A 57,671-nucleotide genomic window follows, 5' to 3' on the forward strand; every position below is an offset into this window, starting at 1 on the left:
GCGACCACCTGCATATTGAAACGCTGACGCTCAGCTACCCCTCCTACGATATCCAGCTGTCGCCGCTCGATCTAAATAGCCATATGGTGCTGGATGAGAGCGAGCTACGTATCAAAGGCGACCTAGAGTTGGGTGATGTGATGGTGCCTTCTGAAGCACCTGACATGCCCCTGCTCAATGGCCGTATAGAGATGGAGCTCTCCCGGCTGAATGCCGATGCGGTTCGTCATGTAATTCGCCGTTTGCGCCAGGAAGCCGCCTGGGGAGACGCTAGTCTCCCCATGGCCGAAGGGTTGCTGGCACGCCTTGAGCCGGATCTGCGCAAAGTACTTAGCGACTCGCCGCGCTTAGATGTCATGACCATTGCTATCGACAGCCCGCTATTGGGTATTCGCTTGGATGCGGATGGCGCGCTGTTTTTTGATGCCCGCCAGTTGGATGAGCTTAGCGTGGTTAACCTCGACAAACAGAAAGAGCAGGCGAAATGGCTAGAGCGCATTGACGGCGATTTTACCTGGCATGAAGCGCCCACCGTCGCTGCGCTATGGTTAGGGCTGCCGCTCGGCACCCGTGAGCTGCAATTTGATGTGGTGCGCGGCGTATGGCGAATCAATGGCCGCCCAATGCCCGAGCTTTGGCCTCAATAATTTAAAAGCAACGCTTAACTACGGTCGCAGGTAGCGCTGTTAAGCAAGCTGTTCTACTCCCCAAGGGTTGAAGTTTAGCTGCACTGCCCGCATTCCATGGACAACGCTAGGCGGTTATCACCGCCGGTACCGGTTCATTGGAGGATGCATGAGCGACCAGGATTACGAACGTGATAATGAACACCTTGACTGGCAAACTGATGATGAACAGTCATCCTCAACGACTGCTGATGAAAAGGGCAATCAAGATTTTCGCTCTGACGGCGAACGGGTAAACTCCCTAGTGCCCGCAAGCGAAATGCTGCCCGAACGTATTTATCTCCTGCCTATTCATAATCGACCTTTCTTCCCTGCCCAGGTGCAGCCATTGGTGGTCAATCGCGAGCGCTGGGAAGAGACCATGCGTCGCGTGGGCAACACGCCGCACCACACCTTAGGCGTTGCCTTTGTGGGCGAGCAGGGCGTTACCTCCCTGGATCATGAAGGCTTTCCAGAGATCGGTACCGCGGTCAAGGTGCATAAGCTCAAGGGCGAAGACGATCAGATTCAGTTTATCGCCCAGGGCTTACAGCGCTTCAAAATTACCCGCTGGCTCTCCAAAGAGCCGCCATACCTCGTCGAAGTCACCTATCCGAAAGAGCCGGTTGACGCGGAGAATGAAGAGACCCGCGCTTACGCCATGGCGATTATCAACGGCATTAAAGAGCTGCTGCCGATTAACCCGCTGTATGGCGAAGAGCTCAAGCACTACCTTAACCGCTTTAGCCCCCATCAGCCTGGGCCGTTGACCGATTTTGCCGCCGCGATCACTTCCGCCAAAGGCCCCGAACTCCAGGATGTGCTGGCCACTCTGTCGGTGGAAGAGCGGATGCAGAAAGTGCTGCCGCTACTGCGTAAAGAGATCGATGTAGCACTGCTACAGGGCGAGATCAGCGAGCAGGTGAACGCGCAAATGCAGGATCGCCAGCGTGAGTTCTTCCTGCGTGAGCAGCTCAAGGTCATCCAGCGAGAGTTGGGTATTTCCAAGGATGATCGCGAAAACGACGTGGATACCTTTAGAGCGCGTTTGGAGTCGCTGGTTGTGCCCGAACGCGTTCAGTCGCGTATTGATGATGAACTCAATAAGCTCAGCGTGTTGGAGACCGGCTCGCCGGAGTATGGCACCACGCGTAACTACCTGGATTGGCTAACGTCGCTGCCCTGGGGGGTGACTAGCCAGGATCAGTTAGATCTACCCCATGCCCGCCAGGTGCTAGATCGTGACCATGACGGCTTGAAAGATGTTAAAGAGCGTATTATCGAATTTCTGGCCGAGGGCACTTTTAAAGGTGACGTAGGCGGCTCGATTGTGCTGTTGGTCGGCCCGCCGGGGGTGGGTAAAACGTCTATCGGGCGTTCGATTGCCGAAGCACTAGGGCGCCAGTTCTACCGCTTCTCGGTGGGTGGTATGCGCGATGAAGCAGAAATCAAGGGCCATCGGCGTACCTATGTCGGCGCTATGCCCGGCAAACTGGTGCAAGCCTTTAAGGAAGTTGAGGTCGAAAACCCCGTTATCATGTTGGATGAGATCGATAAGCTAGGGCAGTCCTTCCAGGGCGACCCTGCCTCGGCGCTGCTGGAAGTGCTTGATCCCGAGCAGAACGTCGACTTCCTCGATCATTATCTTGATGTACGCATGGATCTCTCCAAAGTGCTGTTTATATGCACCGCCAATACTCTGGACTCGATCCCAGGGCCTCTGCTCGACCGCATGGAGCAGATCCGTCTTTCCGGCTATATCGCCGAAGAGAAGCTGGCAATTGCCAAGAATCACCTTTGGCCGAAGCTGCTCAAGCGCGACAACCTGACGAAAAAGCGTATCAGCCTGTCCGATGCGGCCTTAAAGCAGGTGATTGATGGCTACGCCCGCGAAGCCGGGGTGCGTCAATTGGAGAAACAGCTACACCGCATTGTGCGTAAATCGGCCGTTAAGCTACTCGAAGAGGAGAGCGAAACGGTCAAGATCTCGGTTAAAAACCTGGAGGAGTTCTTAGGCGCGCCGATCTTCCGTAAGGAAAAAGTGCTGACCGGCGAAGGGGTGGTCACCGGCTTGGCGTGGACGTCCATGGGTGGGGCAACGCTACCCATCGAAGCGGGCAAAGTACACTCGCTGGATCGCGGCTTTAAGCTTACCGGTAAACTGGGCGAAGTAATGCAGGAGTCCGCTAATATCGCCTACAGCTATACCTTGGGCCACCTGCAGGAGTATGGCGCCGATGCGGATTTCTTTGACTCGGCGTTTGTGCACCTGCACGTTCCCGAGGGCGCCACGCCGAAAGATGGTCCTTCGGCCGGTGTCACCATGACCACTGCGCTGCTGTCATTAGCTAAGCATCATGCGATTGATCGGCCTTTGGCAATGACCGGGGAACTCACCCTCACCGGTCAAGTGCTCCCCGTTGGCGGTATTCGCGAAAAAGTGATTGCCGCCCGGCGCAGCGATATCTTTGAATTAATTCTGCCCGATGCCAATAAGCGTGATTACGAAGAGTTGCCGGACTACCTGAAAGAGGGCATGACGGTGCACTTTGCCAAGCGCTACCGCGACGTAGCAGATGTGGTGTTTGGCCGCTAACAAACGGCTGATTTAGAAACTAATTTAACGGTTTTTAAGCGTCTTACGGAAGTAAGGCGCTTTTTTTGCATTTGTTCACTGGTTTGCTGACAAGAATCGCAGTGATAATAGCGTATGATTGAATAAAATTAAGAATATCTAATTCTTGGAGAGCTAATGCGCAATAACCAGCCAGTGACACAACGTGAGTATGTTTTGAGCGAAGAGGCGGTACTCATCTCTCGCTCGGATTTAAAAGGCAATGTCACTTATGCCAATCCCACCTTCGTTGAGGTCAGTGGCTATAGCCGTGAAGAGCTAATCGGCGCCCCGCACAATCTCCTACGCCACCCTGATATGCCCGAAGCCGCTTATGCGGATTTCTGGAAAACCATCCAAGCTGGGGTTACTTGGCAAGGCGTGGTCAAGAACCGACGTAAGAATGGCGATCACTACTGGGTGCATGCGACGGTAGCGCCACTGCGGGACGGTGAGCGGATCGTTGGCTACACCTCTGTGCGCCGCAAAGCCGCCGGTAAAACCGTTGCCCGGGCAGAAAAAATCTACGCGGATATTCGCGAAAAGGGCAAATCCCGTCACTACTCGCTAGCCCATGGCACGCTAAGGCGTAAAGGCTTGGTCGGTATGTTGTCGCGCTTTCAGTTTTCTAGCCTGAAAGCCAAACTCACCAGTATGGTGGTGGTATCGCTGCTGCTGCTCTGCTTTTCGGGTGGGTTGGGCGTATACGCGGTGATGGTCTCCGGCGAACGGTTGGAAACACTTAATCGGTCAGGCTTGAGTGATGTTGCCTCTCTGCAGCATATAGAGCGTTACATTGGCCAAACGGTTGATGTGCTGGAGCCTACAGTACGCAGCCCTCGCCGTGCTGACCTGGATGCCGTCAACGCAGAGGTAGGCCAATATACCGAGGCCATGCAGACACTTTGGGCAGGCTACTATGCGGGAGATACGCTGACAAATGAGGCCGCTCAGGCCTTCGATAATGCGCTGACCACCTGGGAGGCTGGGGTACAGGCCAGCTTGGTGGCGATTCAGGAAGCAAATGGATTCGCGGCCTTCGAAGCGTTTAATGATGTGGTGGTGCCGACTACTGAATCACTGCGCGAGATGAATAGCACCCTGGTCGAGCAGGTGCGTGCCGATGCCGAAGCCTTGGTCGCCGAAGCGCAAGGGGGGCGTCAACAGTTGCTAATAGCGCAGCTGGTGCTGCTGGCCGTTGGCTTTTTAGTTATGATTTGCCTGAGCGTTATGATTCTGAAATCGGTGTTTCGTAGCCTATCCGGCGCGCGGTATATCACTTTCCAAATTGCCGCAGGTAACTTGGCCGCCCGGGAGCGGCGTCAAACCAACGATGAGTTGGGCGAGCTACTTTATTCCCTGGACACCATGCGCTTTAGCCTTTCCAGCATCGTAGGCGATGTAGAGAGCCGTGTCTCGGTGGTCACTCCAGCGATTCAGCAGATAGCTGCTGAAAACGAAGAGCTCTCTTCGCGTACCGAGCAGCAGGCATCGTCGCTTCAGCAGACCGCCTCGAGTATGGAGGAGATGACCTCGACGGTTCAGCAAAACACTGAGAATGCCCGCCAGGCTACCGACTTAGCGGTGCAAAATGCTGCCAGCACCCGCGAGACCGGTCAGCAAATGCAACAGTTGGTAGAGCGCATGCAGCGTATCGCCCAAAGTGCCGAAAAGATGACTGAGATGATCAGCGTGATCGACGGCATAGCCTTTCAAACCAATATCCTGGCGTTGAACGCCTCGGTGGAGGCTGCTCGCGCGGGCGAACATGGACGGGGCTTTGCGGTGGTCGCCAGTGAAGTGCGCAACCTGGCTGGGCGCAGTGCGGATGCCGCCCAGGAAATTCGTAAGATGATTGATAGCACCACCCAGGAAGTCAGCGGTGGCCGCAGTGCGGTGGAGCAGGCCGAACGCGCGATTGAAGAGGTCTCTCAACAGGTGAGTCGCGTCAGTGAGCTGATGGAGTCGATCAGCACGGCCTCCAGCGAGCAGAGCAGTGGCATTGGGCAAATAAACTCGGCGATTGCCGAAATGGATCTTGTCACTCAGCAGAATGCCTCCAAAGTGCAGTCGATTGCGGCGTCAGCCGATAATCTCTCACTTGAAGCCTTTGAACTCGCTAACGTGGTTGATGCATTCCGGTTGGAAGGCGCCCAAGATGAGAGCATCAAAGAGGCGCGGGCGAAGTTACAGCGCGCTAACCAGGCGCTCAGCAAAGCCGCTCGCAGCTTGCCTAGCCCTTCTGAACATCGCAGTGCGAAGCCACCCGCAACGCAACCTCGCGCCGACCAGTGGGAAGAGTTCTAGCGCTGTGGGTAACGCTGTTAGGCGATTGATTTGCCTTTGTTCGTTTTAATTATATGCCACCCTCTGCGGTGGCATATTTCGTGCATTACCTCTAATTGAAAAGGCTTAGTGCCAGGGAACCGCTAAGCCAAAAGATGGCGCAAGCCTTCAATAAAAGTAGGGGTGATAAATGCACAATGCCGAACAAGCAACATCCGCTGTTTATGAGTTAGCCGATGACGAAGTGTTGATCTCACGCTCTGATCTTCAGGGCAGAATTACCTACGCTAATCAGACCTTTGTGGAGGTGAGCGGCTACTCGCTGGAAGAGATAATGGGCGAAGCGCATAGTTTGTTCCGGCACCCGACGATGCCAACAGGCGTTTTTCAAAACCTCTGGGCCACCATCGAAGCCGGTAAAACCTGGCAAGGACTGATCAAAAATCGCCGTAAAAGTGGCGAAGCGTATTGGATACATACCACCATTGCACCGTTACTCGATGGTGAGCGGGTAGTAGGCTATACCTCCATCCGGCGCAAAGCTTCTGCTAAGGCCGTTGCCCGGGCAGAGCGTGTATACGCTGCCATGCAACAGGGCAAAGTACGTGGCTTTAAGCTTCATTATGGTGCGTTACGCCGCTCGGGTGTGCGTGGTTGGGCGCAACGCTTTAGTTTCAGCAGTATTCAGGCCAAGCTAATAGGGATGGTGTTGGCATCTATTCTATTATTGGTGATGGCGGGAGCAGCAGGGGTTTATGGCTTAACCAGCTCCGCTGAACGGCTGCGAACCCTCAATCAAACCGGCCTTGAAGGCATCACTGATCTTCAGCAGATTGGTCAGCGCGCTAGCCAAGTGATCCAGGCATTAGAGCCTGCGGTGCGTAACCCGCGGCGTGCAGATCTCGACATGCTGAGTACACAATTAACCACCATGAGCACCGCAATTGAAGCGTCATGGCAAGACTATACCGCGCAACGCAAAACAGGCGGTGTGCAAGAAGGGCTAGCAGCGCACCTCACTACCTTTACTGAAAGTGCCGAAACCACCCTAACCGCTATCCGCGATGGCAACGGCTTTGCCGCCTTTGAAGCCTTTAATGACAGCGTGCAACCTACTTCTGAAAGCATTAGCGCCACGATCAATATATTGGTGGATCAGGAGCGCGCGGCCGCCCACACGTTGATGGAAAACGCCGAACAGCAACAGCAATGGCTGCTATACGGCCAGTTAGGCGTTCTGCTGCTAGGTATCATACTAATGATCGGGCTGAGCATGGCGGTGCTAAAATCGCTGATTAAGTCGCTCAACGAAGCGCGTCGGGTTACATTCCAAATTGCTGCGGGCAACTTGGCAAATCGGGTAACGTTAAAGCGTAATGATGAGCTGGGTGAGCTGCTCAATTCGCTGGAAACAATGCGCGCTAGCTTATCGGGGCTGATCACCGAGGTAGGCAATAAAGTGGATGTGGTGACCCCTGCCTCTGAACATATCAAACAGCAGAATGAAGACCTGGCGTCGCGCACCGAGCAGCAAGCTTCCTCGCTGCAGCAAACCGCTTCTAGCATGGATCAAATGACCGCGACGGTGCAGCAAAATACGGAAAACGCCCGTCAGGCCAATCAATTAGCCATGCAGAATGCGACCACCAGCCGAGAAACCGGCGAGCGCATGCAGGCGCTGGTAGAGCGTATGGAGCGCATTGCCGCTAGCGCCGATAAGATGACGGATATCATCAGTGTTATCGACGGCATCGCCTTTCAAACCAATATTTTGGCGTTGAATGCCTCGGTAGAAGCCGCAAGGGCAGGCGAGCAGGGGCGTGGCTTTGCGGTAGTGGCTAACGAGGTGCGCAATTTGGCCGGGCGCAGTGCCGATGCCGCTGGCGACATTCGCCGCTTAATCGCCGCCTCCGCTGAGGAGATCAACGGCGGCGCTCAGGCGGTAAGAGAGGCCGAGGCGGCGATTGAACAGGTCGTTACTCAGGTGATGAAAGTCAGCGATATTATGGAAGAGATCAGCACCGCTTCCGATGAGCAGAGCAACGGTATTGCACAAATTAATACCGCTGTCGCGGAGATGGATCACGTTACCCAGCAGAACGCCTCCAAGGTGCAATCAATTTCCAGTGCTGCCCAGAACCTCACCCAGGAAGCTTTGGAACTTGCTAATGTGATTGCCGCTTTCCGTTTAGAGGGGGCTGCCGAGGAGAGCAGTGACACGGCCCGCGAGCGTTTGCTCAAACAAGTAGGGCTTGGTTCTACGCCACCCTTAGCCGCCGCTCCTGCATTAGCCTCGCCCAAGAGCTCTGTGCCTCAGCGTACGGCCCAAGCCCAGCCAGCCGAAGAGGCATGGGAAACCTTCTGACTAAACGGCGCCATGGAGGGCGCGTTTCTCTATTCCATCTCTATCTCATCTCTATTCCCTCTCTACAGCTAGCCTCCACATTAAGCCTCTGCATCTAGTCTCTGCGCATTGCGCATGCCACAATCAAAAAACCACTGATATTTTTCAGACTTAGCCTAGCCTGCGGCGTTGCGTGCTGCGGGCTAATAAAAAAAACGCATAGCTATTTATTAGAGAGTAGAGGAAGCCATGCCAGAGTATCGCTCACGTACCACCACCGCTGGCCGCAACATGGCCGGTGCTCGCGCGCTATGGCGCGCAACGGGTATGCAGGACGGTGATTTCCAAAAGCCGATTATTGCAGTCGCCAACTCCTTTACCCAGTTTGTGCCGGGCCATGTGCACTTAAAGGATATGGGCCAACTGGTCGCACGTGAGATTGAGAAAGCCGGTGGCGTCGCCAAAGAGTTCAATACCATTGCGGTAGACGACGGTATCGCCATGGGCCACGACGGCATGCTCTACTCGCTGCCTAGCCGCGACCTGATCGCCGACAGCGTCGAGTATATGTGCAATGCCCACTGTGCTGATGCGCTGGTGTGTATTTCCAACTGCGACAAGATTACCCCCGGAATGCTGATGGCCGCTCTGCGCCTCAATATTCCGGTTATCTTCGTTTCTGGCGGCCCCATGGAAGCGGGCAAAACCAAGCTGCTTAACCACGGGCTGGATCTTGTCGATGCCATGGTCATGGCCGCTGACGACAGCGTAGACGATGAGACCCTCGCTGAAGTGGAACGCAGCGCTTGCCCCACCTGCGGCAGCTGTTCTGGGATGTTTACCGCCAACTCGATGAACTGTTTAACCGAGGCGTTGGGTCTAGCCTTGCCCGGCAACGGCACCGTGCTGGCGACCCACTCGGATCGCCGCCGTCTATTTGAAACCGCAGGTCATCGCATTGTTGAGCTGGCCAAACGCTATTACGAAGGCGACGAGGCGCACCTATTGCCCCGTGCGATTGCCTCCAAAGCGGCGTTCAAAAACGCCATGACCCTGGATATCGCCATGGGTGGCTCTACCAACACGATTCTGCACTTCCTGGCGGCGGCCCAGGAAGCCGAGGTGGACTTCACCATGGCGGATATCGACCGCCTCTCCCGTGAAGTGCCTCAGCTGTGCAAGGTTGCGCCCAATACCCAGAAGTACCATATCGAAGACGTTCACCGAGCCGGCGGCATTATGGCGATTCTAGGCGAGCTGGATCGTGCCGGGGTGCTGGATACTTCGGTGCCCACCGTGTATGGCGATAGCCTCAAAGCCGCGCTGGATGAGTGGGATATCATGCGCTCGCCCAGTGCCGAGGTCGTTGAGTTTTTCAAAGCCGGGCCGGGGGGCGTTCCCACCCAAACGGCGTTCTCGCAAAGCGCTCGCTGGCCGAGTCTGGATGGCGACCGCGCTACCGGCTGTATTCGCGACCTTGAGCACGCCTTCTCCCAGCAGGGCGGCTTGGCGGTGCTCTACGGCAATATCGCGCTGGATGGCTGCGTGGTCAAAACCGCCGGTGTCGATGACTCGATCTTGGTGTTTGAAGGCCCCGCCCATGTGGTGGAGTCCCAGGATCAGGCGGTTGCCGATGTGCTGGCGGACAAGGTCAAAGCGGGTGATGTAGTGGTAATTCGCTACGAAGGCCCGAAAGGCGGCCCCGGCATGCAGGAAATGCTCTACCCGACCTCCTATCTCAAATCCAAGGGGCTCGGTAAAGCCTGTGCGCTGCTGACCGATGGGCGCTTCTCGGGGGGCACCTCCGGGCTCTCCATTGGTCATGTCTCCCCGGAAGCTGCGGCAGGTGGTGCTATTGGATTGATCGAGCAGGGCGACCTGATACGTATCGATATCCCCAACCGGACGATCAACGTCCAGCTGACGGATGCTGAGCTGGCGTCTCGCCGCGAGGCGATGGATGCCAAAGGCGCCGCTGGCTGGAAGCCGGTCGAACAACGCCCCCGGAAGATAACGCCAGCACTTAAAGCCTATGCGCTGTTGGCGACCTCTGCTGACAAAGGGGCTGTTCGGGATTTAAGCAAGCTCGACTGATATACGCAGCTGAAACACACAATAAGCCCAAGTAAGGAATCAAATGAAGGCGATTATTAACGTTGGATTAGTTGGCTACGGTTTCGCTAGCCAAACCTTCCACGCACCGCTGATCCAGGCCACGGAAGGCCTGGATTTGGTGGCAGTGTCGTCAAGCGATGCTGCCAAGGTAGCGGCGTCTCTTCCCAATGTTGAGGTTGAGAGCCAAGCGTTGGCGCTATGCCAGCGTCCTGACATTGACTTGGTTGTTATCCCAACCCCTAATGACACGCACTTTTCGCTCGCCAAGGCAGCCCTAACGGCGGGCAAGCACGTTGTGGTCGATAAACCCTTTACGGTCTCGTTGTCAGAAGCAAAGCTGCTCAAAAAGTTGGCGGATGACAAAGAGTGCCTATTGTCGGTGTTTCACAACCGCCGTTGGGATAGCGATTTTCTGACCATTAAAGAGCTGCTCGCGGCGGGGACATTAGGTCGGCTGGTCAATTTTGAATCCCATTTTGACCGCTTCCGCCCGGAAGTTCGCGACCGCTGGCGCGAGAAGGCCACCCCCGGTGGCGGCATCTGGTATGACCTAGGCCCACACCTGCTGGATCAAGCCTGCGAGCTGTTTGGCATGCCCCAGGCCATTCTGCTGGAACTCAGCGCATTGCGGGATGGCGCCAAGGCTGACGATGACTTCCTGGCGCTGCTCGACTACGAAAGCTTTCGGGTAACTTTGGCAGCAGGCACGCTGGTGGCGGAACCGACGCCGCGTTTTCGGATCAATGGCACCCAAGGCAGCTTCATAAAATACGGCTTAGACCCTCAAGAAGATCGTTTAAAAGCAGGCGAATTGCCGACATCCCAGTGGGGCGAAGACACTCAACACGGCACCCTGACGCTGCGCGAAGGCGAGGGAGAAAACGCCCCGCTAACGCGTCGTGAGCTGCCAACCCTGCCGGGCGATTATCTGGCGTATTATCAAGGCATCACCGCCGCTATCCGCGATAAGGCGCCGCTACCGGTCAGCGTCGACGACGCTTTGCGCTCAATGGCCCTGCTGGAAGCAGGCCTCGACAGCCACCGCCAACGGCGCTGGATCGCATTGAAAAATCATTGATGTGAATGATCAAAGCAAATCCGGTTCGTTATTATGTTTCTCTTCCCGCAACCGGTCCCGGGCGATATAGAGTGCGGCGATGGCGCGGGCTTCGTGGAAATCCTCGCGCAGCAGTAGGGCCGGGAGCTCCTCGATGGCATGGGTTTCCACAATTAGCGGCTCGGGTTCATCTCCCGGCAGTCGCTTGGGGTAAAGGTCGGTGGCGAGGAGTACCTGCATGCGGTGGCGCATATAGTTGGGCGCCAACGAAAGCTCAACCAGCGGCTCAATACAGTGCGCGCCAACGCCGCACTCCTCCATTAACTCGCGGTTGGCTGCGGTGATAATATCTTCACCAGGGTCAACCAGCCCCTTTGGCAGGGTCAGCACATAATCTTCAAACCCCGCGGCATATTCGCGGATCAGCAGCACGTGGTCGGGGTCGGGCATCGCCACCATCATCACCGCTCCGCGGTCAGCGCCGGTTAAACGCTCAAATTGGCGCTCCTCACCATTAGAGAAGCGCAAATCCAATGATTCAATCTGGAATAAGCGACTTTCGGCAACGCGCTTGCGCGCCAAAATTTGCGGCTTTTGCTGATAACCTGAACGGCTAACGCTAGCTTCTTTTTGCTGGTTGAATGTGGGCATAAACGAGGGCCTCCATGGCTGGGAAAAGGCGGTTACGCTACAATAGCACGCTTACTCCTAACGTGACTGGAGCGGCAATGATTGATTGGCGCGAGATAGACACCGTCCTCTTGGATATGGACGGCACGCTGCTGGATTTACACTTCGACAGCCACTTTTGGCTGGAGCATCTGCCGCGGCGCTACCGCGAACTGCACCAGTTGGATGAAGCCTCCCAGGAAGCGCTGCGCGCGCGCATTATTGGCGAGCAGGGCACCCTGAACTGGTACAGCCTGGCGTACTGGAGCCGCGAATTAGGCGTGGACATAGTGGCGTTGAAGCGCGAAGTCCAGCACTTGATAGGCTTGCGCAGCGACGCATTGGATTTCCTCAAGTGGCTGAAGCAGGCTCACCCTAGAGTCGTACTCGCTACGAATGCCGACCGTGCAAGTCTTGCCTTGAAGTTGCCCCTCACCGGTTTGGAAAGCTATCTGGATGCTATCGTCTCTTCCGAGGACGTGGGAGCGGCCAAAGAGGAGCAGGCATTTTGGTTTGCGCTGCAAGAGATTGAAGCCTTTGATCCCGCTCGCACGCTGTTTATCGATGACAATGCCCGCGTGCTAGAGAGCGCTCGTGAGTTTGGGATTAAGCATCTACTGGGCATTAAACAGCCCGACAGCCAGCGGCCTGAAAAAGAGTTACAGGAATTTATTGCCCTAGACCGCTTTGCGCATTTGCTTCCCGAGCAAGTGCCTGGGTCGCTTTCAGAAACTCAAGGAGAGCGTTCATGAGCGACAGCGTACGCTTGGATAAATGGCTGTGGGCCGCGCGTTTTTTCAAGACCCGCGCACTGGCTAAAAAAGCCATTGAGGGCGGGAAAGTGAATTACGACGGTGGCCGCGCTAAAACCAGCAAGCAGGTGGAAATCGGCGCACTTATTCGCGTTCCCCAGGGCTGGGAGATTTTGGAGGTCGAAGTCTTATCGCTTTCGGATCAACGCCGCGGCGCGCCAGAAGCGCGCACACTTTATGCGGAAACCGATGAGAGCGTGCAGCGGCGTGCCAAAGAAGCCGAAGCAAGACGCCTCACTAACGAGGCAATGCAGCATCCTCTTAAACGCCCCGACAAAAAGCAGCGCCGCGATATCCAACGCTTCCAACGCCATCAGGGCGAGTAGCGGAACTATCGTAGTTGATAATGAATCCCTTTAATTCCGCCCTATAACCGGATCCGAGGGCAGGTTGAAGCGAGGGTCTTTTGCCAGGGCCGGAAAAAGCTCCCTGCTATTCCGGCATTTCCGCCATCCATGGCGGTCAGATGGCAAAAGTAGCGCCCACGGATGGGTTTACAGCGCCCTCGCGGAAACCTGCCCTCGGCACTGAGGCGTGTGGATTGTCTACTGTGATTATCCTGAGCTTAGTAGCCTTAGCCACCAATAAACCAGTTAAACCTTAGGTTGCCAAATTATGTCCGATCAAATTCAACGCTTTATGTTCGATCACACCAATGTCCGCGGTGAAATCGTCACCCTGGCGGCCGCCTATCACGAAGTGTTGGATCGCCACGCCTACCCACCGGCGGTAAATGAGTTGCTAGGTGAGCTGTTAGCCGCCGTGGCCCTGCTCACCGACACGGTTAAGTTAGATGGCACGCTGAGTATCGAAGTGCGCGGGCGCGGTGTTCTTTCATTGCTGATGGCCGAATCCAACCCCGGTGGCGAACTGCGTGCGATTGCCCGCATAGCAGAAGACGCTGCGCTGCCCAGCGAACACGCCAGCTTCCGCGAGCTGGTGGGTGAAGGTCAGATCGTGATTACCCTCGATCCCCGCGAAGGTAATCGCTATCAAGGTATTGTGGCGCTGGATCAAGAGTCCCTGGGCGGCTGCCTGGAAGCTTATTTCAGCCAATCCGAGCAGTTGCCAACCCGCCTCTGGTTGGCCGCAGATGAGAAGCGCGCGGGCGGGTTACTGCTGCAGCGGCTGCCGGAAGAGTCGCAAAACCAGGATGTTGATGCCTGGGATCGCAGCGTACAGCTAGCCGATACGATTAAAACAGAAGAGCTGTTGGGTCTTGAGCAGCGCGAAGTACTGCATCGTCTCTATCACGAAGAGACCGTGCGCGTTTTTGAACCCAAAGCCCTGCGCTTTGGCTGCACCTGCTCTCGGGAGCGTATGAGCTACGCGCTGCACTCTCTAGGCAAGGAAGAACTACGCGATATTCTCCACGAACAGGGCGCAATCGACACCCAATGCCACTTTTGCCACACGAAATATCACTACACAGCAGCGGATATTGAAACTTTGTTGGACGACCCCGAAGCGCCATCGCCGACGATTCACTAAGTATGTAGTCGAGAGCGCGGGGTAGAGCAGTTCCCGGCAATGCTTGGAGGGCCAGTGGATTCAATGAATTTGCGATTTGTTGCAAACGGCTGTTTGAATTATTACTGCGCCGCAACACAAAATGTAGTGTCTATGTAGTAGTTTAACTACAAGATATTTGATCTTCGCCCCCGTTTCCTGGGGGCTTTCTTTTTGCCATAATGCGCCGAACTTCAGCGCGCCCAGCCGGTTTTGCAGTGGCTGGGATGACTTTATGGCGTCGGTGACGCCCGGTAACTCGAGAGAAGCCCAGGAATCGACATGACTACGACTCAAGCCGCTCCCCAAGCCCATGTTAATCTCAGCAGCGCCGAACTAATCGAGCGTGCAGTGGCACGTGGCGAAGGCCGCCTCTCAGCCAACGGTGCCTTGGTCGTCAATACCGGCCTACGTACCGGCCGTTCACCGAAAGATCGCTATATCGTCGACGAGCCCACCACCAGCAGCCAAATCGATTGGGGCAATGTTAACCAGCCCTTCGACGCCAGCAAGTTCAACGCCCTGTGGGATCGCGTCAACGACTACCTGGCCAGCCAAGAGCATTTTGTGTCTGAACTGCATGTGGGCAGTGATTCCGCTCACTACCTGCCGGTACGCGTCACCACCGAAACCGCTTGGCAAAATCTGTTTGGCCGTACCATGTTTGTGCGCCCCCTGGCTTACAACTCAGCGGTTAAAGATGAGTGGACGATTGCTAACGCTGCCGGCTTTGAGTGCGATCCATCGCGGGATGGCACCAACTCTGATGGCTGCGTAATCATTAACTTTGCCGACAAAAAAGTGCTGATCGCGGGCATGCGCTACGCCGGTGAAATGAAAAAAGCCATGTTCTCGGTGCAGAACTTCCTGCTGCCAGCCGCCGACGTACTCCCGATGCACTGCTCGGCGAACGTGGGCGAAGATGGCGAAACCTGCCTGTTCTTCGGTCTCTCTGGCACCGGTAAAACAACGCTCTCGGCTGACCCGGCACGCTACTTGATCGGTGACGACGAGCACGCTTGGGGCGACGGCATTGTCTTCAATATGGAAGGCGGCTGCTACGCCAAATGTATCGATCTTTCCGAGAAGAATGAGCCGGTTATCTGGAACGCCATCAAGTTTGGCACCGTACTGGAAAACGTGGTGCTGGATGACCGCCGTGAGCCTGACTACGCCGACGACAGCCTGACCCAGAACTCCCGCGCCGCTTACCCGCTAGAGCACGTAGAAAAGCGCGTAGCGGAAAACCTGGCCGGCGAGCCAAATGCCATCGTGTTCCTGACCTGCGATATGTCCGGCGTACTGCCCCCGGTGTCGATTCTTTCCAAAGAAGCAGCGGCGTATCACTTCCTGTCTGGCTACACCGCCAAAGTGGGCTCCACTGAAATGGGCTCCTCGGAAGGTCTAGCCGCCACATTCTCTACCTGCTTTGGCGCACCGTTCTTCCCGCGTCCTGCCCGTGAGTACGCAGACCTGCTGATCAAACGTGTCGATAAGCAGGATGCGCAGGTTTACTTGGTCAATACCGGCTGGACCGGCGGCGCTTACGGTGAGGGCGGCGCACGCTTCTCCATCCCCACCACACGTGCCATCATCAGCGCGATTCAGTCTGGTGTGCTGCGCGACATCGATACCAAGCACATCGATGGTCTCAATCTGCAAGTACCGCTTGCCGTGCCAGGCGTCGACTCTAGCCTGCTCGACCCGCGTGAAACCTGGCAAGACCGTGACGCCTACGACCGCCACCTCAAAGATCTGGCGACCAAATTCGTCGATAACTTCAAAAAATTCGAAGGTGTCAACGAAGCGATCATCAAGGCGGGCCCTCAGCTAGACTAAACGTTAGCGGATCTAAAAAGATGCGCGTCGGTGTAAGTAATCGGATGCAGGGACGACAAAGACGTTAGCAACGATCGAAGTCAGAATGGGGCAGTGCTTAGGCACTGTCCCATTTTTTATTGGCTATTTTCCTTGCCAATTACGACGGGAGCGACACCATGAAAAGACGTCAATTTTTAGGCCTAGCAGGACTCACTAGTATAGTAGGGGCAATCCCCGGTTTTTCGTTTGGCTTTCCACGCTTAGACCTTGAGGCTTCCCCTGGGTTGGAAACACTGCAATTGAGTGAAGCTGAGTGGCGCGAACGGCTCTCCGATGAGGCCTTTCATGTGCTCCGTAAGCACGGGACTGAACCTGCTTTCTCTAGCCCCTTGGATAAAGAGTGGGGAGAGGGTGAGTATCGCTGTGCTGGCTGTGATCTATTACTCTTCACCAGTGAAATGAAATATGATTCTGGCACTGGTTGGCCTAGCTTTTTTGAGCATGTAGAAGGACATATGCTGGCAGAGCTGGATTTCAAATTGGTTTGGCCTCGCACCGAATACCACTGCGCCCGTTGCGGCGGTCATCAAGGCCATGTATTTGAAGATGGCCCTGATCCAACCGGCCTGCGCTGGTGTAATAACGGAGTGGCCCTGCGCTTCATGCCGGCTTGAATAGGCGAGCCTGTTCACTGGGGCGATATAAAACAATGATTAGGAGCGCTGTGTGAAAGGATGGTTTCAACGACTAAGTACTCAAAAAAAACTCGCCAGCATCCATAACCTGCACGATGTTGAACGGCTAGCCCGGCGCAAACTGCCCAGGCCGATTTTTGGCTATATCGACCATGTTGCCGAGGATGGGCGAACCCAGCGCGCTAATCTGAGCGCCTTTGATGAATACCGATTTTTGCCAAAAGCGTTTGTTAACGTTGCGCAAATTGATCTACACACAGAGCTTTATGGCAAACGCTACGCGGTACCTTTTGGCATCGCCCCCATGGGTATCAGTGCGCTCTCAGCTTACCAGGGCGACTTAGTGCTGGCGCGGGCAGCAGCGAAGTGCAACCTGCCGATGATTATGAGTGGCTCATCGCTGATACCCATGGAAGAGGTCGCCAAAGTAGAGGGCGCCGACTGGTTCCAGGCGTATTTGCCGGGAACCGCAGAGGGTATCGAAGCGCTGCTCGCGCGTATTCAACGGGCAGGCTTCAAGAAGCTGGTGGTGACGCTCGATTACCCGGTTCCCCCCAACCCCGAGCATCTTCGCCGCTCAGGCTTTTCCTCGCCGCTGGAACCAAGCCTGCGTTTAGCGTTCGATGGCTTGATGCGCCCAGACTGGCTGATTAATACCTTCCTGCGCACGCTGTGGAAGCATGGCATGCCGCACTTTGAGAACAATTATGCCGAACGGGGTGCCCCCGTCATATCTCGCCAAGCTGCGCGGGATTTTTCGGGGCGGCGCCATTTTGATTGGGGCTATCTGGATCTGGTGCGGCGACTATGGCCCGATGTCTTGATCGTTAAAGGAGTGCTTAACCCTGAGGATGCGGTGCGCGCACGTCAAGCGGGCGTTGATGGCATCATTCTTTCCAACCACGGTGCACGCCAGTTGGATTGCACCATTTCGCCACTCCAGGTGCTGCCAGAGATTAAGCGTCGCGTCAGCGATATTCCGATTATGATCGACAGCGGCTTCCGGCGTGGCAGCGATGTTATCAAAGCGCTGGCGCTGGGGGCTGATTTTGTCTTTGTTGGGCGTCCCTTCAACTACGCAGCCGCCTGCGCGGGACAAGCCGGGGTAGAGCATGTTGCCGATCTTTTGCAGCGTGAAATTGAGCGCAATATGGCGCTGCTGGGGCTGACCAGCCTTTCACAGCTTGATCGTACCTGCCTATACCAACCAACAGCCGATGAAGTACCGCAGCCCAAAAACATCAGCGGATGAAACCACCGTACAGACCCGTACAACCCAATTTTAGTGCCACCGGGCGTTGTCCCGCCGCCTCCCGCGGGCATGCACACAGTTGAATCGGTAGGGTTTCGTAGCGCGGCGTAAGCGTCAGCGCACCCGCGGAAGCAGCGCGCAGCGGTGCCGGGGTTGGCGTGGTGCCACAGAGCGTCGTTCCGCCGCCTCCCGCGGGTGCCTCAAACGCTCGTTGAACTCACGTTTTCGTTACTACGCGCTACAAATGCGTGCACACAGCTGAATGGGTGGATTTTCGTAGCGCGGCGTAAGCGTCAGCGCACCCGCGGAAGCAGCGCGCAGCGGTGCCGGGTTTGGCGTGGAGCTACCGGGCGTCGTTCCGCCGCCTCCCGCGGGTGCCTCAAACGCTCGCTGAACTCGCATTTTCGTTACCACGCGCTACAAATGCGTGCACACAGCTGAATGGGTGGATTTTCGTAGCGCGGCGTAAGCGCACCCGCGGAAGCAGCGCGAAGCGGTGCCGGGGTTGGCGTGGAGCTACCGGGCGTCGTCCCGACGCCTCCCGCGGGTGCCTCAAGCGCTCGCTGAACTCACGTTTTCGTTACCACGCGCTACGGGATGTGCACGAAGCTTAATCAGTGGATTTTCGTATCGCGGCGTAAGCGCTCCTGCTATGACGGATCATTTTTTAATTTCTAACGTTTGAGTTAGCGCTGGTTTCGAAAAAAGCTTGCGCGTTTATCTGCTTTGTGTTTTTAATGAAAGCATAAAAAAACACAAAGCCACATAAAAACAACTATGCAATACGCTCGCCATCATCACACTCGATTCCATGACATTCGGAGAGATTGCGATGCGACCCGTAAAAACGAAACTAGCCTTTGCCGTACTACTCAGTGCGCTGAGTTCGATTGCCCATGCCGACTCCATCACCGTCTATAGCGCACTGGAACAGGATGAAATTAACAGTTATCTCCAGCAGCTTAGCGTTGACCATCCAGACCTTGAGGTAAATGTCCTCCGCCTTTCAACAGGCGATTTGGCTGCACGGTTGATTGCCGAAGCTGGTCGTCCCCAAGTGGATGTTGTCTGGGGTCTGGCCCTCAGTAACATGATTGACCCTCAGATCCTCAGCCAGTTGGCTCCCTATAGCCCTGAAGGTATTGATGTCCTGGCGGCGCCTTACAAGGATGAAGAGGGGCGGTGGTTTGCGGCCACGGGTTACCTCGGTGCTCTATGTATCAATGAGCCGATGTTAGAGCGGCTAGGCCTACCGACCCCGACCTCCTGGGAAGATCTTGCCGACCCCGTCTACAAAGGCGAGATCGTAATGCCCAACCCGGCCTCTTCGGGAACCGGCTATATGCAAATGGTAGCGATTGAACAAGGGATGCCGGATGGTTGGGCGTTGATTGAGCAAATCAATGACAACGTGGCGCAGTACACCAGCTCGGGCTCCAGGCCTTGTCAAATGGCGCGAACAGGGGAGTACGCCATCGGTGCTTCGTTCGCCTTTGTCGCGATGCGCTCTATTGCGGAGGGCTACCCGATCAAAATGGTGATTCCTGAGGATTTCGCAGGCTATGAACTAGAAGCATCCGCGATGTTGAGCTCTTCTTCAAACCAAGAGGCCGCTCAGAAATTCCTTGATTGGACGTTGTCGGATTCCGTGGCCGATCTCTACGGAGAGTATAAGGAGATTGTCACTATTCCAGGGGCAACACGGCCGGAAGGCGCCGATGAAGCTGGATTGCCGGAAAATGTCGAAGCGATTCTCTTTCCCATGGATTTTGCCCAGTCCGCAAGTGAAAGGCCGAGCTTTCTGGCCGAATGGCAGCAGCGTGTAGGGCGTTAAGAAAAGAGCGGCTTATTGGGTATAAGCCGCGTTTAACCGCCTTCTTTGGATTAGCTCCCACTCGGCTGGATGAACCATGTATTTAGAAATTGATAATTTACATAAGATATTTGGCGACAATATCGTTCTCGATCGAATCAATCTCACGATTGATAGTGGCGAGTTCGTTTGCTTGCTAGGCCCCAGTGGTTGTGGAAAAACCACGCTGCTTAGAATCATTGCAGGCCTGCTACCGTCGGATGGTGGCAAGCTAACGCTGGAAGGTAAAAATCTGATCACACTGCCTGCCAGAGAGCGTAATTTCGGCATTGTCTTTCAGTCCTACTCTTTGTTTCCTCATATGACCGCCAAAGAGAACGTTGGCTATGGACTAAAGCTAAGAGGGTGGAGCAAAAAAGCTATCAGCCAGCGTGCAGACGAGATGCTGGAACTCATCAATCTAGCCGATATGGCGAACCGCTACCCCCACCAACTTTCAGGGGGGCAACAGCAGAGAATTGCGCTGGCGCGAGCCCTGGCGATAGACCCTTCCATCATCCTGCTCGATGAGCCGCTATCTGCATTGGATGCGAAAGTACGCGAGAAGATGAGGATGGAGATAAAAGACGTACAGCAGCGGTTGGGGATTCCTATTCTTATGGTGACCCACGACCAGGAAGAGGCGCTGGCCCTTGCTGATAAGGTTGTGTGTATGAATAACGGCATGATCGAACAGATAGGGCGTCCTGATGAACTCTACTTACAGCCCAAAACACGCTTTGTTGCCGATTTTATCGGGGCAAGCAATCTATTGCCGCTGGCGTGGGTAACGCAGCATTTACCCGAGGCGCTGGCGACACTGCCTGCCCAAGACCGAATCGAGCATTTCCTATGTATTAGGCCTGAGTTCATCACCATTGATCAGGGCAGGCAACGACAAGCCAAGGTCAAAAGCAGTACCTTTCATGGCAGCTTCAACCGCGTGTGCGTTGAGTATGCTGGCATGGAGCTTACTATCGAGGCTCACAACCATATTCAGTGCCGTCCAGGAGACAGTGTTGGCGTGTCATTCGATGCCAACGGGTTTGTTTGGGTGACATCATGAAGAGTACTTTCTCCCTGGGAGGTCAACGCCGGATATCTCCCCCTGGCGCGTATCTCAATCTCGATAAGATGCTGGTGATTGCCTCCACGCTTATCCCCCTGATCTGTCTTTTGCTATTCTTTGGCTATCCACTCTATATCGTGCTGATTAGAAGCCTCACAACGCCGGATGGCACAGTGGGGTTGTCGAACTACGCTCAGGTATTTAACAACCCCACCTTGATCGCGGCGACCGTCAATAGCCTTTTGCTCAGCTTTATGACGATGTTGATTGCGCTGCTGCTGGGGTTTGCCATCGCCTACCGGTTGGAAAGAACCAGTACCAGGGGGCGAGTTTTCATTACGGTGGCACTTACCCTGCCATTACTGGCCCCTTCGCTGGTGCAAGGCCTGGGGCTTATTTTTATCTTTGGCAGAAATGGGCTCATCAGCCAGTGGTTTGGTATCAGTATCAATCCCTATGGGTTCTACGGGTTACTGATGGCAAATGTGCTCTATGCGTTGCCGCAGGTGGTGTTGATCATACAGGCGGCGCTAAGACAGTCAGACGCGCGACTCTATGAAGCCGCAGAGGTGATGGGCGCAACCGGCTGGCAAAAGTTTCGCGATATTACCCTCCCAAACGCCAAGTTCGGGCTGGTCAGTGCTGGTTTTGTGGCCTTTACCGTCACCATCACCGACTTTGGCAACGCGGCGGTTATTGGGGGTGATTTCAGAGTACTGGCTACCGAAATTTATAACCAAGTCGCCGGGCAGATGAACTTCAGCATGGGCGCCGTGGTTGGCATTCTGCTGCTGATTCCTACCGTGGTGGCTGTCGGCATCGAACGATTTGCCGCGCGCAAACAGTCCGCTTCCGCAAGTGAAAGTGCCATTCAGGTGACACCCGACCGTAACGTTAAGCGTGATCTCATATTAGGAACCTTGACCCACTCCTGTGCCTTCGTCATCTACATGGTCATTGGGGTAACGGTGTTCGCTAGCTTTGTCGATCTCTGGCCCTATCGAATGGAACTCACCTTACGCCACTACAACATCAGCATGGCAGGAGGATACCGGCCCTTATGGATGTCGCTATGGATATCGCTGCTTGCCGCTTCAGTGGGCGTAGTGCTTATCTTCCTGATGACAATATCGATGAAGAAGCTACCTCTCCACCTAAGGCGTATCGTTAATTTTATTGCCATTATGCCGGTAGGGGTTCCCGGGCTGGTGCTCGGTTTAGCCTATATCCTCGCTTTTAATACCGGCGGGCCGCTAACGCTACTGTATGGAACGCCGCTGCTGATTGGTTTATGCAATCTGTACCACTACCACTCGCAAGGCTTTCTAACCATGATGACGGGGTTAAGAGGCGTGCCCGCGTCACTGGAAGACACCTGTACCTGTTTTGGTGGTGGCATGAAGGAAACGCTACGAGATGCCGTCGTGCCTTTCATGATGACGACTTGTATTGCAGTGTTTTTCTTCCTGTTTATGCGCTCCATGGTGTCATTGTCCGCGGTCATTTTCCTCATTACGCCGAGCATCAATGTTGCGCCTGTCGCCATTATGCAACTCAGCGATGCAGGTCGAATTTCCGAGGCGGCTGCCTTTTCAACGTGCCTGATGATGGTGGTCGTGACGGCGATGCTGTTACTGCGTTGGCTGATTAAAAAAGTGCCATCACCGGAAAAAAGGAGTTAATCCATGTGGCATCATGAGCGTCACCAGCGTATCTGCTCGCTTATTAATACATTTAATCAACTCTCCACAGAAAGGCTTGTGGACGAGTTGGGGGTGTCAAAGGAAACGATAAGAAGAGATTTATTGCTTTTAGAAAAAGTAGGTGAGTTAAAACGTATTCATGGTGGGGCAATCTCGGTTAGTAAAGAAGAACCGCCCATCAATGTGCGTGAAAAACTCAATGTTACTGAAAAGAAGTCGATGGTTAAACGGGCTAGAAATGAAATAAAAAGCGGTCAAACGCTATTTATTGATGCCGGTAGTACCACGACACTACTAGCAGAAGAACTGAAAAAGCTATCGGGCCTCATCATTATTACCAACTCCTGGGAAGTGGCCTACCTGCTGGAGACCTGCAATCAGGAAGAGGGGGTCTCCGGTTCCAATCAAGTGGTTCTTCTTGGGGGGAAAATAAACCCACAATTGAAGTCCACCTTTGGCCAGCACACCATCAGTGAAATCCATAAATATCGCGCAGATATGGCCCTGCTGTCCCCCGTCGGCCTTGATGCGCATTTCGGGGCGAGCAGCTTTGACCATGATGAGGCTGCGATCGCGGAGGCGATGGTGAATAACGCCGACAAAGTGCTCCTGCTGGCCGACCATTCAAAAATCGGCAAAGTCAGCCGAGTTAGTTACTGCCCTATTAAAAGGATAGATTTCTTAATTACGGATAAAACTATAAATGACCCATTAATACTCGATGCTTTGAAGAAGAGTGCAACGCTTATTACCAGTGAGTAGTGGATGGCTTAATAGCGCAGCGGGTTTTAAATGGTCTTTTATATTTTACATTTAAGTGAACTGGCTTTTTAAATTAACAGGCAGTGCTTCGGTCTGCAGGAGAGTTATATGGCAACGCGTTCCACGATTATGGATACCAATAGTTTTCGTAAAGAGAGTTCAGAGTCTCTGGATTCCTCAATACGCGCAATGACGAATAAAAGAGCCGCCGTGTTAGGCGATTCGTATCGACTTTTTTATCAAAACCCCGTTCACCTGGTAAAGGGGCGTGGTCAATATGTGTGGGATGCACAGGGCACACAATATCTCGACGTCTATAATAATGTCGCCAGTATAGGCCACTGCCACCCACAGGTTGTCTCAGCCGTGAGTGAGCAGATGCAGAGGATTAACACCCATACCCGCTATCTTCATGAAGGCATCCTCGATTACACCGACTCAATTCTGGCCACGGTGCCTAACGCCATTAATCGTGCGATGTATATGTGTACGGGGTCAGAAGCCAACGATCTGGCAATCCGTGTGGCCAGAGCCTGGAGTGGTGGCACTGGCATTATCGTCACCAAAGAGGCTTACCATGGCACCAGCGAGTTAACGTCCGGCGCTTCTCCGGCGCTGGGCAGCGGCCAAGCGCTTTCGCCCACCACGTTTTTAGTCCCATCACCCGATCAATACCGGATAGGTTCAGCCGCACTGGGGGACTGGTTTGCTAATGAGGTGCAGCAAGCAATCGATAAAATGGCCGCTCAAGGGATCAAGTTGGCTGGCTTCTTAGCGGATGCTATTTTTTCCTCAGACGGCGTAATGCCGGGTACTCCAGGCTTTCTGAAAAAGGCCATCGACATCGTGCATGCCAATGGCGGCATCTTTATCGCGGATGAGGTGCAGCCAGGTTTTGGCCGAACGGGAGACGCCTTCTGGGGGTTCGAACGCCATGGCCTGGTGCCGGATATAGTGACCATGGGAAAACCAATGGGCAATGGAATACCCGTGTCTGGCCTGTTGGCCAAAGATGACGTATTAGCGGCCTTCAGCGACCAAATACCCTATTTCAATACCTTCGGTGGCAACCCTGTCTCCATGGCCGCGGCTCAAGCAGTTTTAAACGTTATTCATGAGGAGCAACTACAGGCCCATAGCCTGCGGGTGGGAGAAGCCTTACGGGCGGAGCTACTAACCCTGAAAGATAAGTATGAGTGTGTTGGCGATGTACGCGGAGCCGGTTTGTTTATTGGCTTTGAACTAGTCACCGACAAGCAGAGTAAAACGCCTGATAAAGCGTTAGCGCTACGCGTCATCGAAGCGTTACGCGAAGAGCGTGTACTTACTTCGGTGGCTGGGCCCCATGGAAATGTACTGAAGCTGCGCCCACCGCTGGCGTTTCAAGCGCATGATATTGACTGGCTGGTCGGGGCGCTAGATAGAAGTCTTTGTAGGAGTGCTTGCTAGGTTTTTATTATCAAATGTAATGCGAAGTCATGTTTGGGATAGGTGCCACGGGGCGTCGTTCCGCCGCCTCCCGCGGGTGCCTCAAACGCTCGTTGAACTCACGTTCTCGTTACCCGCGCTACGGTTTGTGTACGCATCTGATTTGGGTTTACGTAGCGCGTGGTAAGCGAAGCGCACCCGCGGAAGCAGCGCGCAGCGGTGCCGATTAAAGCCTAAACCCTTCAACAATATGCTCAGCCAAACTATCAATAATGGGTGACTGTGTAGAGGCGGTGCGCAATAGCACGATGGATGATTCGGGTAATTCGGGAAACCCTTCTTTTACCCCCAATATCTGCATATCGGGGGTAACTAGGCTGCGCATCCAGGCGGAGACTGCTAACCCCGCGCCAACAACTGCCTGCAATGTTGCTAAGCTCGGGCTGCTATAGGCAACTCGGTAGGCGCGCCCTGCTCGGTCTAATGCATTGCAGGCATGACGGCGACAAAAACAGGGTGCCTCGAACAACGCCAGTGGCACTGGCGTTTGTAAATGAGTGCTGTGACTCTCAGCCGATACCCATACGGTCGCCTCGCGTCTTAAAATGGTGCCAATTTCGTCGCCTATCTCCCGCGTCATAATAATCAGATCCAGGCTTCCTTGGGGTTGCTGGGAAAGCACTGACGAGGGTGCGCAGTGGACATCCACATCCACCAAGGGCCACGCCTGGGAAAAGGTTTTCAGAATGCCGGGCAGAAAGCGCATTACATAGTCATCTGGTACGCCCAAGCGCACGCGGCCCACCATGTCGGGTTGGCGCAGCAGCGTTAGCGCCTCTCCCTGCAGCGATAAAATCTTGCGCGCATAGCCAAGCAGCGTGTGGCCTTCGCTAGTCAGTTGCAGCGGCTTGCTTTGGCGCACAAACAGCGGGCGCTGAATAACGTCCTCTTCCAGCCGCTTGATTTGCATACTCACGGCCGATTGGGTGCGGTTCACCGTTTGGGCGGCGCGGGTGAAGCCGCCTTGATCCACTATGGCAACAAAGGTACGCAGCAGCTCGTGATCAATGGTGGGTAGTGTGGCCATGGGTATCAATCTTTTTGATGTTGTTTATAAGGAGTATTCGTTGGATTGATTGTAGGCGCTGCTCAATACTTCCTTCAACACTTATTCACGCCGCCGTCACTGGCGGCGAAGGGAGGTTGAAATGGAGCGCTCGCTACACTACGCACAAAACCAACAGTGCCAGTCGATTGAGAAACGGCAGCTGAGAGTTACCTGGCGAGAAAGGCTCTATCGCTGGCGGCAGCTGCGTCGTGAGCGTGAGACCTTGCGTCATTTAAGCGACGATATGCTTAAAGATATTGGCATTAGTCGCGAAGCGGTTCAGCGCGAATCACGTCGGCCGTTTTGGGATGACCACGGGTGGCGGCGCTAACGCCTAAGTCATGCCAGCCGTGGTGGGTTTGTGATACCTTGTTGGCACTTAAAAATGCTGCATGAGTTAGTTGCGATTTATGGATGTCAATCAGCGTATTATTTCCCGTCTAGCCACTGAGCTTGGCGTAAGATCCGAGCAAGTATCCGCTACGGTGGAGTTGTTGGATGGTGGCGCCACCGTGCCGTTTATTGCCCGCTATCGTAAAGAAGTCACCGGCGCGCTGGACGATATCCAGCTGCGCCAGTTAGATGAACGCCTGCGTTACCTGCGCGAGCTAGAAGAGCGCCGCGCAGCGGTACTCGCTGCCATTGATGAGCAGGGCAAGCTGGACGCCACACTAAAAGCCAGCATTAACGCCGCCGAGACCAAGCAGCGGCTGGAAGATTTGTACCTGCCGTTTAAGAAAAAGCGCCGCACCAAAGCGCAGATTGCCCGTGAAGCGGGGCTTGAACCACTGGCAGATGCACTGCTTACCAACCCAAGCCTCAACCCCGAAAGCGAAGCGGCAAACTATCTGCGCACAGCCGAAGGCGATATACCTGCCATTGAAGATGCCAAGGCCGCCCTAGATGGCGCCAAGCAGATTTTAATGGAGCGCTTCGCCGAAGACCCCGAATTGATTGGCCAACTGCGTGAGCGGCTATGGCAAGAGGGCCAGCTAAGTGCCCGGGTGCTGGATGGCAAGCAGCAAGAGGGCGCTAAGTTCTCGGACTATTTCGAGCATGATGAGAAACTCGCCAAAGCGCCGTCACACCGCGCTCTGGCCATGTTCCGTGCGCGCAATGAAGGTGTGTTGAGCCTGTCGATCCGGCTGCCCGGTGAAGAGGAGGCCCCCGTCCATCCTGCTCAAGTCGCGATTGCCAAGCAATTTGGCATCAGTGATCAGGGCCGCCCGGCGGATAAATGGTTAGCCGAAGTGGTGCGCTGGACGTGGCGGGTAAAGCTCTACACTGCTCTGGAAACCGAGCTCCTCGGCCGTTTACGGGAACAGGCTGAATTAACCGCGATTGAGGTGTTTGCCGCTAACTTAAAAGATCTGCTGCTGGCTGCCCCAGCGGGGCAGAAAGTCACCCTGGCTATCGACCCCGGTCAGCGCACCGGCTGTAAGGTTGCGGTCGTTGATGCCACCGGGCAGTTTGTCGATCAAGCCACTATCTACCCCCATGCGCCGCAAAACCAATGGAATGAAGCCTTGAGCGTGCTGGCGAAGTTGGTGAAACAGCACGGCGTTGAGCTGATTGCCGTAGGCAACGGCACCGCCAGCCGCGAAACCGATAAGCTGGCCGGTGAGCTGCTCAAGGCACTGGCCCCCGCGCACCGCTTAAGCAAAGTGATGGTGTCGGAAGCAGGCGCTTCAGTGTACTCCGCCTCTGAATACGCCTCACGGGAAATGCCGGATCTTGATGTTACGGTACGGGGTGCGGTCTCCATTGGCCGCCGCCTGCAAGACCCGCTGGCCGAACTGGTGAAAATCGAGCCCAAGTCGATTGGCGTGGGCCAGTACCAGCACGATGTTTCTCAGGTGCAGCTCTCCCGCAGCCTTGAAGTGGTCATTGAAGACTGTGTTAACGCCGTAGGCGTCGATCTCAACACCGCCTCCAGCGCGTTACTTTCTCGGGTAGCGGGTCTTAGTGCTGCACTGGCCGAAAATATCGTTGCTCAGCGCAACGTTAAAGGCGCCTTTAAAAGCCGTAAAGAGCTGTTGGAAGTCAGCCGTCTGGGCGCCAAAACCTTCGAGCAGTGCGCCGGCTTCTTGCGTATCCATAATGCCGATAACCCCTTGGATGCCAGCGCCGTGCACCCGGAAGCCTATCCACTGGTAGAGCGTATCGCCAAGCAGAGCGGCCGTGAAGTACGCGGCTTGATTGGTGATAGCGCTGCGCTGAAAGCGTTAAAGCCAGCCGACTTCGCCGATGAGCGCTTTGGCGTGCCCACGGTCAGCGATATTCTCAAAGAACTGGATAAACCGGGCCGCGACCCGCGCCCAGAGTTTAAAGCTGCCGAGTTCCGCGAAGGGGTCGAAACCCTCAATGATCTCAAACTCTCCATGGTGCTCGAAGGGACTGTCACCAACGTGACACACTTCGGTGCTTTTGTGGATATCGGTGTCCATCAGGATGGCCTGGTGCATATCTCGGCGCTATCAGATCGCTTTATCGACGACCCGCGCAGCGTAGTGAAAGCAGGAGATATTGTCACCGTTAAAGTCATGAGCGTAGACATTCCCCGCAAGCGGGTAGGGCTGTCGATGCGTTTGGATGATCAGCCAGAGGAAGAAACCGGCAACGCGCCAACGGATCAGCGTAACGCAAACCGCAAGCCATCACGGGGGCAGCGAAACAGCGTCAAGCCTGCGGAAGCGGAAGCCCCGATGGGTGCGTTAGGCGCAGCGTTGTTAAAAGCGCGTGGCGGCAAATAGTGATTTGACAGCGGTAAAGTGTCGCATGACTTAAAAACTAGCTAGCTTGAAATAACCATGGTTGCCGCCATATCCTGTTTTCTATTTGAAATAGCGATGATGGCGATGCCACCTGACTACACCAAGGCCCGCTCACGGCGGGTCTTATTGACAAGGAGTGTTCACCTTGCCTGAACCACTCACTGTGCCATCTGCGCTGACCGCGCAAGTCGAGCGCCTGATCCCCAGTGCGCGCCTTGGTCGGTTGGGCCGCCTGCGGCGCGGACTTGAAAAAGAGGGGCTGCGGGTTGATGCCAATGGCCACATTGCGCAAACGCCGCACCCCCACGCGCTGGGCTCCAAGTTAACCCACCCGCATATCACCACGGATTATTCAGAGTCACTGTTAGAGTACATTACGCCGGTTTACTCGCTGCCGGGTGAAGCGTTGTGCTTCCTTTCTGACCTGCACACCTTCACCTATCATCACCTTGAAAATGAGTGGATTTGGCCCGGCAGCATGCCCTCCAGGCTTTCCGGTAACGACAGCGTGCCGATTGCTGACTACGGCAGCTCCAATGTCGGCACCATGAAGCATGTTTACCGTAAAGGGTTGGACATGCGCTATGGCCGCATCATGCAGGCGATTGCAGGCGTTCACTACAACGTCTCGCTGCCGGATGATATGTGGCACGCCCTGCGTGAAATGGAAAAAGCCACCAATATTCCGTTCAACGATTACCGCTCCACCCGCTATTTCGGCATGATTCGCCACTTCCGTCGGCATAGTTGGTTACTGCTTTATTTGTTTGGTGCATCACCGGCGATTGATAAGAGTTTTTTGCCTGACGACAAAAAAGTGCCTGAAAAGCTACACTCCCTAAGTGACGATACCTACTACGCGCCTTACGCGACGACACTGCGTATGTCGGATCTGGGCTATCAAAACAAGGTACAGTCGCAGCTTAAAATCTGTTTTAACTCGCTCTCCAACTACGTAAATACCCTGCGTCACGCCATCTCTTCACCGTGGCCCGACTATGAAAAAATGGGTGTCAACGAGGATGGAGAGTGGCGCCAGTTAAATGCCAATATTCTCCAGATCGAAAACGAGTACTACAGCGATATTCGCCCCAAACGGGTCGCCAAGCACAACGAGACGCCCAGCCAGGCCCTTGAAGCACGCGGCGTGGAGTACATTGAAGTGCGCTGTCTGGATTTAAATCCTTTCGATCCTCTTGGCGTCACGGAAGACCAGATGCGCTTTGTGGATACCTTCTTGATGTGGTGCCTGCTCAGCGACAGCCCATGGATCTCCGACGAAGAGTGCGATCGTCTGGATGACAACCGCCGCTGGGTGGTTGAGCGTGGCCGTGACCCTGAACTTCAGTTATTCAACCACGGTGAAACCACCTCGGTGCGTGAGTGGGGCGAACAGATATTTGCCGAGATGGGCGAGGTTGCCCGCCTGCTGGATGCGGTCGAAGAGGGCACACCTCATGCTGACGCGCTGGAAAGCCTTGCACCACGCTTGGCAGACCCCTCGCTAACGCCCTCTGCGCAAGTGCTTCAACGGCTGAAGGAGAACGGCGGATCGCTTAGCAACTTGATGTTAAGCCTTGCTCAAGAGCAGGCCGCACATTTGAAAGCCGAGCCAATGCAACGTAGTCGCGAAGCGTTACTTGCTCAGTTAATCGAGACCTCCCACCAGCAGCAGCACGATATCGAAGCCGCTGACCAAGAGACCTTTGAGGAATTCTTGCAGGTCTACTTCACCAAAGCGCGTGAGTCCCGCGCTCTCTCGGCGCTGCCATCTGAGGTTCGTCAATGATTCTGCATTCCTTTCGCTCGGTAGCTTTGGCCGGTTTAGCCTTCTGCGTATTAATGATGGCGGTGGCCCTGGGCTTAGAGCATATCGGTGGCTTTGAACCCTGCCCGCTGTGTATCTTCCAGCGTGTGGCGGTGATTGCTGCGGGCATCGTGTTTGCGATTGCTGCTATCCACAGCCCCGCCGGGCGTGTGGGTAAAGTCATTTATGGCCTGCTGTCGCTAATTGCAGTGGGAACGGGTGCCTTTATCGCCGGACGCCATGTGTGGCTACAAGGCTTGCCCGCCGATGAAGTACCTTCCTGCGGCCCAGGGCTGGATTACATGATGGATATTCTGCCCATGCAGGACGTAGTCGCTATGGTATTAACCGGCTCGGGTGAGTGCGCTAATATCGATTTTTCGTTGCTCGGCCTATCACTGCCCGCCTGGACGCTAATCGGATTTGCCATTCTGGCAATCGCCCCGCTGCGTATGCTGTTGATGAAAAGCCGGGGTTAGTAGGGAGGGCGTCAGCGATAAGGAGACGTACATGCTTTATCAACATTTTGCGACTCAAGAAGAGATCGACCGTGCCTACGACCCGATGTTGGGTCGTGACCCGGCGGTGTTGGTAAAGGATTGGCGTGAGCGTAGCGAGACCTCTCGCGCACGCCACCGGGTAAGTCTAGATGTCCCTTACGGGCATTCGCTTACTGAACGCATGGATATCTTTCATGCCGATGCATCTCCTGTCGATAAGCCCCAAGCCCCTGTTCACGTGTTTTTCCACGGTGGCTACTGGCGCTCACTGAGTCACCGTGAATTTAGCTTTATTGTGGATGACTTGGTAAACGCGGGTATTACGGTGGCAGTGGTCAACTACGCGCTCTGCCCGCAGGTGCGCTTTAGCGAGATTGTGCGTCAGGCTCAGGCTGCCGTCGCCTACGTTTATACCCATGCCGCTGAGTTAAACATCGACACTGAGCAGCTGAGTATTTCGGGGCACTCAGCAGGTGGGCATCTCTGTGCCATGCTGATGTCGACAGACTGGGAGGGCATCTTTGGTTTGCCGAATCAGCTAATTCGCGGTGCGCTATGTGTGAGCGGACTCTACGATCTGCGGCCTTTTCCCTGGTCGTGGCTGCAGCCCAAGCTTCAGCTAACCGGTCGCGATGTGCAGGAGTTCAGCCCGCTATGGCTGCCGTGCCGAGTGGCTGCACCGATAAAGCTGGTAGCAGGGGCATTGGAGTCCGATGAATTTGAGCGGCAGATGAGTAGCTACGCTGATCATTTGAGCCAGCAGGGCCAAACTGTTACCCAGCAGCTACTTTCCGATGTGGATCACTTCTCGATTCTTGAACACTATCTAAACGATGGCTGTTTTGTTGAGTGGATTAAAGGGTTTCACGCTAGCGTTGAGATTTGATTAAAACCTAGCAAAGCTACTCATCACAGGATCGAAATAGCCTGAAGCGGGGGTCTTTCGCCATGGATGGCGAAAGTAGCGCCCAAGGACGGGTTCACAGCGCCCCCGCGGAAGGTTGTTTCGATCCGGCGCACCTCTTTGTACTCTGCTAGAGGCACTTTTGATTGTCCTTAACCAGCGGGAATCACCGCCGTTGCTTCGATTTCCACCTTAGCCTGATCTTCCACAAGTCCCGCCACCTGCACCATGGTCATCGCCGGGAAATGTTTGCCCAGCACCTCGCGATAAGCGCCGCCCACTTCTTTAAGCCGGGCCAGATACTCCCGCTTGTCCGTCACGTACCAGGTTAACCGAACGATATGTTCCGGGCCTGCGTCCGCCTCTTTTAAAATCGCCACGATGTTTTGTAGCGCTTGGTTCACTTGAACGACGAAATCATCGCTTTCAAATACCTGATCGGCATTCCAACCAATCTGACCGCCGACAAAAACCGTCTGGCCTGAGGCAAGCACGCCGTTAGCGTAGCCGATGGCCGGTTTCCAATGGGAAGGGTGAAGAAGCTGATGAAAGGTGGCGTCACTCATTATGGCTATCCTTATAGGTTATCAACGGTAATATGCTGGCGTATTGCCTCTGTCCATGGCATCGGCTTACCGCTACTTAAATCCACAAATACCAGGGTTGAATCGCTGGTTAAGCGCTTTTGCTCTCCGCAATAAGCGACAATCTGCAGCGTTAAACTGCTACGACCCATAGACTGAACCCTTAACTCAAAGGTCAGCCGTTCGCCCAACCGGCTAGGCGCGTGAAACTGGGTGTCGATAGCCGCTGTGGGCACCCCCGTACTGGTCTCCACATGCAGTTGGTTAAAGTCGTGGTGCACGACCTCCTCGAACCAATCCTCTACCACCGAGTTAATCATCTCGAAATAGCGAGGATAAAAAACGATTCCCGCCGGGTCACAGTGCTGAAAGCGGACTTTCCGCTGCGTGGTAAACGCCATTGTTATTGTCCTCCCTGCTTTATTCTCAACTTATTCTTAGCTTATTCTTAACTACACGCCCAGGTAACGGTCACGAACGGTGCTATCCAACGCGGCGGGGTTGCCATCCCACACCGTGCTGCCCTTTTCTAAAATGGTGCAGCGGTCAGCGATAGGTAGAATCTCGCTTAACGACTTATCCACCAACAGCGTCGCCTGGCCTTGCTCCTTAAGCAGCCGAATCGCCCGCCAAATCTCCTGACGAATCACCGGCGCTAACCCTTCGGTGGCTTCATCGAGCACCAGCAAGCGTGGGTTGGTCATCAACGCTCGGCCAATGGCCAGCATCTGCTGCTCACCGCCGGAGAGAGTCTTGGCCATTTGCGCCCGACGCTCCTCCAAACGCGGAAACAGCGTTTCTACTTTCTCCAGTGTCCACTCGCCGGGGCGAGCGGTGACCAGCAGGTTTTCGCGTACGGATAAATTGGGAAAGCAGCGGCGCCCCTCAGGTACCAAACCCAACCCCGCCTTAGCGATGCGGTAAGCGGGCAAACGGCGTATGTCTTGAGACTCAAATTCAATAGTGCCGCGGCTAGCTTGAGTCAGACCAAATATCGAGCGAATGGTGGTGGTTTTACCCATCCCATTGCGGCCCATCAACGCCACCATTTCCCCAGCATTCACTTCAAGGTTGACGCCAAATAGCGCCTGGGAGGGGCCATAGAACGTTTCAATGTCAGCAACCTTAAGCATCAGAATCTCCCAGGTAGGCTTCACGGACGCGCGGATCCTGTCTGATGGTATGGCTATCGCCATGGGCAATAACGCTGCCAGAGACCAAAACAGAAATACGATCAGCAAGCCGAAATACCGCTTCCATATCGTGCTCAATCAGCAGAATGGGCACTTCCAACTTTAGCGCTTCAAGCAGATCGGTCAGCTTCGCTGAGCCTTCCGGGCCCAAGCCTGCCATGGGCTCATCGAGTAACAGCGCGCGGGGCTTGAGTGCCAGGGCACAGGCCACCTCTACTTGACGGCGTTCACCATGGGAAAGCTCAAATACCGGCGTCCAGGCGCGATGGCTAAGCTGCATACGCTCCAGCGCCTCATACGCAGGTTCAAGCAGTTGCCGATCTTTGGCGACGGGTTTCCAGAAGCGAAAACTATGACTCTGCAGCGCTTGAACGCCCATCATCACATTGCGCATCACCGATAATGGCTCCGCCAGGGAGGAGACCTGAAAACTACGCCCCAGCCCCATGCGGGCGCGCTGGGCAATGCTCATGCCGGTGATTTCGGTGTCCGCTAGAAAAACGCGGCCCTCATCAGGGCGTATATTGCCGGCAATTTGGCCGATTAACGTCGATTTACCCGCCCCATTGGGCCCAATCAGGGCGTGAATTTCCCCTGGCTTAAGATCCAGCGAAACATCGCTGGTCGCCTGCAGAGCGCCAAAGTGTTTGTTCAGTTTCTGTAGAGAAAGAACGGCATTACTCATTACGCTCCCTCCCGGTCAGCCAACCCATCACCCCGTGTTTGGCAAACAGCACCACGCCAAGCAGGACTAAACCCAGGAATAGCTGCCAATATTGGGTAACGCCTCCTAGGAAGGTCTCCATCATTACAAACAGCACCGCACCGGCCAGGGGGCCATACAGGCGACCCACACCACCCAAGATCACAATCACCATCAGTTCACCGGAGAAGTGCCAGCTCAGCGTGGTGGGGCTAACAAAGCCGTTAAGGTCTGCATAGAGCGCCCCGGCAAGCCCGGTAATTGCTGCAGAAACCACAAATGCCACCAGGCGAATGGGGTAGGGGCTAATACCGGCAGTGGCCAAACGCACATCGTTAAGCCGCGCCATGGTCAGGGCGGCGCCAAAGCGGGATTTCATCAGCCGTGAGGTAATCGCCATGGCTAGCACCAGCCCAGTGAAACAGATCAGAAAATAGGTTAATGCATTACTGCTATCGAACAGAGGAAGGGTGTTACGTATATAAATAGGCAGGCCATCTTCGCCGCCATAGGTTGGCCAGGAATTCGCGAAGTAATAAATCATCTGGGCAAAGGCAAGGGTGATCATAATGAAATACACCCCGGTAGTGCGCAGCGAAATAGCACCGATCACCAGCGCTAGCAGTGCACACAGTATGACCGCGGCCAGCCACACCACCAGCAGGCTATCACTGCCCGGCACGCTGAAAGGCCAAGTCATAAAAGGCGAGTAATCAAACGCGTGGTAGGCGCTAATGCCTGCTACATAGCCGCCCAGACCGAAATAGGCGGCATGGCCAAAACTGACCATGCCGCCATAGCCAATCGCCAGGTTAAGACCCACAGCGGCCATGGCAATAATGGTCATCCGCGAAGCCAAATTAACGTAATAGATATGGCCCAGAAAATAAGCCGCGATAGGCACTAACAGCAGCAGACTGAGCAGCGTTATCTGCACTAGCCCTTTGCGATCAAAGGAGCTGCCAGCTTTGCCGACTAACGGAGCGTGAGCCACGCCTGAGGAAGTGTTATTAGTCATGAGCAGAGAACAGTCCCTTTGGCTTAAAGGCGAGAATAACGGCCATGAGGATATAGATCAGCATTGCGGCCAGCGCCGCGCCGACCCCGGTCGCCTCTGAGGGCGGCATAAAGGCGCGGAAGAAGATAGGCAAATAAACCCGCCCCAATGTATCGACCACACCCACCAACAAGGCACCCAGTAGCGCGCCTTTAATGGAGCCAATTCCGCCAATGACGATTACTACGAAGGCCAAAATCAGCACCGGCTCGCCCATTCCCACCTGAACCGATTGCAGCGCCCCCACCAACGCACCGGCTAAGCCTGCCAACCCCGCGCCCAAGGCGAACACGACGGTATAAAGCTTGGAAATATTCACCCCCAGCGCGCCAATCATTTCGCGGTCGCTCTCACCCGCACGAATACGCATGCCCAAGCGAGTTTTGGAGATCAAAAAGTAAAGTGCGATAGAAATAACGATCCCCACGCCAATCAGCATTAGCCGGTAGATGGGGTAGCGGGTATCGCCGGGCAGCGTAACAAACCCGGTTAACCAGGAAGGTGGGCTAAGCCGCATGGGTGACGAGCCGAAGATCCAACGCGTGCCTTCGGAAAAAATCAGAATAAGCGCAAAGGTCGCTAACACCTGGTCAAGATGGGGGCGGTGATAAAGTCGTCGAATAACGATCAGTTCTACCAACGCACCGACTAACGCCGCCGCCGCAATCCCGGCGCTCAACCCAATCAGAAAAGAGCCAGTGGACGCAGTAACAGCCGCAGTGGCATAAGCGCCCACCATATAAAACGAGCCGTGGGCCAGATTGATCAACCCCATCACCCCGAATACCAAAGTGAGGCCGCTGGCCATCAAAAACAGCATGGTGCCAAGCTGCACGCCGTTGAGAAGTTGCTCAATTAGCAGAGTAACGGACATGAAAGAAACCTTTTGCTAACCAACCAATAGAGGCTGGGTGTCGCCACCCAGCCGCGGCGACATTACATCTGGCACTGTTCGTAGTAGATGTCTTGAATATCTTCAACAGCGACACCGATCAGGCGATTGGTAGGCTCGCCATCGTCACCTTCCACCACTTCACGAACGTAAATATCCTGAATGGGGTGGTGGTTAGGGCCAAAGCGGAACTCGCCGCGCACGCTGTCGAAGTCGGCGGCCCGCAGTGCTTCGCGGAAGGCGTCTTGATCGTCAGGGTGGGCAACGTCGAGGGCGCTAAGAATCAAGTTGGCGGTGTCGTAGCCCTGCGCCGCGTAAAGGGTGGGCATGCGGTCATAGGCGGCTTGGAAGCCCTTGACGAAGCGGTCATTCGCTTCGTTTTCAAGGTCATAAGCCCACAGCGAGGTATTACGAGCGCCAATGGCGGCACTGCCTACTGCTTTAATCAGGATTTCGTCAAAAGAGAAGGCCGCGCCAAAGATGGGCATATCAACGCCGGAACTCTCCCACTGCTTCATAAACGAGATACCCATGCCACCAGGCAGGAAGAAGAACAGGCTGTCCGCATCGCTGGCGCGGATCTGGGCAATTTCAGCCGCGTAGTCGGTTTGACCCATTTGGGTATAAAGCTCGTCGACCACTTCACCTTCATAAAGGTGCTTGAAGCCCGCTAACGCGTCGGTGCCCGCGGGGTAGTTGGGCGCCATAATAATCGGTCGCTCGTAGCCTTCTTCGCGCATATAAGCGCCCATGGCGCCGTGTAGGTTGTCGTTCTGGTACGCCACGTTGAAGTAGTTTTCATGACACATACGGCCCGCTAAATCAGAAGGCCCAGCATTAGGCGAGAGGTAGAAAGTGCCCTGGCGGGTTACGGAAGGAACCACCGCCATGGCTAGATTCGACCAGATAATGCCGGTGAGAATATCGACGTTATCCCGCTGCATAAACTCATCCGCTAAGCTGCGGGCCAAGTCAGGGCGGTTAGCATCGTCTTGAATCAGTACTTCTACATCGTCGCGGCCCGACTGCTCAAGGGCCAGCATAAAGCCATCGCGAACGTCCACGCCCAGGTGCGAACCGCCCCCTGATAGCGTAGTGATCATGCCGATTTTGACCTCTTCGGCGTGGGCGGTCAGCACACTTGAAGAGAGCAGTAAACCAAGGCCTAAGCGAGTTATCTGTTTCATAGCAAGTTCCTCATTATGTAATCGTTTTATTGCTAAGAGGGTTGTACGTTTTTTGATGTGGCACCAGAGCAAGCAGAGCCAGCGCTGGGATAATGCTCCTGGCTCAGCCTAAAACGCTGAACTTTACCCGTGGTTGTTTTTGGTAGCGCCTCGATAAAACGTATGGAGCGAGGGTACTTATAGGGCGCGATAGTCTGTTTGACGAAGTCCTGCAACATTTGCTGACAATCTTCATCTTGCTGAAAACCATCGTTTAGAACAACAAAAGCCTCGACAATTTGCCCGCGTTCTTCACTTGGGGCACCAATCACAGCGCACTCTTTAACAGCCGGGTGGGCCAGTAGTGCAGCTTCTACTTCAGGGCCTGCGATGTTATAGCCAGCTGAAACAATCATATCGTCATTGCGGGCGGCGAAATGAAAATAGCCGTCTGCATCCTGATAAAACGCATCGCCAGTGATATTCCAGCCCGCCTTTACATACTTTTGCTGGCGCTTATCGGCTAGGTAGCGACAGCCAGTGGGGCCGCGCACGGCAAGCTTACCCACCGTGCCGTGAGGTACATCATTCATCTCGTCATCAACGATTCGTGCTTCGTAACCGGTCACCGGTTTGCCGGTACAGCTGGGGCGATGATCTTCCAGACGGTTAGAGATAAAGATATGCAGCATTTCAGTCGCGCCAATACCGTCGATGATGGGCGTACCGGTTTGCTTGATCCAGTCGTGATAAATCGGCGCTGGCAATGTTTCGCCAGCGGAAACCGCCACGCGCAGGCTGCTTAAATCTTCATGACGCGTAGGTGCTGAGAGCATGGCGCGATATGCCGTTGGGGCGGTAAACACCACCGTGGCCTGATATTCGCGGATAATATCCATCATATTGGGCGGGGAGGCGTGTTCCAGCAGCACGGCAGTGGCGCCGAAGCGCAGCGGAAAGATCGCCAGCCCACCCAGGCCAAAGGTAAACGCCAGTGGGGGCGAACCGACGAATACATCTTCCGGAGTTACCTGGAGGACATCCTTGGCGTAGCCATCGGCAATCACCAGTAGATCGCGATGAAAATGCATGGTGGCTTTGGGCGAGCCGGTAGTACCAGAGGTAAAACCAAGCAGCGCCACATCGTCGGCGGCGGTATCCACGGCATCGAAGGTGGCGGGTTTATTGAGTGCCAAGCGGTCAAGTTCGGCGTCATGGTTGGCGGTACCGTCAAAGCCGACTATACGCTTGAGTAGCGGGTTCTGCTCCTGGCACTCGGCCAGCTCATCAAGCAGTCGGGTATCGCAGAGGGCGAGGCTGATTTCCGCTTTATCAATCACCTGACAAAGCTCTTTGCTGCGCAGCATCGGCATGGTGTTGACGACCACAGCGCCTGCCTTGGTGGCAGCCAGCCAGCAGGCCACCATGGCCGGATTGTTGGCCGAACGAATCAGCACTCGCTGGCCAGGAATGACGCCCAGGTCTTCCACCAGCACATGGGCGAGGCGGTTGGTCCACTCGGTAAGTTCTTGGTACGTTCGCCGTCGGCCGTTGCCCGCTAGGGCAATGCGTTCACCGTGGCCCTGGTCGAGCAGCCTGTCGCACAGTTCTACGCCCGCGTTTAAGCGTTCAGGATAATCGTAGCCTGCGAGCAGAAACTCAGGCTGACTATCAATGGGTGGCAGGTTATCCCGCGCAAAAGTATCAGCATGAGCCGACTGGATATACATGACCAACCTCCGTATTTGGTGTCGTTGTTTATGCCTGACGACGCCTCTGCATGAGGCGTTATCAGGGATACGGTGTCTGGCGTTGTGTTTTATTGTTTTAGTGACTTGCTTTACGGCTTTTTGCTGCTTACTCCTCCGCGAGCATGCTGCGGGCGATGACCACTTTCTGGACGTCGGAAGCGCCTTCATAAATGCGCAGCGCACGAATTTCCCGGTAGAGGCTTTCGATAATATGGCCTTTGCGAACGCCGTCACCGCCGTGCAGCTGCACCGCTTGGTCGATCACCTGCTGGGCCTGGTCGGTGGCAAACAGTTTGGCCATGGCCGCTTCGCGAGTGACCCGTTCAGCGCCTTGATCTTTCGTCCAGGCGGCGCGATACACCAACAGGGCGGCGGCATCCACATTGAGCGCCATATCGGCTAAGTGACCCTGCACCATTTGCAGGTCGGAAAGAGTCGCGCCAAACAGCTCACGAGAGCGGCTGCGAGACAGCGACTCCTCCAGCGCCCGGCGGGCGAAGCCTAGCGCGGCGGCGCCGACCGTGGAGCGGAAAACATCTAGCACCGACATGGCAATCCGGAAGCCCTGACCCGGCTGGCCGATCAAGGCGCTGGCAGGTAGCACCATATTGTTAAAGCCAAGTCGCGCTAGCGGGTGGGGCGCCACCGACTCCAAGCGTTCACGAATCTCCAGCCCCGGGGTATCAGCAGGAACCAAAAAGGCGGAAAGTCCTTTGGCGCCGGGGCCTTCACCGGTGCGGGCGAAGACCGTATAGATATCGGCAATGCCACCGTTAGAGATCCAGGTTTTCTCGCCATTCAAGCGGTAGCTATCGCCGTCACGCTCGGCAGTGGTATCCAGTTGGGCCACATCGGAGCCCGAGCGGGGCTCACTAAGGGCAAACGCCGAGAGCGCTTCACCGCTGCGAGTTTTGTCTAGCCACTGTTTCTGTTCATCGCTGCCGTATAGGCTGATCGCGCCGGTGCCCAGGCCCTGCATGGCAAAGGCGAAATCGGCCAGGCCGTCGTGGCGAGCAAGGGTTTCACGAATGAGGCACAGGCTACGCACGTCGATATGCTCGCCAGCGGTGCCTTTTAAAAAGCCCGCCTTGCCCAGGTCGCGCACTAATTGAATGCAGGTGGCGTCAACATCGCTATGGTCGCGGGGAAGCTCTGCTTGGCACCATGCCTCAAGTTGCTCGGAAAGCTCACGATGCTGGGACTCAAAAAAGGGCCACGCTAGAAAACTCTTGTCGCTCATCAGTCCCCCTTAAACTCAGGTTTTTGTTTGGCTACAAAGGCGTGGTAGGCGCGTGCAAAATCATTGGTTTGCATACAGATCGCCTGGGCCTGGGCCTCCGATTCGATGGCCTGCTCCAGGCTCATCGACCACTCCTGATTTAGCTGGGTTTTGGTAATGCTGTGAGCAAAGGTGGGGCCGTTAGCCAACCGGGTGGCGTAGGCGATGGCGTCTTCTTCAAGGGCTTCTGGTTCCACCACTCGGTTGTAAAATCCCCACTGCAGGCCTTCTTCGGCACTCATGCTGCGACCGCTGTAGAGCAGGTCTGCCGCACGGCCTTGGCCGATAATGCGCGGTAGCATTGCGCAGGCGCCCATATCACAGCCCGCCAAGCCCACACGGGTAAACAGAAACGCCGTGCTGGCGCGAGGGGTGGCAAAGCGAATATCTGAAGACATGGCGATAATCGCCCCCGCACCAACACAGATGCCATCCACGGCGGCAATAATCGGCTTGCCGCAGTTGAGCATGGCTTTAACCAGATCCCCGGTCATGCGGGTGAATTCGAGTAGGCCTTTCATATCTTTGCCCACCAGCGGGCCAATGATTTCGTGAACGTCGCCGCCGGAGCAAAAGTTTTCGCCGTTGGAGGTAAACACCACGGCATGAACATCCGAGGCATACACCAGATCACGAAAGGTATCGCGTAGCTCGGCGTAGCTCTCAAAGGTCAGCGGGTTTTTTCGCTCCGGGCGATTGAGTCGAATAACCGCGACTCCGCCTCTCATCTCCCAGATAAAGTGCTCGGGGGTTAAGCCAGCCATACTCTTCATATTATTGTTCTCGCCTGTCGGTGATTAATTGGCATCGTTAGGAGTAGCGGGTAAGCGGTGCAGCAACTCGCCGATATGGTGGGCGTCCTCTTCGCTCACCCCTTCAAATAGCGCATTGATCCAGCGTTCATGCTCAACGGCCATGCCTCTAAAGGTGTCTCTGCCAGCCACGGTCAGGCAGACCCGCGTAGCGCGCCGGTCGCCCTCAATGGCAATACGCTCCACGGCGCCATCCTCCACCAGACGATCAATAATCCCGGTGACGTTGCCATTGGAAACCCGCAGCCGTTTGGAGAGCTCGTTCATTTTTAGGCCCTCTTCAGCGGCATACAACGCAGCCATGACATCGAAGCGGGGTAGCGTAGAGTCGTGCTCCGTTCGCAGGCGTTCGCGTAGTTCGGCCTCAACCTGGCGGGTAACCCGCAGCATGCGCAGCCATAAGCGCAGTCGCTCCTTGCTTAAGCTATTTTTTCCTAGGCCTTCGGCTTTCATACCTCTCCTCCTGAGATTGAGATCGCCTGTCCATTTATCGCGCCGCTGTTAGGGCCGCATAGCCATAGAGCGGTGGCGGTCACTTCGGCGGGGGTGACTAATCGCCCGGTAGGGTTGGTGGATTCAAAGTGAGAGGTCGCCTGTTCGGCGGATTGGCCGGTTTTAGCCACAATGTTATCGACGCTAGCAGTGAGTAGCGGAGTGTCGGTAAACCCAGGGCAGAGCGCATTGACGGTAATGTTGCGGGTCGCCGTTTCAGCCGCTAGCGAACGCACCAAGCCCACTACGCCATGTTTTGCCGCGCAGTAAGCGCCCACATAGGCGTAGCCTTTTAGGCCCGCGGTGGAGGCCACGGCGATTAGTCGTCCACCGTCGTTCAACTGCTTTAAGCCTTCGCGCAGAGTCAGAAATACTCCGCTTAGATTAACGTTGAGCATGCGCTGCCACTGCTCAAACGAGGTCTTGGTCAACGGCGCGCTCTCCGCCGCCCCGGCGTTGGCGATGACGATATCGACCCTGCCGATTGTCTCGAACAGTGCCACCATGGCGGCCTCATCGGTAACGTCGACCACGGCGAAATCAAGGTGACTGTGCTGATCAGCCACCGCTTTAAGGGCCGCTTCCCGGCGACCGGTAATCGTGACCTTGGCGCCTGCTTCGGCAAAGGCCATGGCCATATCGGCACCGATACCGCTGCCACCGCCGGTAATCACCACGCGCTTATCTGTGAGCAGCGTCATACCCACCCCTCGCCACGCTCAGCCAAGCGCTGCAGTTGATCCGCACCTGCCCGGTAGGGCGCAGGCCACTCGACTTCTCTATCACCCAAGCCTGCGGCAACGTGGAGCAGCCAGTAGGGGTCAGCCAAGTGAGGGCGGGCGATACAGACTAAGTCAGCGCGCCCGGCTATCAGAATCGAGTTCACATGGTCGGCCTGATAAATATTGCCCACCGCCATGGTGGCAATCGATGCCTCGTTACGTATCCGGTCAGAGAAGGGCGTTTGGAACATACGTCCATACACCGGTTTGGCCTGGGTGGAGGTTTGCCCGGCAGAGACATCCACAATATCCACCTCTGCTTCCCGCAGCCGCTTAGCGATCTCTACCGCATCGTCGGGGGTAATGCCTTCATCGCCGCACCAGTCGTTGGCGGAAATACGCACTGAAAGCGGTTTATGGGCGGGCCAAACACTGCGTACGGCGTTGATAACTTCAAGCGGGTAGCGCAATCGGTTATCTAGTGAGCCGCCATATTCGTCGTCACGGTGATTGGTCAGGGGAGTAATAAACGATGAGAGCAGATAGCCGTGGGCAGCATGAATCTCGATCATATCGAAGCCTGACCGGTCGGCCATCTGCGCTGCGCGAACGAACTCGTCGCGCACCCGCTCCATATCATCGCGATCCATCGCCTTGGGCACTTGGTTGCGTGCAGACCAAGGTTGAGCAGAGGCTGATAGTATCGGCCAGTTGCCCTCGGCAAGCGGGGCATCCATCTCCTGCCAGCCCAGCTGGGTAGAGCCTTTAGGGCCGGAGTGGCCTAGTTGGGCGCACAACTTGGCGTTGGTTTCTGTATGCACAAAATCGCATAGCCGCTTCCACGCCACTTCGTGCTCTGGGGCATACAAACCTGGGCAGCCGGGGGTGATTCGAGCGGTGGGGCTGACGCAGGTCATTTCGGTATACACCAAGCCTGCGCCGCCTTTGGCCCGCTCGGCGTAGTGGCTAAAGTGCCAATCGGTAGGGCAGCCATCCACGGCTTTGTACTGCGCCATAGGGGAGACCACCACGCGGTTAATCAGCGTCATATCGCGCAATTGGTAGGGCGCAAACATCGGTGCCCGGGCGCTGCCAGGGTTGCCCGCCTGGGTTTGAAACCAGCGCTCGGCGCTCTCCAGCCACTGTGGGTCGCGCACTCGCAGGTTCTCATGGCTGATGCGCTGGGAGCGGGTCAGTAACGAGTAGTTGAACTGCACCGGGTCAAGATCCAGGTAGCGCTCTATCTGCTCAAACCACTCGGTGGAATTACGCGCCGCCGACTGTAAACGCAATACCTCAAAACGGCGCTCCTCTTCATAGCGGGCAACCGCCGCTTGCATACTACTTTCACTGTGCAAGCAGTTAGCCAGCGAGATAGCGCTTTCCAGGGCGAGTTTGGAGCCCGAGCCAATCGAGAAGTGAGCAGTCGCTGCGGCATCGCCCATCAGTACCACGTTCTCGTAGCTCCACCGTTCGCAAAGTACCCGTGGGAAGTTGATCCACGCCGAACCGCGGATATGGTTGGCGTTGGTCATCAGTGCATGGCCGTCGAGATGCTTGGCAAAGATGCGCTCGCAGACGGCTATCGATTCCTGCTGGCTCAGCTCACCAAAGCCAAACGCCTGCCAAGTGGCTTCACTGCACTCGACGATAAAGGTCGCCGTATCCTTATCAAATTGATACGCGTGGGCCCACACCCAGCCATGTTCGGTATGTTCGAAAATAAACGTAAAGGCGTCATTAAAGGTCTGGTGCGTGCCTAGCCAAACGAACTTACACGCCCGGACATCAATATCGGGTTTGAAGTGTTCGGCATAGGTCTGACGGGTGCGGGAATTAAGGCCATCGGCAGCCAATACCAAGTCATACTCTTGCCGGTACTGTTCAATGGTGGCTTCTGTGGCATCGGTTTCAAAACGCATTTCAACGCCCAGCTCGCGAGCACGCTCCTGGAGCAGAATCAGCAGTTGGCGGCGGCCAATACCGCAGAAGCCGTGGCCTGTAGATACCGTTTTAACGCCTTTATGAACGACTGCGATGTCATCCCAATAGGCGAAATGTTCACGAATGCGCTCTGCACTGATCGGGTCATTCGCTGCGAGGTTGTCCAGGGTTTCGTCTGACAGCACCACACCCCAGCCGAAAGTATCATCTGGGCGGTTGCGCTCAAGCACCACGATGTCGTGGGAAGGATCCTGCAGTTTCATACTGATAGCGAAATAAAGGCCGGCAGGCCCTCCACCCAGGCAGGCAATTCTCATTGTTGTTCTCCACAGGAAAGCAGGCTCTTTTCTGAAGATAGGCGAGGGATTAATAAAATTCAAGCATAAACTTTTTAAGCTTAAACTATTTTTTTTCAATGCCTTTTATTAGCGTACCGGCGACCATTTAACGACCTGTATGCTGCCGCGCTCGCAATGGTGGCCGGAAGATGAGAGCATAAAAAGAAGTAGAAATATGGCAGCATCAACCGCTTGAGAACGCTGGTCATCAGTCATAGATGAAAGCGTTATGGGCAGTGAACTTTTAGTACCATGGAAACCGTACTTGCTGGGATTGACAGAGGTAGTGAGAGGCGCGACTCTAAGCCTATTCTCTGTTCTGAGCGGTTAATAGACGTTATTAATAGTCGTTATTAATAGCAGTTAAAGGTGAGTTTAAGGAGAAAGCCCCATGCTCGAAGATTGCAAAAATGCCCTGGAGCGCTGGGGAGGCGTGCATACCCTGATCGACCGCTGGCTGGATCAGCGTCGTCAGCTATTGATTAGCTTTATTGAGCTGAAGGAAGCCTGTGATGCTGAACTGGAGGCAGTCAGCAAAGCGCCTATTGATACCTTCAGTGAGCTGTTGATGGATTATATCAGCGCTGGCCACTTTGAGATTTATCCCCAACTGTCCGAAGAGGCGCAGGCCTTTGGTGATGAAAGCGCGCTTGTTATTGCAGAAAAGTTGCTTGAGCGTTTAGAAATGTCCACCGAGATGGTGTTGGAGTTTGATACCGACTTTGGCTCGACCCTTAGCTGCGAGCAAAATATCGCCCGCCTGCCCGCCTGGATCGACCGCCTAGCCCGCGGCCTCACCGAACGTTTCGCGCTGGAAGACCAGTTAATCGCGCGCCTACACGCCGCTCACAGCCCGCAAAACACCAAAGCCCCCGCTTAAGCCCCCTATTAAACAGGCGCCGCCATGCGGCGCTTCTGACTATCCCTGATGATTACCCCCTAACCCCGGCACCGCTGCGCGCTGCTCCCGCGGGTGCGCTGACGCTTACGCCGCGCTACTAAATCACGCTTGCACATAAAACGACGGGCGCCCAATAATCGATTCACTCCTCACTCCTCACTCCTCACTCCTCACTCCTCACTCCTCACCGATTTCGCCTCAACTTCCCGCCAATCACCAACATGCAAGGCGTAAGTAGCAGCGTTAGCGCGGTGGCAAAGGTGAGTCCGCCGGCAATGGCGCTCGACATCTGCGTCCACCACTGGGCAGAAGGGGCATTAAAGCCCAGCGCCGGCGAGAATAGATCCACATTGATCCCTAGTACCATCGGCATTAGCCCCAACACCGTGGTAATCGCCGTTAGCAGTACCGGGCGTAGGCGCAAGCAGCCCGCTTCAAGGGCGGCTTCGACCGGCGTCATGCCCTGGCCGCGTAACTCGTTGTAGGTATCGATCAAGACAATGTTGTTATTGACCACAATACCCGCAAGAGCAATTACCCCCATCCCCACCATGACAATGCCGAAAGCCTGGCCGGTGATCAGCAGCCCCATCAACACTCCCGCGGTAGAGAACACAATAGCCGATAGCACCAAGCCCGCCTGATAGAAGCTATTGAACTGAGTGACTAGAATCAGCGCCATCAAACCGATAGCAATCAAGAACGCGCTGGCCAGGAACTGCATTGACTCCTGTTGATCCTCCTGCTCACCGGCCACATTCACCATTAAACCATCAGGCAGGCTGTCGCCACCCGCTTCCAGCAGCGCGCCCAGGCGCTCATCAGCGAGATAGCCGGGGGCAAGATCGGCGTCTATGGTAATGGCGCGTCGGCCATCAATACGGTTCAGCGTACCGACTTTAGGTGCTGGTTCCAGGGTCACAAAATGCGAGATGGGCACCTGACCCCGCTGGGTGTTGATGGTCAAGCGCTCAAGCTGATCCAGCGAGCGCCAGTTTTGTGGTAAACGCACGCGGATATCCACTTCATCACTCACTTCGGGCGGCCGATAGCTCGCGACTTGAAGGCCCGTCGTCAGTAGCTGTACCGCGCTACCAATGGTGGTCACGTCGGTGCCCATACGCGCTGCGGCTTCGCGATCCACGTTAACTCGCCACTCCACGCCGGGCAGGCTGCGGTTATCCTGAATATCGGTAAAACCACCCAGCTCGCGCATTAATTGGGTCAGTTGGTTTACCCCGGTATCAGCAACGTCAGGATCGGTGGCGCTCACTTCGAGCACAATAGGCTTGCCGCCGCCGGGGCCCATTTCCTGTTCCTGAAATTCCAGCGTAATACCGGGAATACCTGCTGCGCGCTCGGCCATATCGTCCAAAATAGCCTGAGCAGGGCGACGCTCATGCCAGTCGATGAACTGGAACTGCAGCATGCCGATAACGTCATTGCCCATCTGCTCGTTGGGCACCGCAAAGGAGCGCGCATACAACGCCCTGACTTCGCTCATGCCGGATAATTTGGCTTCCACCCGCTGCACAATGGCATCGGTCTCCACGGCAGAAAAATCACCTCGGGCACGCACCAGTACCTGGGCGCTGTCGGGCTCTACGCTGGGAAAGAAGTCGACGCCGTGGTTGAAGCGCGCATAGCCGGTGTACAGCAGCGCCATTAACAGCACCGTGACCAGCAGTACCCAGGCAGGGTGCTTGAGTAGTCTGGACAACAGATGGCGATAGCCCCGCCCAAACGACGTCGTTGCCTCTTCATGGTGAGTGCCATCAGTAGCGGTTGTGGTACGTGTAAATAAACGGCCCAGCGTCGGCAAAAACACCAGTGCCATGGCGAGCGATGCTAAAAGACACAAAATCACCGTGGCGGGCAGGTACTTCATAAACTGGCCGACCACGCCGGGCCAGAACAGCAGGGGAATAAAAACTGCAAGCGTAGTCGCTGTCGAGGCAATGACCGGCCAGCTCATCCGCGAAGCGGCGTTGAGCCACGCCTCATGGGGCGCTTGTCCATCCCGTAAGTAGCGGTCGGCAAGCTCGCTGACTACGATAGCGCCGTCCACCAGCATGCCCGCCACCAGAATCAACGCAAACAGCACCACGATATTGAGCGTAAAACCAAACGCCCACACCAGCAGGATGCCGGTTAAAAACGCGCCGGGAATGGTAAGCCCGACCAACAGCGCCATGCGCCAACCCATCGCTGCGACCACCACGATTAGCACCAGCACCACAGCAGTCAGCACGTTGTTGAGTAGCTCCGAGAGCATATTCTCAACGGTGGTCGACTCATCCAGAATGGTGGTGAAACGTAGCTGTTCGGGAAGCAAGTCATCGGCCTCGGCTAAGCGGTCACGTACAGCGCCAATGGTGGCGATGATATTCGCCCCGGCGCGTTTGGAAACCTCCAGCACCACCGCTGGCTGGCCATCAATGCGGGCGAAGCCTTCCGGCTCTTTATAGGTGGGGTGAATCCATGCCACATCGCCAAAGGTGACCACGCGATCCTCATCAACCTTGACCGGCATATTCATGACGTCCTCAAGAGACTCAATAATGCCGGGGACTTTTAACGCCAGGCGCCCCGCGCCGGTATCCAAGCTGCCCGCTGCCACCAGGCGGTTATTGCGCGATACCTGATTAAACAACGCGTCAAAGTCGACGCCGTAGCTCTCCAGCACCAGCGGATCGACGACAATTTCCAGCAGGTCTTCCCGCTCACCGGCAATGTCAACTTCCAGCACATCGGCGATGCCTTCGATCTCCTCCTGCAAGCGCCGGGCAATGGTCATGCGTTCGCGGGTATCCAATTGCCCGGAGAGGCCAATCGTCAACACCGGAAACTCCGAAACGTTGACCTCCATCACCCTCGGTTCATCGGCCTCGGAAGGCAGTTCGCTGCGGGCAATATCCACACGGTCGCGCACGTCGGTCAGTGCGGTGTCCGGGTCAAAGCCAGGGTCGAACTCTAGGGTTATCGAACCATGCCCCTCGCTGGACTGGGCGGTGAACTTGCGCAGCCCTTCAATGCCGCGCAGCTCCTGCTCCATGGGTCGAATCAACAGCCGCTCGCCATCCTCGGGGCTCACCCCCTCCAGTGACAGCGATACATAAATCATTGGAATGGTGACGTCGGGGTTGGCTTCTTTAGGGATCATCTGCCAGGCAGTGATGCCCGCCAGCAGCAGGCTGACTAACAGCAGCAGCGTCGTTCGGGTGTGGGCTAGCGCCGCATCAATCAACTGGCGCATTGACGGTATCCTGTTCCGCTGGCTGTTCTGAGGAGCGTTGCGACGACGGCTGCGAAATAATTGCCACCTCAGCAGGCACCGGAGTAACCGTTTCACCGATTTCCACCATCCCTGCGCCTAGCGTAATCAGACGCAGCGGATCAGGCAGACCGGTCACGTAGGCGCGCTGGATGTCAGCGCTAACAAGCTCGACGGCCGTTAGCTGTACCTGATCGTTGTCATCCAGATGCTTGACCGCCAACTGACCTTCGCTATTCAAACTCAGTAGCGCAGGCGAAAGGGTATGCACCTGGCGGGGCGGTAGGGTGATCGTTAGCTCCGCGCTGGCGCCTGCCAAGCGTTTACCGGCCGGGTTATCCAGCGTGGCTTCAATATAAAAGCTGCGTGTGGCCTCTTCGGCGCGGTGGCTGATAAAGGTCAGCTCGCCTTCTAAGTGACCGCCATTTAGCAGCCGGGCGGTCACTGGCAATCCCTCGCTTAAACCACCTACCTGCTGCTGTGACACCCAAGCAGCACCTTTCAAGCGGCGGTCATCCACCAACTGGCCCCACTCTTCACCGGGCTGGAGCAGGTCGCCCAGCTCCACCTGAACACGGTTCAGCACACCATCAAACGGCGCGGTGGGGCGGCTGTCGTCCAATTGCTTCTGCAGTTGCGCCACTGCGGCGGCGCTGGCGCTTAGTGCGCTCTGCAGTCGCAGTAGTTCTGGCTGGGAGATCAACTCCCGCTGGCGCAGATTGCGGGCGCCAGCGTATTCGGCCTCGGCGACGGCCAGCTCGTCCCGGGCTTGTTGTAGTTGCTCGGGTAGGGCGTCGTTATCCAGTATTAGAAGCGTATCGCCTGCCGCAACGCGGCTGCCTTGGGCCACCGGCTTCTCGGCTACAAAGCCCGCTATATTGGCACGTAGCGTGGTTTCACGCTCGGCTGTCAACTGGCCCTGAATAATCTGCTGGGGGATAAACGGCGTGCTCTGCTGAACGACAATTTCGACCTGCGAGCCTGCTTCGCTGCGTGTTGGGGCATCTGGGGGCGACGTTTGAAAACTTTGAAAATTACCAAAAGCGAGCCATATCACCAGCGCCAGTACCAACAGGCTAGCCAAGGCATAAGAAAACGGGATTTTTCGCATGGAGCGTCCATGTCCTTAGCAAAACAAGAAAGGAGGGCATAAAACCGAAGATACCATAGCGCAACTCAGCCTATTCAGCGAGTAGCACGCCATCGGGTGGCAAGTGCGTATGTCAAATGGGAAGTACGTGTGTCAAATGGCAAGTAGTCTCATGTCTGATTGAGTTTTTGCTCATCTGGGCATACCATCTTTGCGTCTTGAGTTCTGTTAAGCCACTCCTCAGGCGAGAACCATCCCTAGGCGAACCAATCAAGGAGCAATGATGAAAGATCCAGTACGTATTGCGATTACCGGCGGCGCCGGTCAGATCAGCTACTCTCTCATTTTCCGCATCGCCGCTGGCGACATGCTGGGGCCGGATCAACCCGTCATTCTCCAGCTGCTGGAAATTCCCCAGGCAATGGACGCCCTGAACGGCGTGGTAATGGAAGTTAATGACTGTGCTTTCCCGCTGGTGCAAGAGATTGTTGCCACAGACGACCCGAACACTGCGTTCAAAGACGCTGATTACGCCCTGTTGGTCGGTGCCCGTCCGCGTGGCCCAGGTATGGAGCGTAAAGACCTACTCGAAGCCAACGCAGCGATCTTCTCTGTGCAAGGTAAGGCGCTGAACGATCACGCTAGCCGTGATGTGAAAGTGCTGGTAGTGGGTAACCCGGCTAACACCAACGCGCTAATTGCGTCCTGCAACGCGCCGGATCTAGACGCCGGTCAGTTCACTGCCATGACGCGTTTGGATCACAACCGTGCCCTGACTCAGCTGGCTCAGAAAACCGGTAAGCACGTCACTGACGTTGAAAACATGATCATCTGGGGCAACCACAGTGCCACCCAGTACCCTGATCTAGCCCAGTGCAAAGTCGACGGTAAAGCAGCGTTCGATTTGGTTGAGCGCGACTGGTACGAAAATGACTTTATCCCCACCGTGCAACAGCGCGGCGCGGCGATCATTAAAGCACGTGGCGCCTCTTCTGCCGCCTCTGCTGCCTCTTCCGCCATTGATCACATGCGCGATTGGGCGCTGGGTTCCAAAGGCATCGTCAGCATGGCGATTCCGTCTGACGGCAGCTACGGCATCGAAGAAGGCATCATCTACTCCTACCCAGTGCGTTGTCAGGGTGGCAAGTATGAAATCGTTCAAGGCTTCGAGCTTGACGAATTCAGCCAAGAGAAGATGAAAGCCACCGAAAAAGAACTGCGCGAAGAGCGTGCAGCCGTCGAGCACCTGCTCGGCTAAACGCGCCCACTGACGCGTTTAGATAAGCGCCAGTCAACGCCAAACCCCGTAAGTGATGCTTGCGGGGTTTTTTATTGCTGGGTGTGTGCCAGGGTAAATGCAAATAGAAGGTATTGTGGGTTTCGTGGCGCGTGGTAAGCCTCAGGCGCACACGCGGAAGCAGCGCGAAGCGGTGCCGGGGTTGGCGCCGTGCCATTGGGCCTCGTTCCACCGCCTTCTGCGGGTGCCTACAAAAATGTGAATTGTATGTGGTAAATGGTGAATCGTTTCGTACTCTTCACGATTCACGATTCACGATTCACGATTCACGATTCACGATTCACGATTCACGATTCACGATTCACGATTCACGATTCACGATTCACCACAACCTAATCCCGCAAGCTCATAATCCGCCATTGGCGCTCTTTGGCGATTTCGCGCAGGGTGTCGTCGGGGTCGACGGCGACGGGGTGCTCGACTATTTCTAATAGTGGCAAATCATTGTGCGAGTCGCTGTAGAACCACGCGCCTTCCATGGTCAGGTCTTGACCTTCCAGCCACGTTTCCAAGCGGGTGACTTTACCTTCACGGTAGCTGGGTATGCCTGACACGCGCCCCGTGTAGCGGCCCTCTTTGACTTCTGGGTTCACCGCGATTAAGTGATCAACGCCCAAACGCTCGGCAATAGGTGCGGTGATAAAGCGGTTGGTAGCGGTGATAATCAGCAACGTGTCGCCTTTGGTGCGGTGGCGCGCCAGTAGCTCTTCCGCTTTAGGCAGAATACTTGGCTCGATTTTGCTGGCCATAAACTGCTGGTGCCAAGCAGAAAGCTGTTCAGGAGAGTTATCGGCCAACGGCTTAAGCGCCACTTCTAAAAAGGCCGCCATATCCAAGGTGCCTGCTTTGTAATCGGCCATGAAGCGATCGTTGGCTTCCCGGTAAGCGACTGGGTCGACGGCGCCTTGTTCGAGTAAAAACTCGCCCCAGGCATGATCGCTGTCGATGGATAGCAGCGTATTATCCAAATCGAAAATGGCCAGACTCACGGCGCTCCCCTTTTCTAGTCAGTGGTAGTAAGCGATTAGTATTGGTGTAAAAAACGCTAGTAAGGCAAATAGCGGACGCGGATTATCGCAGAGTCGCCCGGCCATTCCCACCAGCACTCAGGCTAATACCAAGTAAGCATTCATGACTTAGCGTTATATTGTATTGATACGCTTGTCACCCTTGTGGAAAAATGGGGACAACTGAAAATTTATAAGGTGATGTCCGTGATCGACGCTGACGGCTTTCGCCCCAATGTTGGCATCATCATTGCCAATAGCCAGGGGCAGCTGCTTTGGGCGCGTCGGGTAGGACAAAATGCGTGGCAATTTCCCCAGGGGGGCATCAATGCAAGCGAGACGCCACAACAAGCACTTTTTCGTGAGCTTTACGAAGAGATCGGCCTAACCGCCGACGATGTTGATATTGTTGCCTGCACCCGGGGCTGGCTACGCTACCGTCTGCCACGACGTATGATTCGCACACATTCGCGTCCGGTCTGTATAGGCCAGAAGCAGAAGTGGTTTTTACTTAAAATCCGTTGCCAGGAAAGCCAAATCTGTATGACGGCAACCCCAGCCCCCGAATTTGATGGGTGGCGGTGGGTGAGCTACTGGTACCCGCTAGGGCAGGTAGTGCCTTTTAAGCGAGAGGTATATCGGCGCGCGCTACGAGAGTTGTCTCCCCGCGTTCAGCGCCTGGCACAGGATGAAGAATAGGGCGGAAGAAATAGGGTAACGAACCGCTGCCCAAACTAGAGCGGCGGCAGTTTGCCAGGAAATTCCTCAGCGAGGCAAATAATAGTGAAAAGTAAAACGTCCATGCTTGAGGTGTTGCGACGAGTTATTCAGGAAGTGAATGGCGCGCGCAACCTTGAGGCTGCGCTGTCCACGATGGTTCGCCGAATTCGTAAAGCGATGCAGACCGACGTGTGCTCCTTCTATCTTTACGACAAGGAGCTTGAGTCGCTGGTGTTGATGGAGACAATTGGCCTGCGCACTCAAGCAGTAGGTCGTGTCGTACTGCCGTTGGGCGAAGGCTTGGTGGGATTGGTGGCCAAACGCAGCGAGCCACTTAACCTTGAGGATGCCCAGACGCACCCCCAGTTCCGCTATTTTGAAGCCACTGGCGAAGAGCGCTACTCCAGTTTTCTGGGCGTGCCGATTATTCACCAGCGCCACATGCTCGGCGTATTGGTTGTTCAGCAAGCAGAAAAGCGCCGCTACGATGATGAAGACGAAGCCTTCCTGGTCACCATGGCGGCGCAGTTGGCAGGCGTTTTAGCCCACGCATTAGCGACAGGAAACCTGTTACGCCCGGCGCTTGCCGGTGGGCAAGCAATGTTTAAAGGCGTTGCAGCCTCGCCAGGCATGGCCATGGGGGAGGCGGTGGTGATTACCCCACCCTCCGACCTTAATAGCGTGCCTGACCTCATTCCCAGCGATCAGGACTATGAGGTAGCGCGGTTAAAGGAGGCCATAGGTAAAACGCGTAGCGAAATTCGTGCGGCGGCCGAGCGCTTGGCAAGTCGTATTTCTGCACAAGAGCTGGCGCTGTTCGATGTCTACCAACAAATGTTGGGTGAAGCGGCGCTGGCCGATGAAGTGGAAAAGCGTATTCGTGAAGGGCAGTGGGCACCAGGCGCATTGGCCGACGTAGTCCGCCGCCACGTGCAGTACTTAGAGCGAGTCGACGATAACTATCTGCGTGAGCGGGCGGCGGATATTCGTGATCTGGGCCGCCGGGTGCTTGCCCACCTGCAAGAAGATACGCCCTCTACGCCGGAAACCTATCCCGATAACGCCATTTTGGTCGGTGATGAAATCAGCGTGGCCATGCTGGGTGAAGTGCCACGCGATAAGCTAAAAGGGCTGGTCTCGGTGCGTGGCTCCAGCACGTCCCACGTAGCGATTGTGGCCCGCGCCATGGGCATTCCTACGGTGCTGGGCATGGTGGATTTGCCACTGCCGCGGCTAGGCGGTGCACCGGTTGTTCTGGACGGCCACCGTGGCCGGCTGTTTGTACGCCCCTCACCTGAACTTACGGCGCGTTATGAAAGTCTGATCGCCGAAGAAGAGGCGCTCAGCGAACTGCTTGAGCACGAACAGGATCTGCCCAGCGCCACCCCCGACGGCCACATCATGCCGCTAATGGTCAATACCGGGCTGGCGGTCGATGCCACCGCGCTGCTGAAAAGCCGCATTGGTGGTGTGGGGCTCTACCGCACCGAAGTGCCGTTTATGATTACCGAACGTTTCCCCGGCGAAAAAGAGCAAACCAAGCTCTATCGTGACCAGCTCGAAGGCTTTGCACCGCTGCCGGTGGTGATGCGCACGCTGGATATTGGCGGTGACAAAGACCTGCCCTATTTCCCGATTGAGGAGGCCAATCCGTTTTTAGGCTGGCGCGGTATGCGCGTCACCCTGGATCACCCGGAAGTGCTGATGGTGCAACTGCGCGCCATGCTCAAAGCTTCTATCGACCTGGATAACCTCTACGTTCTGTTCCCGATGATCACCAACGTCGAAGAGGTCGATGAAGCCCTGCGCCTGCTGGATCGTGCGATTCTAGAACTGGGCGAAGAGGGCATTACTGTCATCAGGCCCCAGGTGGGCGTAATGATCGAAGTGCCCGCCACTATTTACCAAATGGACGCGCTAGCAAAACGAGTCGACTTCTTCTCCGTGGGCAGCAACGACCTAACCCAGTACTTACTGGCGGTGGATCGCAACAACCCGCGCGTATCGAGCCTTTACGATGCGCTGCACCCGGCGCTGCTCGGTGCTCTGCTAGAGCTTTCCACGGATGCCAGGCGACTCAATAAGCCCATTTCACTGTGCGGTGAATTGGCCGGCGACCCGGCCGGGGCGCTGCTGCTCATGGCCATGGGCTTTACCAGTCTCTCCATGAATGCGCCCAGCCTGCCCAAAGTGCGTGCGGCTATTCGTCGAGTACCGTTTGGCGATGCCGAGAAACTGCTCAAAGAAGTGATGGAGCTGGATACACCTGCCCAGGTGCACACCCATTTAGAGGGGCGTATGGATGAGTGGCAGCTGTCGCATTTGATGCCACCCCGTGACTAGGCCTTGCACAGTCAACAGACTCTAAGGCATTGATGCTAGCGAATCGCTGGGCAGCGCAAGGGTGGTTTCACCCTCAAAGCGACCCAGCGGCCCGAAGCGTTGTTCGGTAATCTTGATATGCCCTTGGCTGTCCAGGGTTAGCCACGAAGTGGCACGGGTGCCATAGCGCTCGCCAACAATAAACGCTGCCGAAAGCTGGCGCTCCAATTCAAGGCCAACGCCGGTATTCGGTAATGCCTCGACAGCCGCTTCTTGCGGGTTTTGCATTGCGCGCTGAACCGCGCTTGGCCATGCCTGCAAGTGACCCTGTTGCAAAATAGCGTGCTCAAGTGCCCCACGTACATGTAATAGCTTTGGCCAGGGGGAGTTGAGGTCGGCGTTGGACAATCCATGTACGCCCGGGGGCACCTCGCTGAGAGCCAGGCGTTCTCGGCCCCGGTGCAAGTGCCAAAGCCGCGTTGGTGTCGCGACTAATAAGTTAAAGCCTGCATAACGCAACGCCTCTCCCTGGCTAAGCTCGCTTAACCATGCTTCAATATCGTTACACTGTAGGGCATTAGCGACCAATTCGCCGCGGCTCGGTGCGCCGGGTGGCACACTTAATTGCAGGTCACGCACATTGGTTAATGTGGCCACGACACCGCCACGCTTGGCCGCCAGCCATGAGCCACCGGCCTCTAAATCGCGCCCACCGACAACGTCAGGGCTATCTCGCCAGTGATCCATTGGCGCAGTGGGGCGAGCATAAAACTCATCACGGTTACCCATCAGCCGCAAAGGCGTGGGCGTGCCGGGTTGCCAAGCAAACGATATTAAACACATAACAAACTCATAGAAGAAAAGGGTGGAAAGCGTTCAACGCAAGCGCTGCATGACAGTAACGAAATGTAGACGTACACTTACATCAGTATCATATTTGTAGCATAAATCCTCACACAGAAAAGTGTGAGTGTCGGCAGTTCGTGCAAAGTTTAAAGCGGTCACGTTATCAGCGGCCATGTGATCAACAGGAAGGCGAGATCATGCAACGTTATCAAAGGGAGCACTTTTGGAACGCCATTGTTTGGCCTCTGCTATGGCCACTGCTGCTAGTGCAAGCTGCTTTAGTTGTGCTTTGCCTGATAGTCGGCGCCATGATGTGGTGGATGTCGCCAAGTAACGCCTCCTGGAGCACCATGCTGTGGTTAATGGCAGCCCTGCTGATTGGCAGTAGCTTGAATGTCTGCGCTTTTCTTATGCTGGTTAAAACACGCGCTCGGCATAAAGACGCCCGTTTTATGCAAGAACTCACCGAACTTGAGCGCCATAGTCAGGCTCTGTGTACCACCGCAGCGCGTGCACTCCCCGAGCATAAATGCTCCCCGCCGGATGCCGCCGACGAATCTCATCTGCCCCTCCAGCGGCTGGCCAGCGTTAATGAAGTACTCGCCGGTCTTGAGCGTTGTATGCATTGCTCGCAAGTAGCCAGCGCCGCTACCAAAAACACGCGGCAGGAGCATGAACAATCCCTGTTGGACGATCTTCAGCACCAGCAACGCCAGCTCAAACACTTGATGGCTGGCCGAGAAAGGGCGCGGGAAGAGTCGCGTTTGAAATCAGGCTACCTAACGCTACTGCAGCATGAAACAGACAACTTGTTAGATCACTTAAACGCCATGGCTGATAAAGAAATTACCGATAATTGTCGGCAAAATGTCATGGAAGTATACGAACACGTGTCGGATATCCGTGCACTATTGACCAATCTCGTTCAGCAAGGTGATGGGATCGGTGAGGCTGGAAGTGATGGCGAGCGTGCCGCGCTACAGCGCAATTTGCGTGTACTGGTTGTCGACGATGGACCAGTGAATTTGATGCTAGCCCGGCAGATGCTGGAGACCCAAGGCCTGCGGGTAGAAGGTGTTAGCAGCGGCGAGCAGGCGCTGGAGCGCCAACAAAGCACTAACTTTGACCTGGTATTCATGGATATCTTTATGCCCATCCTGGACGGGCTTGAAACCTCTCGGCGCTGGCGCGAGTTCGAGCGAAACCGTGGCGGCAACCAAAGCGTGCTGGTTGCACTAACGGCCAATGCAGACAATGCCGGGCGCGATGCCTGTATAGCCGCTGGCATGGATGACTTACTTGCCAAACCGTATCAACCCGAAACCCTGCTTAAAATGATTACTCACTGGTTTCCAGGCACGATTAAATCGACTCCCCCTGAATGACCATGGTCATGACGTTATTGATTTACCTAGCTCTAGGGGCCGTCGCAGGCACAATGGCCGGTGTGTTTGGCGTGGGCGGTGGGCTTATTATTGTTCCCGTGTTGGTGTTTGCTTTTGGGCTGCAAAACATCGCCTCAGAAATTATCATGC

General features: G+C 55.5%; 48 protein-coding genes (2 of these 48 running past the window's edge). 28 read left to right on the forward strand and 20 right to left on the reverse strand.

Features of this window, described 5'->3' with window-relative positions:
- From J7J49_RS06845 to J7J49_RS06870, 6 genes are all read left to right on the forward strand, one after another.
- Positions 1–647: the 3' portion of a DUF945 family protein gene (locus tag J7J49_RS06845; RefSeq protein WP_064236306.1), read on the forward strand. 610 nt of this gene lie to the left of the window's left edge; 647 of the gene's 1,257 nt are visible here — the last part of the coding sequence; its start codon lies beyond the left edge, outside the window; the stop codon is at positions 645–647.
- A 148-nt stretch (positions 648–795) separates the two neighbouring features.
- Positions 796–3,261 (forward strand): endopeptidase La, encoded by a 2,466-nt coding sequence (gene lon / locus J7J49_RS06850; protein WP_064236307.1) that lies wholly within the window; start codon positions 796–798, stop codon positions 3,259–3,261.
- A 156-nt stretch (positions 3,262–3,417) separates the two neighbouring features.
- A complete protein-coding gene (locus J7J49_RS06855; RefSeq protein ID WP_215091260.1) occupies positions 3,418–5,586 on the forward strand; it encodes a methyl-accepting chemotaxis protein in 2,169 nt (722 codons plus the stop codon).
- A 169-nt stretch (positions 5,587–5,755) separates the two neighbouring features.
- Positions 5,756–7,930, forward strand: a complete 2,175-nt coding sequence (locus J7J49_RS06860; protein WP_215091262.1) for a methyl-accepting chemotaxis protein — start codon at positions 5,756–5,758, stop codon at positions 7,928–7,930.
- Between the two features lie 228 nt (positions 7,931–8,158).
- Complete coding sequence (gene ilvD / locus J7J49_RS06865) at positions 8,159–10,003, forward strand: dihydroxy-acid dehydratase (RefSeq protein ID WP_215091264.1); 1,845 nt, start codon at positions 8,159–8,161, stop codon at positions 10,001–10,003.
- Between the two features lie 43 nt (positions 10,004–10,046).
- Positions 10,047–11,102 carry an oxidoreductase gene (locus J7J49_RS06870; RefSeq protein WP_215091267.1) on the forward strand — a complete coding sequence of 352 codons (1,056 nt, stop codon included), beginning with the start codon at positions 10,047–10,049 and terminating at the stop codon, positions 11,100–11,102.
- A 9-nt stretch (positions 11,103–11,111) separates the two neighbouring features.
- Here J7J49_RS06870 and nudE read toward each other — a convergent pair whose 3' ends face one another.
- Positions 11,112–11,732 (reverse strand): ADP compounds hydrolase NudE, encoded by a 621-nt coding sequence (gene nudE / locus J7J49_RS06875; protein ID WP_215091268.1) that lies wholly within the window; start codon positions 11,730–11,732, stop codon positions 11,112–11,114.
- A gap of 77 nt (positions 11,733–11,809) precedes the next feature.
- Here nudE and yrfG point away from each other — a divergent pair, with 77 nt between their 5' ends.
- From yrfG to J7J49_RS06905, 6 genes are all read left to right on the forward strand, one after another.
- Positions 11,810–12,502 (forward strand): GMP/IMP nucleotidase, encoded by a 693-nt coding sequence (gene yrfG, locus J7J49_RS06880; protein ID WP_215091271.1) that lies wholly within the window; start codon positions 11,810–11,812, stop codon positions 12,500–12,502.
- Positions 12,499–12,888 carry an RNA-binding S4 domain-containing protein gene (locus J7J49_RS06885; RefSeq protein ID WP_215091273.1) on the forward strand — a complete coding sequence of 130 codons (390 nt, stop codon included), beginning with the start codon at positions 12,499–12,501 and terminating at the stop codon, positions 12,886–12,888. The genes yrfG and J7J49_RS06885 overlap by 4 nt, the downstream gene beginning before the upstream one ends.
- Before the next feature lie 289 nt (positions 12,889–13,177).
- Entirely contained in the window at positions 13,178–14,053 is an 876-nt protein-coding gene (gene hslO, locus J7J49_RS06890; protein ID WP_064236315.1) for an Hsp33 family molecular chaperone HslO, read from the forward strand.
- Between the two features lie 300 nt (positions 14,054–14,353).
- Positions 14,354–15,910, forward strand: a complete 1,557-nt coding sequence (locus J7J49_RS06895; RefSeq protein WP_215091274.1) for a phosphoenolpyruvate carboxykinase — start codon at positions 14,354–14,356, stop codon at positions 15,908–15,910.
- Between the two features lie 158 nt (positions 15,911–16,068).
- The gene (gene msrB, locus J7J49_RS06900; protein ID WP_215091276.1) at positions 16,069–16,566 is read left to right on the forward strand and encodes a peptide-methionine (R)-S-oxide reductase MsrB; all 498 of its coding nucleotides are present in this window, start codon (positions 16,069–16,071) and stop codon (positions 16,564–16,566) included.
- Between the two features lie 52 nt (positions 16,567–16,618).
- On the forward strand, positions 16,619–17,839 hold the full coding sequence (locus J7J49_RS06905; protein WP_215091278.1) for an alpha-hydroxy acid oxidase: 1,221 nt from the start codon (positions 16,619–16,621) through the stop codon (positions 17,837–17,839).
- Between the two features lie 231 nt (positions 17,840–18,070).
- On the opposite strand, the gene J7J49_RS06910 is transcribed toward J7J49_RS06905, so the two are convergent.
- Positions 18,071–18,241, reverse strand: coding sequence for a hypothetical protein (locus J7J49_RS06910; protein WP_215091280.1), 171 nt, complete (start codon positions 18,239–18,241; stop codon positions 18,071–18,073).
- A 430-nt stretch (positions 18,242–18,671) separates the two neighbouring features.
- Here J7J49_RS06910 and J7J49_RS06915 point away from each other — a divergent pair, with 430 nt between their 5' ends.
- The 5 genes from J7J49_RS06915 (at position 18,672) to J7J49_RS06935 (ending at position 24,674) form a co-directional block, all read left to right on the forward strand.
- A complete protein-coding gene (locus J7J49_RS06915) occupies positions 18,672–19,673 on the forward strand; it encodes an extracellular solute-binding protein (RefSeq protein WP_215091282.1) in 1,002 nt (333 codons plus the stop codon).
- Between the two features lie 76 nt (positions 19,674–19,749).
- Positions 19,750–20,757 carry an ABC transporter ATP-binding protein gene (locus J7J49_RS06920; RefSeq protein ID WP_215091284.1) on the forward strand — a complete coding sequence of 336 codons (1,008 nt, stop codon included), beginning with the start codon at positions 19,750–19,752 and terminating at the stop codon, positions 20,755–20,757.
- The gene (locus J7J49_RS06925; RefSeq protein WP_215091286.1) at positions 20,754–22,442 is read left to right on the forward strand and encodes an ABC transporter permease subunit; all 1,689 of its coding nucleotides are present in this window, start codon (positions 20,754–20,756) and stop codon (positions 22,440–22,442) included. The genes J7J49_RS06920 and J7J49_RS06925 overlap by 4 nt, the downstream gene beginning before the upstream one ends.
- Before the next feature lie 3 nt (positions 22,443–22,445).
- Positions 22,446–23,225 (forward strand): DeoR/GlpR family DNA-binding transcription regulator, encoded by a 780-nt coding sequence (locus J7J49_RS06930; RefSeq protein ID WP_215091288.1) that lies wholly within the window; start codon positions 22,446–22,448, stop codon positions 23,223–23,225.
- A gap of 108 nt (positions 23,226–23,333) precedes the next feature.
- A complete protein-coding gene (locus tag J7J49_RS06935; RefSeq protein ID WP_215091289.1) occupies positions 23,334–24,674 on the forward strand; it encodes an aspartate aminotransferase family protein in 1,341 nt (446 codons plus the stop codon).
- A 205-nt stretch (positions 24,675–24,879) separates the two neighbouring features.
- Here the strand turns inward: J7J49_RS06935 and J7J49_RS06940 are convergent, their stop codons facing one another.
- Complete coding sequence (locus tag J7J49_RS06940) at positions 24,880–25,740, reverse strand: LysR substrate-binding domain-containing protein (protein WP_064236319.1); 861 nt, start codon at positions 25,738–25,740, stop codon at positions 24,880–24,882.
- Positions 25,741–25,861: 121 nt separating this feature from the next.
- On the opposite strand from J7J49_RS06940, the gene J7J49_RS06945 reads away from it, so the two are divergent.
- The 5 genes from J7J49_RS06945 to J7J49_RS06965 all read left to right on the forward strand — a co-directional run bounded on the left by J7J49_RS06945 (position 25,862) and on the right by J7J49_RS06965 (position 31,728).
- Complete coding sequence (locus tag J7J49_RS06945) at positions 25,862–26,092, forward strand: DUF1127 domain-containing protein (protein WP_064236320.1); 231 nt, start codon at positions 25,862–25,864, stop codon at positions 26,090–26,092.
- A 79-nt stretch (positions 26,093–26,171) separates the two neighbouring features.
- Complete coding sequence (locus J7J49_RS06950) at positions 26,172–28,514, forward strand: Tex family protein (protein ID WP_215091292.1); 2,343 nt, start codon at positions 26,172–26,174, stop codon at positions 28,512–28,514.
- Positions 28,515–28,680: 166 nt separating this feature from the next.
- Positions 28,681–30,324, forward strand: coding sequence for a glutamate--cysteine ligase (gene gshA, locus J7J49_RS06955; protein WP_215091294.1), 1,644 nt, complete (start codon positions 28,681–28,683; stop codon positions 30,322–30,324).
- Positions 30,321–30,821: a disulfide bond formation protein B gene (locus J7J49_RS06960; protein WP_215091296.1), complete on the forward strand. Its 501-nt coding sequence runs from the start codon at positions 30,321–30,323 to the stop codon at positions 30,819–30,821. Before gshA ends, J7J49_RS06960 begins: the two co-directional genes overlap by 4 nt.
- Positions 30,822–30,852: 31 nt before the next feature.
- A complete protein-coding gene (locus tag J7J49_RS06965; RefSeq protein WP_215091298.1) occupies positions 30,853–31,728 on the forward strand; it encodes an alpha/beta hydrolase in 876 nt (291 codons plus the stop codon).
- Positions 31,729–31,898: 170 nt separating this feature from the next.
- Here the strand turns inward: J7J49_RS06965 and J7J49_RS06970 are convergent, their stop codons facing one another.
- From J7J49_RS06970 to J7J49_RS07030, 13 genes are all read right to left on the reverse strand, one after another.
- A complete protein-coding gene (locus J7J49_RS06970; protein WP_215091300.1) occupies positions 31,899–32,312 on the reverse strand; it encodes a RidA family protein in 414 nt (137 codons plus the stop codon).
- An 11-nt stretch (positions 32,313–32,323) separates the two neighbouring features.
- On the reverse strand, positions 32,324–32,731 hold the full coding sequence (locus tag J7J49_RS06975) for an acyl-CoA thioesterase (RefSeq protein ID WP_215091301.1): 408 nt from the start codon (positions 32,729–32,731) through the stop codon (positions 32,324–32,326).
- 51 nt (positions 32,732–32,782) lie between these two features.
- Positions 32,783–33,463 carry an ABC transporter ATP-binding protein gene (locus tag J7J49_RS06980; protein ID WP_215091304.1) on the reverse strand — a complete coding sequence of 227 codons (681 nt, stop codon included), beginning with the start codon at positions 33,461–33,463 and terminating at the stop codon, positions 32,783–32,785.
- Positions 33,456–34,208: an ABC transporter ATP-binding protein gene (locus tag J7J49_RS06985; RefSeq protein WP_215091306.1), complete on the reverse strand. Its 753-nt coding sequence runs from the start codon at positions 34,206–34,208 to the stop codon at positions 33,456–33,458. Before J7J49_RS06985 ends, J7J49_RS06980 begins: the two co-directional genes overlap by 8 nt.
- Positions 34,201–35,244, reverse strand: a complete 1,044-nt coding sequence (locus J7J49_RS06990; protein WP_251048179.1) for a branched-chain amino acid ABC transporter permease — start codon at positions 35,242–35,244, stop codon at positions 34,201–34,203. The genes J7J49_RS06985 and J7J49_RS06990 overlap by 8 nt, the downstream gene beginning before the upstream one ends.
- Positions 35,237–36,157, reverse strand: a complete 921-nt coding sequence (locus J7J49_RS06995; protein WP_215091308.1) for a branched-chain amino acid ABC transporter permease — start codon at positions 36,155–36,157, stop codon at positions 35,237–35,239. Before J7J49_RS06995 ends, J7J49_RS06990 begins: the two co-directional genes overlap by 8 nt.
- A 62-nt stretch (positions 36,158–36,219) precedes the next feature.
- Positions 36,220–37,362 carry an ABC transporter substrate-binding protein gene (locus J7J49_RS07000; protein WP_215091310.1) on the reverse strand — a complete coding sequence of 381 codons (1,143 nt, stop codon included), beginning with the start codon at positions 37,360–37,362 and terminating at the stop codon, positions 36,220–36,222.
- Positions 37,363–37,394: 32 nt separating this feature from the next.
- Complete coding sequence (locus J7J49_RS07005) at positions 37,395–39,071, reverse strand: benzoate-CoA ligase family protein (protein ID WP_064236331.1); 1,677 nt, start codon at positions 39,069–39,071, stop codon at positions 37,395–37,397.
- Positions 39,072–39,198: 127 nt separating this feature from the next.
- Positions 39,199–40,332 (reverse strand): acyl-CoA dehydrogenase family protein, encoded by a 1,134-nt coding sequence (locus tag J7J49_RS07010; protein WP_215091312.1) that lies wholly within the window; start codon positions 40,330–40,332, stop codon positions 39,199–39,201.
- Positions 40,332–41,144 carry an enoyl-CoA hydratase family protein gene (locus J7J49_RS07015; RefSeq protein ID WP_064236333.1) on the reverse strand — a complete coding sequence of 271 codons (813 nt, stop codon included), beginning with the start codon at positions 41,142–41,144 and terminating at the stop codon, positions 40,332–40,334. Before J7J49_RS07015 ends, J7J49_RS07010 begins: the two co-directional genes overlap by 1 nt.
- Positions 41,145–41,168: 24 nt before the next feature.
- The gene (locus J7J49_RS07020) at positions 41,169–41,636 is read right to left on the reverse strand and encodes a MarR family winged helix-turn-helix transcriptional regulator (protein ID WP_215091314.1); all 468 of its coding nucleotides are present in this window, start codon (positions 41,634–41,636) and stop codon (positions 41,169–41,171) included.
- Positions 41,633–42,376 carry an SDR family NAD(P)-dependent oxidoreductase gene (locus tag J7J49_RS07025; RefSeq protein ID WP_215091316.1) on the reverse strand — a complete coding sequence of 248 codons (744 nt, stop codon included), beginning with the start codon at positions 42,374–42,376 and terminating at the stop codon, positions 41,633–41,635. The genes J7J49_RS07020 and J7J49_RS07025 overlap by 4 nt, the downstream gene beginning before the upstream one ends.
- Positions 42,373–44,658 carry a bifunctional salicylyl-CoA 5-hydroxylase/oxidoreductase gene (locus J7J49_RS07030; RefSeq protein ID WP_215091318.1) on the reverse strand — a complete coding sequence of 762 codons (2,286 nt, stop codon included), beginning with the start codon at positions 44,656–44,658 and terminating at the stop codon, positions 42,373–42,375. Before J7J49_RS07030 ends, J7J49_RS07025 begins: the two co-directional genes overlap by 4 nt.
- A gap of 412 nt (positions 44,659–45,070) precedes the next feature.
- Between J7J49_RS07030 and rsd the strand changes: the two genes are divergently transcribed.
- The gene (gene rsd, locus J7J49_RS07035) at positions 45,071–45,559 is read left to right on the forward strand and encodes a sigma D regulator (RefSeq protein ID WP_215091320.1); all 489 of its coding nucleotides are present in this window, start codon (positions 45,071–45,073) and stop codon (positions 45,557–45,559) included.
- A 205-nt stretch (positions 45,560–45,764) separates the two neighbouring features.
- On the opposite strand, the gene J7J49_RS07040 is transcribed toward rsd, so the two are convergent.
- Together J7J49_RS07040 and J7J49_RS07045 are read right to left on the reverse strand one after the other, a co-directional pair.
- Positions 45,765–48,836: an efflux RND transporter permease subunit gene (locus J7J49_RS07040; protein WP_215091322.1), complete on the reverse strand. Its 3,072-nt coding sequence runs from the start codon at positions 48,834–48,836 to the stop codon at positions 45,765–45,767.
- Positions 48,820–49,965, reverse strand: a complete 1,146-nt coding sequence (locus J7J49_RS07045) for an efflux RND transporter periplasmic adaptor subunit (RefSeq protein ID WP_215091324.1) — start codon at positions 49,963–49,965, stop codon at positions 48,820–48,822. The genes J7J49_RS07040 and J7J49_RS07045 overlap by 17 nt, the downstream gene beginning before the upstream one ends.
- A gap of 262 nt (positions 49,966–50,227) precedes the next feature.
- On the opposite strand from J7J49_RS07045, the gene J7J49_RS07050 reads away from it, so the two are divergent.
- Positions 50,228–51,202 (forward strand): malate dehydrogenase, encoded by a 975-nt coding sequence (locus tag J7J49_RS07050; protein ID WP_064236344.1) that lies wholly within the window; start codon positions 50,228–50,230, stop codon positions 51,200–51,202.
- 371 nt (positions 51,203–51,573) lie between these two features.
- Here J7J49_RS07050 and J7J49_RS07055 read toward each other — a convergent pair whose 3' ends face one another.
- Positions 51,574–52,230: a histidinol-phosphatase gene (locus J7J49_RS07055; RefSeq protein ID WP_215091326.1), complete on the reverse strand. Its 657-nt coding sequence runs from the start codon at positions 52,228–52,230 to the stop codon at positions 51,574–51,576.
- Between the two features lie 225 nt (positions 52,231–52,455).
- Here J7J49_RS07055 and rppH point away from each other — a divergent pair, with 225 nt between their 5' ends.
- Positions 52,456–52,947 carry an RNA pyrophosphohydrolase gene (rppH, locus tag J7J49_RS07060; protein ID WP_215091329.1) on the forward strand — a complete coding sequence of 164 codons (492 nt, stop codon included), beginning with the start codon at positions 52,456–52,458 and terminating at the stop codon, positions 52,945–52,947.
- Positions 52,948–53,049: 102 nt separating this feature from the next.
- Entirely contained in the window at positions 53,050–55,311 is a 2,262-nt protein-coding gene (gene ptsP / locus J7J49_RS07065; protein WP_064236350.1) for a phosphoenolpyruvate--protein phosphotransferase, read from the forward strand.
- Positions 55,312–55,332: 21 nt separating this feature from the next.
- On the opposite strand, the gene J7J49_RS07070 is transcribed toward ptsP, so the two are convergent.
- Positions 55,333–56,133 carry an NRDE family protein gene (locus tag J7J49_RS07070; RefSeq protein WP_215091331.1) on the reverse strand — a complete coding sequence of 267 codons (801 nt, stop codon included), beginning with the start codon at positions 56,131–56,133 and terminating at the stop codon, positions 55,333–55,335.
- 200 nt (positions 56,134–56,333) lie between these two features.
- On the opposite strand from J7J49_RS07070, the gene J7J49_RS07075 reads away from it, so the two are divergent.
- Entirely contained in the window at positions 56,334–57,521 is a 1,188-nt protein-coding gene (locus J7J49_RS07075) for a response regulator (protein ID WP_215091333.1), read from the forward strand.
- Between the two features lie 8 nt (positions 57,522–57,529).
- Positions 57,530–57,671 carry the 5' end (the start) of a sulfite exporter TauE/SafE family protein gene (locus tag J7J49_RS07080; RefSeq protein WP_373557068.1) on the forward strand. 644 nt of this gene lie beyond the right edge of the window, so 142 of the gene's 786 nt are visible here — the first part of the coding sequence; it begins with the start codon at positions 57,530–57,532; its stop codon lies off the right edge, out of view.

Source organism: Halomonas sp. ISL-56, assembly GCF_018612805.1.
In the GTDB taxonomy this organism is placed as follows: Bacteria; Pseudomonadota; Gammaproteobacteria; order Pseudomonadales; family Halomonadaceae; genus Vreelandella.

Coding starts and splice junctions, on each gene's coding strand:
- J7J49_RS07010 (WP_215091312.1), bottom strand. CDS start 40,332: ATGAGCGACAAGAGTTTTCTAGCGTGGCCCTTTTTTGAGTCCCAGCAT.
- J7J49_RS07050 (WP_064236344.1), top strand. CDS start 50,228: ATGAAAGATCCAGTACGTATTGCGATTACCGGCGGCGCCGGTCAGATC.
- J7J49_RS06950 (WP_215091292.1), top strand. CDS start 26,172: ATGGATGTCAATCAGCGTATTATTTCCCGTCTAGCCACTGAGCTTGGC.
- nudE (WP_215091268.1), bottom strand. CDS start 11,732: ATGCCCACATTCAACCAGCAAAAAGAAGCTAGCGTTAGCCGTTCAGGT.
- lon (WP_064236307.1), top strand. CDS start 796: ATGAGCGACCAGGATTACGAACGTGATAATGAACACCTTGACTGGCAA.
- msrB (WP_215091276.1), top strand. CDS start 16,069: ATGAAAAGACGTCAATTTTTAGGCCTAGCAGGACTCACTAGTATAGTA.
- ptsP (WP_064236350.1), top strand. CDS start 53,050: ATGCTTGAGGTGTTGCGACGAGTTATTCAGGAAGTGAATGGCGCGCGC.
- J7J49_RS06995 (WP_215091308.1), bottom strand. CDS start 36,157: ATGTCCGTTACTCTGCTAATTGAGCAACTTCTCAACGGCGTGCAGCTT.
- J7J49_RS07045 (WP_215091324.1), bottom strand. CDS start 49,965: ATGCGAAAAATCCCGTTTTCTTATGCCTTGGCTAGCCTGTTGGTACTG.
- J7J49_RS06910 (WP_215091280.1), bottom strand. CDS start 18,241: ATGCGAGTTCAGCGAGCGTTTGAGGCACCCGCGGGAGGCGGCGGAACG.
- J7J49_RS06885 (WP_215091273.1), top strand. CDS start 12,499: ATGAGCGACAGCGTACGCTTGGATAAATGGCTGTGGGCCGCGCGTTTT.
- J7J49_RS06945 (WP_064236320.1), top strand. CDS start 25,862: ATGGAGCGCTCGCTACACTACGCACAAAACCAACAGTGCCAGTCGATT.
- J7J49_RS06895 (WP_215091274.1), top strand. CDS start 14,354: ATGACTACGACTCAAGCCGCTCCCCAAGCCCATGTTAATCTCAGCAGC.
- J7J49_RS06965 (WP_215091298.1), top strand. CDS start 30,853: ATGCTTTATCAACATTTTGCGACTCAAGAAGAGATCGACCGTGCCTAC.
- J7J49_RS06980 (WP_215091304.1), bottom strand. CDS start 33,463: ATGCTTAAGGTTGCTGACATTGAAACGTTCTATGGCCCCTCCCAGGCG.
- J7J49_RS06990 (WP_251048179.1), bottom strand. CDS start 35,244: ATGACTAATAACACTTCCTCAGGCGTGGCTCACGCTCCGTTAGTCGGC.
- J7J49_RS06860 (WP_215091262.1), top strand. CDS start 5,756: ATGCACAATGCCGAACAAGCAACATCCGCTGTTTATGAGTTAGCCGAT.
- J7J49_RS07020 (WP_215091314.1), bottom strand. CDS start 41,636: ATGAAAGCCGAAGGCCTAGGAAAAAATAGCTTAAGCAAGGAGCGACTG.
- J7J49_RS07070 (WP_215091331.1), bottom strand. CDS start 56,133: ATGTGTTTAATATCGTTTGCTTGGCAACCCGGCACGCCCACGCCTTTG.
- J7J49_RS06855 (WP_215091260.1), top strand. CDS start 3,418: ATGCGCAATAACCAGCCAGTGACACAACGTGAGTATGTTTTGAGCGAA.
- rsd (WP_215091320.1), top strand. CDS start 45,071: ATGCTCGAAGATTGCAAAAATGCCCTGGAGCGCTGGGGAGGCGTGCAT.
- J7J49_RS07075 (WP_215091333.1), top strand. CDS start 56,334: ATGCAACGTTATCAAAGGGAGCACTTTTGGAACGCCATTGTTTGGCCT.
- J7J49_RS06930 (WP_215091288.1), top strand. CDS start 22,446: ATGTGGCATCATGAGCGTCACCAGCGTATCTGCTCGCTTATTAATACA.
- J7J49_RS06920 (WP_215091284.1), top strand. CDS start 19,750: ATGTATTTAGAAATTGATAATTTACATAAGATATTTGGCGACAATATC.
- J7J49_RS06985 (WP_215091306.1), bottom strand. CDS start 34,208: ATGAGTAATGCCGTTCTTTCTCTACAGAAACTGAACAAACACTTTGGC.
- J7J49_RS06960 (WP_215091296.1), top strand. CDS start 30,321: ATGATTCTGCATTCCTTTCGCTCGGTAGCTTTGGCCGGTTTAGCCTTC.
- J7J49_RS06870 (WP_215091267.1), top strand. CDS start 10,047: ATGAAGGCGATTATTAACGTTGGATTAGTTGGCTACGGTTTCGCTAGC.
- J7J49_RS06925 (WP_215091286.1), top strand. CDS start 20,754: ATGAAGAGTACTTTCTCCCTGGGAGGTCAACGCCGGATATCTCCCCCT.
- J7J49_RS06970 (WP_215091300.1), bottom strand. CDS start 32,312: ATGAGTGACGCCACCTTTCATCAGCTTCTTCACCCTTCCCATTGGAAA.
- J7J49_RS06940 (WP_064236319.1), bottom strand. CDS start 25,740: ATGGCCACACTACCCACCATTGATCACGAGCTGCTGCGTACCTTTGTT.
- J7J49_RS06915 (WP_215091282.1), top strand. CDS start 18,672: ATGCGACCCGTAAAAACGAAACTAGCCTTTGCCGTACTACTCAGTGCG.
- J7J49_RS07025 (WP_215091316.1), bottom strand. CDS start 42,376: ATGACGCTGCTCACAGATAAGCGCGTGGTGATTACCGGCGGTGGCAGC.
- J7J49_RS07005 (WP_064236331.1), bottom strand. CDS start 39,071: ATGTATATCCAGTCGGCTCATGCTGATACTTTTGCGCGGGATAACCTG.
- J7J49_RS07015 (WP_064236333.1), bottom strand. CDS start 41,144: ATGAAGAGTATGGCTGGCTTAACCCCCGAGCACTTTATCTGGGAGATG.
- J7J49_RS07040 (WP_215091322.1), bottom strand. CDS start 48,836: ATGCGCCAGTTGATTGATGCGGCGCTAGCCCACACCCGAACGACGCTG.
- ilvD (WP_215091264.1), top strand. CDS start 8,159: ATGCCAGAGTATCGCTCACGTACCACCACCGCTGGCCGCAACATGGCC.
- J7J49_RS07000 (WP_215091310.1), bottom strand. CDS start 37,362: ATGAAACAGATAACTCGCTTAGGCCTTGGTTTACTGCTCTCTTCAAGT.
- J7J49_RS06975 (WP_215091301.1), bottom strand. CDS start 32,731: ATGGCGTTTACCACGCAGCGGAAAGTCCGCTTTCAGCACTGTGACCCG.
- yrfG (WP_215091271.1), top strand. CDS start 11,810: ATGATTGATTGGCGCGAGATAGACACCGTCCTCTTGGATATGGACGGC.
- J7J49_RS07030 (WP_215091318.1), bottom strand. CDS start 44,658: ATGAGAATTGCCTGCCTGGGTGGAGGGCCTGCCGGCCTTTATTTCGCT.
- hslO (WP_064236315.1), top strand. CDS start 13,178: ATGTCCGATCAAATTCAACGCTTTATGTTCGATCACACCAATGTCCGC.
- J7J49_RS06935 (WP_215091289.1), top strand. CDS start 23,334: ATGGCAACGCGTTCCACGATTATGGATACCAATAGTTTTCGTAAAGAG.